The sequence below is a fragment of the Bordetella genomosp. 5 genome (assembly GCF_002261475.1).
Classification (GTDB): domain Bacteria; phylum Pseudomonadota; class Gammaproteobacteria; order Burkholderiales; family Burkholderiaceae_B; genus Bordetella.
Genome location: NZ_NEVN01000002.1, coordinates 224198 through 280651 on the forward strand (window position 1 = coordinate 224198; position 56454 = coordinate 280651).

A 56454-nucleotide genomic window follows, 5' to 3' on the forward strand; every position below is an offset into this window, starting at 1 on the left:
GGCCGCCAGCTCGTGCGCGTCGAATCGGGCGAGTTGGTCTGCCCGCTCGATCTGGGCGGCATTGCCTACCCGGCCGGCACCCGCGTGCGCAGCGCCGGCCGCGACGGCAGCGATACCCAGGCCTGGGTCTTCAGCCCGCGCGAAGACGCACCGGCGCGCCGCGCGGGGCAGGGCGAGATCACGGTCGGGACCTCGGTCGTGCAACGTGCCGACGGCGAGGTCCTGGCATTGCGACGCAACGACGAGGTCGGCGTGATGGAATTCATGACGCTCGTGGTCGAGGGCGCGCCGCCGCCGCCCACGCGCTCCGTGTGTCCGGCCGGACAGCACTGAAACTCGCCATTAAGACAAAGCGCGGCCGGCGGCCGCGCTTGTCATCGATCGACGCGGCCCGGGCGTTGCCACGGGCCGCGCGGCATCACAGCAGCTTTTCGATGCGCGCCACGGCTTCCTGGAGGCGATCCAGGCCGGTCGCGTACGAGAAGCGCATCATGCGGTGGCCGTGGGCCGGGCCGAAGTCGGGGCCCGCGACGGCGGCCACGCCGGCTTCGTGCAGCAGGCGGTGCGAGAAGGCCACGCTGTCCATGCCGAGTGCGCCGATGTCGGCGTAAATGTAGAACGCGCCATCGGGCTTGACCGGCACGGGAATGCCCATGCGTTCGAACTCGGGCAGCAGGTAGTCGCGGCGCTGGCGGAAGGCGTCGCGGCGGTGCGCGAAGATCTTCAGTGCGTCGGGTTCGAAGCAGGCCACGGCGGCGTGCTGCGCCAGCGTGGGCGCGCAGATCTGCAGGCTGGCCGACATCTTCTCGATCGAGGCGATCATCGACTCCGGCACGATCATCCAGCCCAGGCGCCAGCCCGTCATGTGGAAGTACTTCGAGAAGCTGTTGATGACGATGATGTCGTCGTCCAGGCGCAGCGCCGAACGCGGCTGGCCTTCGTACGACAGGCCGAGATAGATCTCGTCCATGATCGTGAAGCCCTTGCGCTCGCGCACGGCGGCGAGCAGGTCCACCAGTTCGTCCTGCGCGATCGAGGTGCCGGTCGGGTTGCTGGGCGACGCCACCAGCACGCCCTGCGTGGCCGGGCCCCAGTGCTCGCGCACATCGGCGGCCGAGAGCTGGAAGCGCTTTTCGGCACTGCTGGGGATGAGACGCGGGCGGCCGCCGCTGGCCAGCACGAAGTTGCTGTTGGCCGGGTACGAGGGATCGGGCATCAGCACTTCGCCGCCCTGGTTCACCAGCGCGGCGCACGCCAGCGCCAGCGCGCCGGACGCGCCCGCGGTCACGATGACGCGCGCCGGATTGATCGGCGCACCGAACTCGTCTTCGTAGAATTGCGCGATGGCTTCGCGCAGCGGCGTGATGCCGGCGGGCGAGCTATAGCCGCTCATGCCGGCGCGCGCGGCGCGCTCGAGCGCTTCGATCACCTGGGGCGGCGCGGTAAAGTCGGGTTCTCCGATACCTAGGCTGATAATGTCGCGTCCCGTGGCGGCAAGCGCCTGGGCTTCTTTGAAGAGTTCGACGACCTGGAATGTCAAAAAATCGTTGGTACGTGATGCGAGGGCAGGCATGGTGATTCTCACAGCGAAAGAGGGATTGTAGTCATGCAGCCGTCCCGCCGTGCTTTTCTCATGGGCAAACGTCCACCGCGTTCGGTCTGGCTGACCTTTCTGGAGCGGCTGGAGGCCGTTGCGACCGGGCCCATCGAGCCGCTGGGCGAACAACGCGCGCGCCTGCTCGCGGCCGACAGCACGGATGCCCGCATCGCGCGCCGGCTGTGCGCGGAGTACGGCATCGCGCTGGCGCTCGCCGGCACGAGCGCGGCGCGCGCGGCGCTCGGCCCGTGTCTGGTGGTCGACCCCGCCCGGCTCGGCGCCATGCACGAATCCCAGGGGCGCTGGCGCGTGGCGCCCGGCGCCCGCGTCGGCGGACTGGCCGCCGCCGGTCTGGCGCAGTTTCAGAGCGAGATCCCCTCTCTGACCGTGGCCGCATGGCTGGCCCAGGCCGGAGGCTGGCCCACGGGCGGCACCGCCGCGAGCGGCCTGGTGTCGGCCACGGTGCTGCTGGCCGATGGCACGGTCGAAACCCTGGGCGCCTTCGGGGCGGCCGCGACACAGCCGTTGCGATCCGTGCGGGTGCAGCAGTTGGTGCCCGCACTGTTCGAACTGCTGCGCAGCGACGACGCGCAGGCCTGTCTGGCGCAAGCGGCGTGGGCGCCGCGCTTCCGTCTGGATGCGCTGGCCGGGCGGGATGGCGAGGTCAACCTGGCCCATCTCTTTCTGGGCCACGGGGGCGCCCTGGCCTGGATCGAAGAGCTCGAGTTCGTGGCCGGCACGCCGTCGCTGCCCGCCACGCCGGACGAAGCCGACCCCGCCCCGGCGCACCGGCTGGACGAGCGCGTGCGAGAGCGCTTCGATCCGGCCGCTTGCTTCGCGAGTGTGCCGGCGGCCTGAAAATAGGACGGACGCGGGGCAGGGAAGTCGGCGCGGGTCCGGTCTGCCGCACGCGGATATCGGGGCAGTCAGGCTCCGGGCGCTCTGCCGCCCGGGGCTCGGCGCGGTCTCGCTCCGGGCGCTGCGCCGCTCGCGGCTCGCCGCGGTCTCGCCCCGGGCGCTCGGTCGCGCGCTTCGTTCAGCTTGTAGTCAGGTTGGTATAAGATACCCAGCATCGGCCGCGCGCACCGCGGGCCGTCAGGCCGCCGGCAGGCGGCCGCACCCCTCGCCACGCCGGGGCCGTCTCGCGACTTTCGCCCCTGTCCATCCGGGCAGTTGCGCGTACCGCACGCGCGGCCCTGGCGCTAGAATTCACCCCCTTCTGTCCGTCCTCACGAGCCCATTCCATGGATGCCAATCTTCGCAAAGCCGCGCTTGAATATCACGAGCTCGGCCGCCCCGGCAAAATCTCGGTCACGCCGACCAAGCAACTGACGAACCAGCGCGACCTGGCCCTGGCGTATTCCCCGGGCGTGGCGGCGGCCTGTGAGGAAATCGTCGACGATCCCGCCAATGCCTTCCGCTACACGGCGCGCGGCAATCTGGTCGGTGTGATCTCCAACGGCACCGCGGTGCTGGGCCTGGGCAACATCGGCGCGCTGGCCTCCAAGCCCGTGATGGAAGGCAAGGCCGTGCTGTTCAAGAAGTTCGCCGGCCTGGACGTGTTCGATATCGAGATCAACGAGACCGATCCCGACAAGCTGGTCGAGATCATCGCCGGGCTGGAGCCGACCTTCGGCGGGATCAACCTCGAAGACATCAAGGCACCCGAGTGCTTCATCGTCGAGCGCAAGCTGCGCGAGCGCATGAAGATTCCTGTCTTCCACGACGATCAGCACGGCACCGCCATCACGGTCTGCGCCGCGTTCATCAACGGCCTGAAGGTCGTGGGCAAAGACATCAAGCAGGTCAAGGTCGTGACCTCCGGCGCCGGCGCCGCCGCGCTAGCCTGCCTCGACCTGATGATCGATCTGGGCCTGCCGCTCGAAAACATCTGGGTCACCGACATCGAGGGCGTGGTCTACGAAGGCCGCACCACGCTGATGGATCCCGACAAGGCGCGCTACGCGCAGAAAACCGAAGCGCGCAAGCTGGCCGACGTGATCGGCGGCGCCGACGTGTTCCTGGGCCTGTCGGCCGGTGGCGTGCTCAAGCCCGAGATGGTCGCGGCGATGGGCACGCGGCCGCTGATCCTGGCGCTGGCCAATCCCACGCCCGAGATCCTGCCCGAACTGGCGCACTCGGTGCGCGACGACATCGTCATGGCCACCGGCCGGTCCGATTACCCGAACCAGGTCAACAACGTCCTGTGCTTCCCGTACATCTTCCGCGGCGCGCTCGACGTGGGCGCCACGACGATCACGCGCGAGATGGAAAAGGCCGCGGTGTATGCGATCGCCGGCCTGGCCGAAGAAGAGCAGAGCGAAGTCGTGGCCGCGGCCTACGGCACCTACGATCTGTCGTTCGGCCCCGATTACCTGATTCCCAAGCCCTTCGATCCGCGCCTGATCGTGCGCATCGCGCCGGCCGTGGCCCGCAAGGCCATGGAAGAAGGCGTGGCCACGCGTCCGCTCGATGACCTGGATGCCTACGTCGAGCAGCTGCAGCAGTTCGTGTATCACTCCGGCGCGTTCATGAAGCCGCTGTTCGGCACCGCCAAGCGCATCGTGCGCGAGGGCGGCCGCGCGCGCATCGTGTTCACCGAGGGCGAAGACGAACGCGTGCTGCGTGCCGTGCAGGTCATCGTCGACGAAGGCCTGGCCCGTCCGATCCTGATCGGCCGCCCGTCGGTGCTGTCCGCCCGCATCGAGAAGTTCGGCCTGCGCCTGCGCCTGGGTCAGGATGTCGAAGTCACCAATCCCGAATACGACGAGCGCTTCCACCAGTACTGGACCACCTACTGGGAGCTCATGTGCCGTCGCGGCATCACCAAGGAAATGGCGCGCGTCGAAATGCGCCGCCGTCTCACGCTGATCGGCGCGATGATGGTGCGCCTGGGCGATGCCGATGGCATGGTCTGCGGCGCGGTCGGTGCCTACCACGATCACCTGCGCTTCATCGACGAAGTGATCGGCATGCGGCCGGGCGCCAAGACCTACGCGGCCATGAAGATCCTGCTGCTCAACGAGCGCACCGTGGCCCTGGCCGACACGCATGTGAACGACGATCCCACGGCCGAGCAGATCGCCGAGATCTCGATCGCGGCCGCCGAAGAAATGCAGCGCCTGAATCTGGCGCCCAAGGTGGCGCTGCTGTCGCGCTCCAACTTCGGCACCGGCAGCTCGGCCTCGGGCGCCAAGATGCGCGCGGCGCTCGAGATCGTGCGCGCCCAGGCGCCGGAGCTCGAGATCGATGGCGAGATGCACGGCGATTGCGCGCTCGACGAGGCGCTGCGCCTGCGTCTGCTGCCGTCGTCCACGCTCAAGGGCGAGGCCAATCTGCTGGTCTGCCCCAACGTCGACTCGGGCAACATCGCCTACAACTTGCTCAAGACGGCGGCGGGCGGTAACGTCGCGGTGGGTCCTTTCCTGCTGGGCGCAAACGCATCGGTGAATATCCTGACATCGAGCTCCACCGTACGACGCATCGTCAACATGACGGCCCTGACCGTGGTCGATGCCAATCTCCCGAGATGACGGCGCGCGTAGCGGTCAGCACGCCGGGCAGCTGTTCCGGCGGCCGACCGCGCTGGTCCTGACCGGAGGCGGCGCGCGCGCCGCCTACCAGGTCGGTGTCCTCGCCGCGATCCTGGAGATCCTGGATCCCGGATCGCGGCCCGGTTTTCCAAATCCCTTTCATATCATCTGCGGCACCTCGGCCGGCGCGATCAACGCGGCCGCGCTGGCGTGCGGCACCGATCGCCCGCATCGCGCCGTGCGCCGCATGCGCCGGCTGTGGGCCTCGCTCGAGACCGGCATGGTCTACCGGGCCGACACGCCGGGCCTGGTCGGCACGGGCGTGCGCTGGCTGGGCCTGCTCTCGCTGGGCTGGATGATGACCAAGGCGGCCAAACGTCCGCAGTCGCTGCTCGACAATCAGCCGCTCGCCGACCTGCTGGGCAGGGTGCTCGACTTCAAACGCCTGGGTCACAATCTGCACCGCGGCCGGCTGGCCTCGCTGGCCATCACGGCCTCGGGCTACACCAGCGGCGAACACCTGACGTTCTACCAGTCCGACCGCCCCATCGAACCGTGGCAGCGCTTCCTGCGCCGGGCGATTCCCACGCCCATCGGGATCGAACACATCCTCGCCTCCAGCGCCATTCCGTTCGTGTTTCCGTCCCAGGCGGTGGAGGTGCAGGGCCAGGTCGAGTGGTGCGGGGACGGATCGATGCGGCAGTTGGCGCCGATCAGCCCGGCGATCCATCTGGGCGCGGAGCGCATCCTGGTGATCGGCACGAGCTATCACGACGAAACCCACCCCGAACAGCGCGAGGCGGCGCCGCCTTACCCCTCGCTCGCCCAGGTGGGCGGCCATACTCTGTCGAGCATCTTTCTGGACGGCCTCTCGACCGACCTCGAACGGCTGCAACGCACCAATCGCATGCTCGACCACATGGGCGCGCAGGTCGACCCGGGGCTCAACCTGCGGCGGGTCGACGTGCTGGCGATCACGCCCAGTCAATCGCTCGACACGCTCGCGCTGGCGCATTTCGACGCCCTTCCGGCGCAGGCACGTACCCTTTTTCGGGTTCTCGGTGTATCGTCCGACCCAAGCCGAAAGGGCGGCGGCGCGTTGATGTCGTATCTGCTATTCGAAGCCGCCTATACACAGCGATTGATCGAACTGGGTTATGCCGATACGATGCGGCGTAATGAAGAAGTCGTGACGTTTTTCGAGGAGGCCCGGGCATGACGCGGAACGGCCAGACGACGCTGCAACGGCAATTGCGCCGAAGCGGGGCAATCGAGCATGCGGACCTGGACAAGCAGGACATGGTCAATGCCACGCACGAGCTGGGCATGTCCCTGATGGTGGCGGATTGTGACCGCGCACGCAGCCGCTCGGCGGTCCTGCGCGCCATTGCCAAGGCGGTGGATTTTCCCGAATTCTTCGGCGGCAACCTCGACGCGCTCTACGATTGCCTGTGCGACACCGTGCTCGACAACAAGACGGCCGGCGTGGTGCTGTGGCTCTACCGGCTGCACTCCGGCGATCCGGCGCTCGAAGACGACGCGGCCAGTATCGAAGAGGTTTGCGCCGACGCGGCCCGCTTCGCCACCGAAAACGGCAAGATTTTCTGCTACGTGGTCGAGCACGCGGGCAAGCACCCCGACCCCGAACCCGGCGTGGCCGCGCAGCCTTACGGCGAAGTCTGACAGGGCAAGGATCAGTCGTTCCAGCCCAGGAGGGCGGTGCTGGCCGCAATCAGGGCCAGCCCGGCGGTCTCGGTGCGCAGCACGCGCGGCCCGAAGCGCACCGCAGTGACGCCCGCGCGCTGCGCCTCCTGCAGTTCGCTCTCCGACCAGCCGCCTTCCGGGCCCACCAGCAAGGTCAGGCCGTGCTCGCCCACATTCCCGGACGCCAGCGCGGCCGGCAGATCGTCCGGCGCATCGGGATGGCACAGCAGCCGCAGTCCGGCGGCAGGCCCCGCGAGGTAGTCGCGCAAGGATCGTGGCGCCTCGACGGTGGTCAGGCGGTTGCGTCCGCACTGCTCGGCGGCCGATTGCGCGATGCGCTGCCAGTGCTGCACGCGCTTGTCGAGCCGCGCACCGCTCAGTTGCAGGACGCTGCGTTGCGCGGCGATGGGCACGACGGCCGCCGCGCCGAGTTCCACGGCTTTTTCGATCACCCAATCCATCTTGTCGCCCGAGGGCAGGCCCTGCACCAGTGTGATGCGGCCGGGCAGCTCGGCTTCGCGGGGGGCGTGCGCGCCCAGGCTGGCGCTGACCTGTTTGCCCTCGATATGCAGCACGCCGGGATACTCGCCACCCTTGCCGTCGAACAGCACGATCGCGGCGCCATCCCGCAGGCGCAGCACGCGCGCGGCGTGGTGCGCCAGGCCTTCGGGCAGGGTCAGTTCGGAATGCGGGGAAAGCGCGGCATCGCAAAAGAAACGGGGCACGGACATGGGGGCAGGGCGGCGGGGCAGGCGGAGCGCGGTCGATGACAGGAATGAGTGTAACCGCGTGTAGGAGGCGGGCGGCGGCGCCGCTGCGACGTAATGGCAACGGCATGTCAACCGAATGGCGACCTATCGCCGCTCACGGGTAGGCTGGGGTAATCCCTGGATGCTAAAATTGTGAGCTTTCCAATCCCACATAGTGGCAGCACCGTGCGGCCTTGCCGCGGCGCCGCGCCACCTCAAGAGCCTTCCCAATGAGCAATCCGACCGCCCCTAAACTTGCCCTGGCGGATGCCATCCGCGTACTCGCGATGGACGCCGTGCAGAAAGCGAACTCCGGCCACCCCGGGGCGCCCATGGGAATGGCCGAAATCGCGCAAGCGCTGTGGGTCAACAATCTGCGCCACAACCCGGCCGATCCGGCCTGGGCCAACCGCGACCGCTTCGTGCTGTCCAACGGCCACGGCTCGATGCTGATCTATGCGTTGCTGCACCTGACGGGCTACGACCTGCCCATGCAGGAGCTCGAAAACTTCCGCCAGCTGCATTCGCGCACGCCGGGTCACCCCGAAGTGGGTATCACCCCGGGCGTCGAGACCACCACCGGCCCGCTGGGCCAGGGCATCGCCAATGCCGTGGGCATGGCGCTCGCAGAAGCGCTGCTGGCCGCCGAATTCAATCGCCCGGGCCACGCCCTGGTCGATCACCACACCTATGTGTTCCTCGGCGATGGCTGCCTGATGGAAGGCATTTCGCACGAAGCCTGCTCGCTGGCCGGCACGCTCAAGCTGAACAAGCTGATCGCGCTGTATGACGACAACGGCATCTCGATCGACGGTCATGTCGAACACTGGTTCGGCGACGACACCGCGACCCGCTTCGAAGGCTACGGCTGGAACGTCGTGCGCGCCATCGATGGCCACGATGTCGCCGCCATCGACGCCGCGATCAAGGCCGCGCGCGCGCAGTCCGACAAGCCCACGCTAATCATCTGCCGTACCGTGATCGGCAAGGGTGCGCCCACCATGGCCGGCACCCACAACGTCCACGGCGCGCCGCTGGGCAACGACGAAATCGCCGCCACCCGCACCGCGCTGGGCTGGGACGCCGCGCCGTTCGAGATTCCCGCCGACATCTATGCCGGTTGGGATGGCCGCAAGCCGGGCGCCGCCGCCCAGGCCGAATGGCAACAGGTGTTCGACTCCTACGCCAAGCAATTCCCCGCCGAAGCCGCCGAGTTCACGCGTCGCATGAAGGGCGAGCTGCCCGCCAGCTACGCGCAGGCGTTCGAGCGCTACATCGCTGCCACCAACGAAAAGGGCGAGACGGTCGCGACCCGCAAGGCCTCGCAATTCGCCATCACCGAGCTGGCCGGTCTGCTGCCCGAACTGCTGGGCGGCTCGGCCGACCTGACCGGTTCCAACTTCACCGACTGGAAGGGCGTGGCCGCCGTGCGCGCCGGCGCCGAAGGCCACATCCAGTTCGGCCGTCACATCAACTACGGCGTGCGCGAGTTCGGCATGGCCGCCGTGATGAACGGCATTGCGCTGCACGGTGGCTACCTGCCGTTCGGCGGCACCTTCCTGACGTTCTCCGACTACTCGCGCAACGCGATCCGCATGGCCGCGCTGATGAAGCAGCGTGTCGTGCACGTGTTCACGCACGATTCGATCGGCCTGGGCGAAGATGGCCCGACCCACCAATCGATCGAACACGCGAGCAGCCTGCGTCTGATCCCCAACCTGTCGCTGTGGCGTCCGTGCGATACGGTCGAAACCGCGGTGGCCTGGAACTACGCCGTGAGCCGTCCGACCTCGATCGGCATGGACGTGCACGACGGTGGCCCGACCGCGCTGCTGCTGTCGCGCCAGAACCTGCCCTACGTGCAGCGCGATGACGCCGCGCTGAAAGCGATTGTCCGCGGTGGTTACGTCTTGCGGGACGCCGAGGGCGCCCGCGCCGTTATCATCGCCACCGGGTCCGAAGTCGCGATCGCCCTGGCCGCTCAGGAAGCGCTGGCCAAGGAAGGCATCGCGGTGCGCGTGGTCTCCATGCCCTCGACCGACGCCTTCGACGCCCAGGACGCCGACTACAAGCGCAGCGTGCTGCCGGCAGGTCTGCCGCGCGTTGCCGTCGAAGCCGGCGTGACCGCGTTCTGGCACAAATACGTGGGCCTCGAGGGCGCCGTGGTCGGTATCGACCGCTACGGCGAATCGGCCCCGGCCGGTGCACTGTTCAAGTTCTTCGGGCTGACCGCCGACAAGGTGGCCGAGACCGTCAAGCAGGTTTTGTAAAAAGGAGCTCTAGTCATGACCATTCGCGTCGCCATCAACGGCTACGGCCGCATCGGCCGCAACATCCTGCGTGCCCACTACGAAAACGGCAAGAAGCACGACATCGAGATCGTTGCGATCAACGATCTGGGTGATCCCAAGACCAATGCGCACCTGACGCGCTTCGATACCGCGCACGGCAAGTTCCCGGGCACCGTCGAGGTCGATGGCGAACACATGGTCGTCAATGGCGACAAGATCCGCGTGCTGGCCAACCGCAACCCGGCCGAACTGCCGTGGGGCGAGCTCAAGGTCGACGTGGTGCTGGAATGCACGGGCTTCTTCACCTCGAAGGAAAAGGCCTCGGCTCACCTGAAGGGCGGCGCCAAGAAAGTCATCATCTCGGCCCCCGGCGGCAAGGATGTGGACGCCACCGTCGTGTTCGGCGTGAACCACAACGTCCTGAAGTCGACCGACACCGTCATCTCGAACGCGTCGTGCACGACCAACTGCCTGGCCCCGCTGGTCAAGCCGCTGAACGACAAGCTGGGCGTCGAGACCGGCCTGATGACCACGGTCCACGCTTACACCAATGACCAGGTCCTGACCGACGTCTACCACGAAGACCTGCGCCGTGCGCGTTCGGCCACGATGAGCATGATCCCGACCAAGACCGGCGCCGCCGCCGCGGTCGGCCTGGTGCTGCCCGAACTCAACGGCAAGCTCGACGGCTTCGCCATCCGCGTTCCGACGATCAACGTGTCGCTCGTCGACCTGACCTTCACGGCCAAGCGCGAGACCACGGTCGAAGAAGTCAACGGCATCCTGAAGGCTGCCGCCGACGGCGAGCTCAAGGGCATCCTCGACTACAACACCGATCCGCTGGTGTCCGTCGACTTCAACCACAACCCGGCCTCCAGCACGTTCGACGCGACGCTGACCAAGGTGTCGGGCAAGCTGGTCAAGGTTTCGTCCTGGTACGACAACGAGTGGGGCTTCTCCAACCGCATGCTCGACACCACCGTCGCGCTGATGTCGGCCAAGTAATCCCAGGCAGTACCACCCAGGCGCCGCCCGCGTGGCGGCGCCTCAAAACGGGCCAGACGGCGCGTTGTGGGGCGCACGCCCTTGCACAACGACGAAGTCTGGCTTTTTTTGCATCAGAAGCGCCCCGAGGGCGTCGCATGCCCGGCTCATCCGCGGCATGCCGGCTACGCCGCTCGCGAAAGGAATCGACACTCATGTCCCAAGTCAAAACGCTCTCCGCGCTGGCCCGTGCCGGCGAACTCTCCGGCAAACGCGTGTTCATCCGCGCCGACCTCAACGTGCCGTTCGATGATGCCGGCCGCATCAGCGAAGACACCCGCATCCGCGCCTCGGTGCCCGGCATCCGCCTGGCGCTGGACGCCGGTGCCGCCGTCATGGTCACGTCGCACCTCGGCCGTCCGAAAGAGGGCGTGCTGACCGAAGAGGATTCGCTCGCGCGCGTGGGCCAGCGCCTGTCAGAGCTGCTCGGCATGCCGGTGCCGCTCAAGCAGGACTGGGTCGACGGCGTGAAGGTCGAGCCGGGCCGCGTGGTGCTGCTCGAGAACTGCCGCGTCAACGTGGGCGAAAAGAAGGACGACGAGGCGCTGGCGCGCAAGATGGCCGCGCTGTGCGACGTGTATGTGAACGATGCGTTCGGCGCCGCGCACCGCGCCGAAGCCACCACGCACGGCATCGCGCGCTTCGCGCCGGTGGCCTGCGCGGGTCCGCTGCTCGAGGCCGAGCTCGACGCGCTGGGCCGTGCGCTGCACGAGCCCAAGCGTCCGCTGGTCGCCATCGTCGGTGGCTCCAAGGTCTCGACCAAGCTCTCGATCCTGCAGGCCCTGGCCGACAAGGTCGACCAACTGGTGGTAGGCGGCGGTATCGCCAACACCTTCATGCTGGCCGCCGGCCTGCCCATCGGCAAGTCGCTCGCCGAGCCCGATCAGGTCGACCAGGCCCGCGCGGTGATCGACATCATGCAGAAGCGCGGCGCCGCCGTGCCGATCCCCACCGACGTGGTCGTGGCCAAGGCGTTCGGCGCCGATGCCGCCGCCACCGTCAAGGCGGCCGCCGACGTGGCCGACGACGACCTGATCCTGGACATCGGTCCGCAGACCGCCCAGACGCTGGCCGAGATCCTCGAAAAGGCCGGCACCATCGTCTGGAACGGCCCGGTCGGCGTGTTCGAGTTCGACCAGTTCGCCAACGGCACGAAGGTCGTGGCCGAGGCCATCGCCGCGTCGCCCGGATTCTCGATCGCCGGCGGCGGCGACACGCTGGCAGCCATTGCCAAGTACAACATCGGCGAGCAGGTCGGCTATATCTCGACCGGTGGTGGCGCGTTCCTCGAGTTCCTCGAAGGCAAGTCGCTGCCTGCCGTGGCCGTGCTGCAGGAGCGCGCCGACAAGTAAGACGGGAAAGGGGGCGTTCTGTCATGCCCCCGCCCTGTGCTCAGCGGTACTATCGTCGGGCCCGTGCAAGGGTGCATCCGGAAGGACGCATTCCTGGCACGGGCCCGACGGTTTTCATTGATGGACTCGATACGATGCTGGCACCGAGGTGGCGCTTTCTTCCCAGTCTGGACAAATGGCGCGGCATCACCCGCGCACAGGCGCGTGGCGATGCGCTGGCCGGCTTGTCCGTGGCCGCCGTGGCGCTGCCGGTGGGGCTGGCCTACGCCTCCATGATGGGGCTGCCGCCCGCCTCCGGCCTGTGGGCCGCGATCGCCGGCATGCTGGGCTACGCGTTCTTCGGCGCGTCGCGCACGTTGATTGTCGGCCCCGACACCGCCACCTGCACGCTGATCGCGGCCACGCTCACCGGCATGGCGCTGGTGAGCCCCGAAGAGCGGCTGGGCGCGGCCGCGGGCATGGCGCTGGTCGTGGGGCTGGGTTGCCTCGCCGCACGCGTATTCCGGCTGGGCGCGCTCGCCAATCTGCTGTCGCGGCCCGTGCTGGTGGGGTACATGGCGGGCGTGGCGATCACGCTGGCGGGCTCGCAGTTGGGTTCCATCACGGGGGCGGGCTCGCGTCCGCACGATCTGCTGCGTCCGTTCGCCGAGGTCTCCCGTCTCATCACGCAGGCGCATTGGCCCACGTTCATCTTCGGCCTGGCCTGCTGCGCGTTCCTGGTGGTCCTGCGCCGGTGGCGCCCGACCTGGCCGGCGCCGATCCTGCTGGTGGCGCTGGCGTGCCTGCTGTCGTGGCTGTTTCATTTTCCGGGGCTGGGCATCGCGGTGGTGGGCGACATCCCCGCGGGCCTGCCCGGTCTGGCATTGCCCGAGCGGGTGCACGACGTCGATGCGCTGTTGATGGGGGCGGCCGGTGTGCTGCTGGTCAGCTTTTCGAGCGGCATCGTGACCGCGCGCAGCTTCGCGGCACGCACCGGCGAAAACGTCGAACCCAATCGCGAGCTGCTCGGATTCGGCGCAGCCAACATCGCCTCGGGTCTGTTTCAGGGTTTCGTCGTCACCGGCGCCGACTCGCGCACGGCGGTGGGTCTGGCCGCGGGCGCCAGCTCGCCCGTGACCAGCGTCGTGGCGGCGCTGGCGCTGGCCCTGGTCGTGTCGCTGGCCACGGGCGTGCTCTATTGGCTGCCGCAGCCCGCGCTGGCCGCCATCCTGTTGCTCGCGGCCCTGCACCTGTTCGATTGGCGCGCGTTCGCCACCTTGGCGCGCATCTCCCGCACCGAGCTGGCCTTCGCGGTCCTTGCGACCGTGGGCGTGGTGGCCTATGGCGTGCTGACCGGCGTGGTGGTGGCCGTGACGGCCACGCTGATGTATGTGATGTATGTCACCGCCACGCCGCGCGATGCCTTGCTCGGCCGGCTGCCGGGCGACACCGCGTTATGCAAGCTGCACCTCAACCCGACCGCCACGCCGGTCGCGCATACGGTGGTGTGGCTGTTCGAGTCATCGATCTGGTTCTTCAACGCCGATGCCTTCCGGCGCCGCGCGCGCGAGGTGCTGGCGCTGGCGGCGGGCGCGCAGTGGTTCGTGCTCGATGCCGAGGCCATGACCCACGCCGACGCCGATGCGGTGGAAGCCCTGACCCGGCTCAAGCAGGAGGTCGAGGCGCGCGGCATGATGCTGCTGCTGGCGGGCGGCCACGGCGCGTTCCGCATGGCGCTGGATCGTTCCGGCCTGGCCGACGCGATCGGGCGCGACCGCATCTTCGTGACGCCCGAGCAGGCCGTCGATGCGATCGAGGCCGGGCGTTTCGGCGCGCCGCGCAATGGCGCCATCGTGCCGGATTTGAATGCCCCCTGAGGCAGGATGCACGCCGAGGCCCGGCCGACGCCTGCGGGCGGCCGTGATGCTCAATCGATGATCGAGTAGCCGCCGTCGATGTAGAGCGTCTGGCCCGTGATGCGGCGCGCGCCATCGGTGGCCAGCCACGCGGTGGCTTCGCCCACGTCCTCGATGGTGACGAGGCTGCGCGTGGGGGCCTTGGTCTGGGCCTGCTCGAGCAGGTCATCGAAACCCGCGATGCCGCTGGCCGCGCGCGTCTTGAGGGGGCCGGGCGAGATCGCGTGCACGCGGATGCCCTGCGGGCCCAGCTCCGCGGCCAGATAGCGCGTGGCCGATTCGAGCGCGGCTTTCACCGGCCCCATCATGTTGTAGTTTTCCACGACCATCTGCGAGCCGTAATACGTCATGCAGAACAGCGTGCCGCCGCGCGGCATCAGCGGCTCGGCCAGCTTGGCCATGCGGATGAACGACCAGCACGACACATCCATCGCGAGCAGGAAGCCGTCACGCGAACAGTCGGTGACGCGGCCATGCAGATCGTCGCGCGGCGCGTAAGCGATCGAATGCATCACGAAATCCAGGCTGCCCCATTCGGTCTGGATGCGCTCGAATACGGCCTCCAGCTGGCCAGGTACCAGCAGGTCGAGCGGCAGCAGCAGCTGCGCGTCGACCTGGGCCGCGAGGGGCTCCACATGAGGACGGGCCCGATCGTTCAGATAGGTGAGGGCGAGGTCGGCACCGAGCGCGCGGAAGGCGCGCGCGCAGCCCCACGCGATGGACTGATCGTTGGCGATGCCGGTGATGAGGCCGCGGCGGCCGGCCAGCGGGGCGAAGGGCGCGCTCATCGGCCGCGCACCAGCGCAAGCGTGTGCTGCGCGATCACCAGCTCTTCGTTGGTGCGCACCACGTAGACGCCGACGCGGCTGTCGCCGGTGCTGATGCGCGGCCCATGGTGCGCGTTGCGTTCGGCATCGATGGCGATGCCGAGCCAGCCCAGGCGCTCGCAGATGGCGGCACGGATGGGCGCGGCGTTTTCGCCGATACCGGCCGTGAACACGAGCGTGTCGATGCCGTTCATCGCGCAGCCCAGGCCGGCGATGCCCTCGGCCACGCGCCAGGCGAAGTAGTCGAGCGCGAGCCGCGCACGCGGGCTGTCGCTCTCGAGCAGTTCGCGGACGTCGTTGCCCATGCCGGACAGGCCCTTCAGGCCACAATCGTGATAGAGCAGGTGCTCGATCTCGTCGTGACTCATGCCCTGTTCCATCATCCACAGCACGATGCCCGGGTCGAGCCGGCCCGGACGGGTGCCCATCGGCAGCCCTTCGAGGGCCGTGAATCCCATGGTGCTGTCGACGCTTCGGCCGTTATGGATGGCGCAGGCCGAGACGCCGTTGCCCAGATGCGCCGCCACGATCTTGCCGGGCAGCACCTCGGGCAAGGTCTGGCCGAGCCGCTGCACGAGATACTCGTACGACAGGCCGTGAAAGCCGTAGCGGCGCACGCCCTCTTCGTAGAAGCGCTCGGGCAGCGCGTAATGATCGGCCAGCGCATCGTGCGAGCGATGAAAGGCCGTGTCGAAGCAGGCGACCTGCGCGATGCCGGGGCGGCGCTCGCGGATCACCTTGATCGGGGCGAGGTTGTTGGGCTGATGCAGCGGCGCGAGCGAGGTGAACGACTCGAGTCGGGCCAGCACATCATCATCGATCAGCACCGGCGCGGAGAGCTCGGGCCCGCCATGCACGACGCGATGGCCTACCGCGATGGGCACCCCGGTCAGGTGGCCGCTCAGCCACATGCCCACGACTTCCTGGGCATTCGGCACGTCTGCCGCATGGCTGGGCGCAATGCCGCGCTCGACCATGATCTTGCCCTCGGCGTCGCGCGCGCGCAGGCGCGGATGCGAGGTGCCGATGCCTTCCACCTGGCCGCCCAGACGCGGCGTGAGTTCGTCGCCCGGCCCGATGTCGTACAGATAGAACTTGATGCTCGAGCTCCCCGCGTTGATCACGAGAATGGAGTCGCGCTGGATAGCGCCGCGCTGGATCGCGCCGCGCTGAACAGCGTCGCGCTGAACAGCGCCGCGCTGGACAGCGTCGTGCTGCATGCCGTCGGTCATGCCGGCCTCCTCAGATCAGCGGCGCGGTGCGCGCCAGATGATTGGCGTAGATGGCGGCCACCGCGCACGAAGCCAGGCGCGAGCGTGCGCTGTCGGCCCGGCTGGTGAGCACGATGGGAACGCGGGCGCCCAGCACGACGCCCGCGGCCTCGGCATTCGCCAGAAAGGTGAGGTTCTTGGCGAGCATGTTGCCCGCTTCCAGGTCGGGCACGACCAGCACCTGCGCCCGGCCGGCCACCGGCGAGACGATGCCCTTGACGCGGGCGGCGTCGGGGCTGATGGCGTTGTCCAGCGCCAGCGGGCCGTCGAGCACGCCGCCGGTGATCTGGCCGCGATCGGCCATCTTGCACAGCGCCGCGGCCTCGAGCGTGCCGGGGATCGCCGGCATCACCTGCTCGACGGCGGACAGAATGGCCACGCGCGGCGTGCCCAGGCCCAGGCCGTGATGCAGTTCGATCACGTTGCGGATGATGTCGGCCTTGGTGGCCAGGTCGGGAAAGATATTGATCGCCGCGTCGGTGATGAAGAGCGGCTCGGGATACGTGGGCACATCCATGATGAACACATGACTGATGCGCCGGGCGGTGCGCAGCCCCGTGTCGCGCGCCACGACCTCGTGCATGAGTTCGTCGGTGTGCAGGCTGCCTTTCATGAGCAGGCTTGCCGCGCCGCTGCGGACTTGCGCCACGGCCGCCGCCGCGGCCGCGTGACTGTGCGGCGCGTCGACGATCGGTAGCGCGGTGAGGTCGTAACCGCATTGCTCGGCCACCTCGCGGATTCTGTGCTGCGGGCCGACCAGGATCGGCTTGAGCAAGCCCAGGCGGTGGGCCTCCACCGCCGCGCCCAGCGAGGTTTCGTCGCAGGGGTGCGCCACGGCGCAGGTGGAGACCGGGAGCGCCTGGGCGGCGGCGATCAGCCGGTCGTAGGGCGAAGGGTGGGCATGGACATTCGATTCAGGGCGGGTCGTTGCAAACGTGTCGGTCATGGCGCGTCCTGTAGGAAGGTCTTCCGTTTTACTGCGCTTTCTGTCGAGCCGCCTTGCGCTTGGGCAATGCCGTCGTGGCCGCGCCGGTGTCCGCCCTGGCCGCCGCGCGCTTGCGCGGCGCCGCCGTTTTGCCTGGCGCCTTGGTCGCCGTCTTTGCCGCTGTCTTGGTCGCCGCCTTTCTTGCTGTCTTCGCGGGCGCCTTGACCGCCGCGCGGTCGGAGCCCTCGCCCTGCGCGGGCGCCGGCACGGCCTCGACCTTCTTGCGCGCCGGGCCGACGGGTTTCGGGGCGCCGTCGCCATCGGGCGCCAGGCGCGCGAGCGGGCGGCGGCCCGCGGCACGGCCGGCGATCTTCTCGGCTGTGGCCTCGACATCGGCCTGTGCATCCAGGATCGGGCGCGTGGTGGCCGACTTGCCGCGGCGGCGGCGCGCGCGCTGCGCGCAGGACTCGAACAGATGCTGCATTTCGTCCAGGCTCTGGCGCGCACGGTCGCTCAACGGCTCGGCGGCTTCGAGCACGCGCTTCATCGTGGCGAGCGTGGTGGCGATGGCGTCGGCGTCGACGTCTTCGAGCAGGTGCGGAATCGCGCGAATGGCCGCGGCGCCGTCCAGGCGCAGGATCAGCGCCTGCTCGCGCACCATGTCCTTGAAGGTCTGCAGCGCGAGTGCGTTGCTGGCGTTGGCGCGCATCTCGCGGATCAGCGAGAAGCTGCGCTCGTCGATGCTGCCCTCGGCGCTGGTCACGTACAGCAGCATGCGCATCGCCGCCTCGTGCAGGCCGCCCTCGAGAATCTTGTCGCGCAGCTCGTGAGCGCGATCGCCCATGAACTCGTGGTGCTCGGGCGACACGCCGGGATGCTTGCGCGGCGCGCCCGGGCGCGCGCCCAGGCCCGCCCAGTCTTGCACCAGCGGCGAACCGTACACATTCATGAACACGCGTTCGATCGTGTCATCACGCAGCTCGCGCCAGATGTCCAGGCTGCTCTCGATCGCCTGCGACATCATGGTCTGCATGATGAGGAAGGGGTTGTCGGGCGCCGCGGGCTGACGGTCGGCGCGCACCTGTTCGGCCACCTGCTTGAACGGGGCGATCAGCGGGTTGTGATCGGAGAGCAGCTCGTAGGGCAGGCGCAGCGGATGCATGCGTTGAGCCCATTCGGCCGTGTGGGGCGTCACGCTGGCCTGGATCCACGGCTTGAGGAAGCTGCGATACAGGCCCAGATTGATGTCGGAGATGCGCGCGACCGCGGCGAAACGCCGCTCGTCTTCCTCGATCCGCTGCACGATGCCGCGCACGTCGTCGAGCTTGCGGCTCGCGAACGACAGCACGTAATTGCCGTAGGCCAGATCGGCGTTGACCGTTTCGGGGGTCTTGTCGGCGATCTCGGTCTGGTAGATGCCGGGCGGCAGCACATCGATCAGGTCGATGTTGCTGGTGAACTCCTGGTGTTCTTTGCGCGCGACGCTGCCGGACACGAAGATGCCCAGGTGGCCGATGCTCTCGTGCACGGCGTAGACGATGGTCTGGCCGTGCGCCACCACTTCGGCATCGTCCTGGTACAGGTCGGGGATCCAGCCCAGCGCCTGCGGCGGCGGGGTGATGTTGTCGCCCTTGGAGCAGAAGACGATGATGGGCGAGCGGATGTTGCGCAGATCGATGCGAATGCCGTCGGAGGTGACCAGGCCCGCCGTGGCGAGGCGGTTGCCGACGAACAGGTTGTCGACGATGTACTGGATCTCGGGGCCGTTCAGATACACATGGCCGCCCCACCACTTCTCGAACTCGAGGTAGCGTTCGGCTTCGGTGTCGACCTTGGCGTACAGGTTGTACTGCTTGCTCCAGAGCGTGTTGGCCGGGTTCAGGTTTTCGAAGTTCTGCACCAGCCAGGCGCCATCGAAGCGGCCGTTGCCGGCGTCGCTCGTGAGCTCGGTGAGCCAGCTGCCGCCCAGCATGCCGCCCGAGTAGCGCATCGGGTTCATGCCGCGCCAGCCCGCCCAATACGACAGCGGGGCGCCCGCCACGATGATCGGCCCGAACAGCTCGGGCCGCATCGCGGCCGTCATCATGATCTGCCAGCCTGCCTGGCAATTGCCCACCACCACCGGCTTGCCTTCGGCCTCGGGATGGCGCGCGATGATTTCTTCCAGGAAGCGGGCTTCCGCGCGCATCACGTCTTCGACGGTCTGGGTCGGCGTGGGCTGCGGCAGGAACGAAGCGAAGTAGGTGGGGTGGCCGGCGCGCACGGCGACGCCGATTTCGCTTTCCGGCTTGAAGCCGCCGATGCCGGGACCATGTCCGGCGCGCGGGTCCACCACCAGGAAGGGACGCTTTTCGGGATCGACCGGCGCGTCGGCGGGCGGGATGATCCGCAGCAGCATGTAATTGACCGGTCGGGCCAGCTCGCGGCCGTCGAGAATCACTTCGGACTCCATCGACAGCACATTCGGCGCCTTCTTGGCCATGTGTCTCAGGTACTGATTGCCGCGCTGGCGCAGCACGTCGGTGTAGAGCACCCCGCGCTGCCAGGCGTCGACCAGGTACGACCAGGCATCGGTGCCGGCGGCGCCGGCCGGCGTGGCGGCCAGCGGAAAGGCGTTCCAGTTGAACGGAAACTCGGGAGTGACTGCGGGCGCTGCCGCGGCGGCGGGCGTGGGGGACTCGGACGTCTTGCGGGTGCCGTTGCTGGCCATGACTGTCTCCTACTGCGAAGCCGGCGAGAGAAATCGCCGGCCGGCTGCCCGTAGGCAGCCACGGATATCGTCAGACCATTACACCGCAAATGATGTTGCAGTGCAACATCACGCAGATGACAGGTGGGGCCGGATCGGGGCCCGGCGTCGCGGCCTCAGCCGCGGGCGTTACGGTTGTGTTCGAGCCAGGTCTGCACCGAAGGGCGCTGCCACTGGGTATCGGCGTAGTCGCGCAGCCAGTCGGGCAGCTCGTCGCCGGCCAGGCGCTTGAGCATCACCGCGAGTTCGGTGTCGGCGATGCTCCACTGGCCGAACAGATCGGTCTGCCCGGGCACCAGCAGCAGCCCGGCCACCCGCACCAGCTTGTTCGCCGCGGCCTGGGCCGGATCGGTCAGCGCCGTGCCGAGCGGCGCGTGGAACACGTGTTCGGTGGGACGCTCGGCGCGCAGGGCCGCCAGATCGCTGCGCAGCCACGCCTGCAGCTGGCGCGCGCGGGCGCGCTGCTGCCGGTCGGCGGGGTACAGGGCGATGTGCTCGGGCGGCGCGTAAAGCTCTTCGAGGTATTCGGTGATCGCGCTCGACTCGCTCAGATGAAAGCCATCGTGCGTCAGCGCGGGAATCCGACAGGTGGGCGCGCGATGCTGATAGGGTTGCATGCGCTGCTCGCCCGCCGCGAGGTCCACGAGGCGGATCTCGAAAGTCTGGCCTTTTTCGGTCAGGGCCACGAACGCCGACATGGCGTAAGGGCTGAGGAAATCGGCGTCGACGTAAAGCGTGAGTGAGGGGGCCAAGATAGGGTCTCCGGACGAAGCTACAGCGTACCGCACTTGCCGCGGCCGGCTGACGTGCCGGTGGTGCCTTCCGCTTGCTTGCCCTCAATTGCCCCCAAAAAACAGGCGGGCATGGGCCCGCCTGTCTCGTGCGCGCGACGTTGCGGGCTCAGTCGACGATGAAAAGCCGTGCGCCGATGGGCGTGGACGAGCGATGCGGCTCGGCCTGATCGGCCACCTGATAGCTCATGCCGGGCTTGAGCACGAAGTGGCGGCCGTCTTCGAGTTCGGTGTGCAGCTCGCCCTCGAGGCAGAACAGAATGTGGCCCTTGGTGCACCAGTGGTCGGCGAGGTAGCCGGGGGTGTATTCGACCATGCGGACGCGAATATCGCCGAACTGGCGCGTGCGCCAGATCGCATGGCCGGTTTCGCCGGGGTGCTCGGTGGGTTCGACCTCGGACCAATCGGTGGTGCCGAACGGAATCTGCTGCATCTTCATGGGGATACCTTCAATGAGAGGGGAGCGCCAGCGCGTCTGGGATGCGCACCAGCAGGTCGGTGAGCCCCACATCGATGCCGGCCTGCGAGAGCAGGGTGGTGGCCTGGCCGCGATGATGGGTCTGGTGATTGAAAAAATGCAGCAGCAGCGCGCCCAGCGGCCGGCGCGAGGCGATGCCGCGGCTGTTGCGGTAGTCGAGCGCGCGATCCAGGTCGGCCTGTCTGAGCGCGCCCACCCATTGCACGATGGCCGCGTCCAGGCCCGTGCGCGCGTCGCGCAGGGCGTCGAGCGTGCCGTGCGGCTGGCCGTCGAGCGGGCCCGGGTCGGGCGCGGCGCGAACCTCGGCGAGCGCCGCGTGCGCGGCCGGGCTCGTGCCGGCATGGGTGGCGAAGCGCTTGAGCCACATCGTGTCGCCCACGATCAAATGATTGAGCGTGCCCAGCAGCGAGCCGAAAAACGCCCCGCGCGCGGCGTGCAGCTCGGCTTCGGGCAGACGCGCACAGGCGGCCAGAAGCTGCTGGTTCATCCACTGGTTGTAGTCGGCCAGCAAGGCCAGATCGGCGGGAGAGGGCATGGCGGGCGAGGGGGGGCGCTCAGCCGGTGAGCTTTTTCTGCCAGAACTGCGCGCTGCCGCCGTCGCCCAGCACATACCCGGCGTAGCCCACCTTGCGGTAGAGCGCCTGGGCCGGCGCATTGCCTTCGAGGACCTCGAGCGTGATCTTGCAGCAGCCCAGACGCCGGGCCAGCACTTCGAGTTCGGCCAGCAGCTTCTGAGCCACGCCCTGGCCACGCGTGCGTGCCGACACCATGAAGTCGTGCAGATTGAGCAGGGGCTGGCAGGCGAACGTGGAAAAGCCTTCGAAGCAGATCGCCAGACCGCACGGCTGACCGTCGGCGTCCCAGGCGACGAGCGCATGCGCGGTCGGGCGGCGGGCGAGTTCGCCGATCAGGTTGGCGCGCACGTGCGCCGAGATCGGCTCGCCGCCGCCCATCGGATCGGTGGCGTATTCGTTGAGCAGCTCCACGATGGCGGCGCCGTGCTCGGCATTGCGGAAATCGGCTTCGGTGATGGTGATCAAGGCAGACTCTCGGCGGTGGATGCGCAATCCGACATTATGCCGCGCCCGGTGGCGCTTCCCTACGCGTTGAAAAATCGGGCGGGAACCCCTATCTTGTGACTATCCCGACCGGCGGGAAAGGTGCGCCGGTAGCCCCCACAAGGAAGCCGGACGATGGAGTTCAAGGACTACTACAAAGTTCTCGGCGTGGAGAGTTCCGCCTCCGATGACGAGATTCGTCACGCCTATCGCAAACTTGCACGCAAGTACCACCCCGACGTCAGCAAAGAGGCCGACGCCGAAAGCCGCATGCGCGACGTCAACGAAGCCTACGACGTGCTGCGCGACGCCGAAAAACGCGGCGCCTACGACAAGCTCGCCGCCGGCGTGTCGCCGGATGGCGGCTTCGCGCCGCCGCCCGATTGGGACCAGGGTTTCGAGTTCCATTACGCCCCTGGCGGTCAGGGCGCAGGCGACCAGGGCTTCAGCGATTTCTTCTCGTCCTTGTTCGGCGGGCAGGCGCGCGAACGCGCCGCCCGGCAGAACTTCCGCGCGCGCGGCGAAGACCAGCACGCGGCGGTCGAGGTCGACATCGAAGACGCCTTGCAGGGTGCGACCCGCGAGATCAGCCTGCGCTCGGTGCAGCCCGATGCGCAGGGCCAGCCGCAGATGCGCACCCGCACACTGTCGGTCACCATTCCCGCGGGTGTCCGCGAAGGGCAGTTCATCCGGCTGGCCGGCCAGGGCATGCCGGGTTATGGCGGCGGCGATGCCGGGGATCTCTACCTCGAAGTGCGTTTCAAGCCGCATGCGCGTTACCGCGCCGAAGGCCGCGACCTGTACATGACCTTGCCCGTCGCGCCCTGGGAAGCGGCGCTCGGTGCGTCGGTCGAGGTGAACACGCCCAAGGGCGCCGTCGAGGTGACGATACCGCCGGGCTCGAAAAACGGACGTCAATTGCGTTTGCGCGGCCGCGGCATCCCCGGCGAGCCCGCGGGCGATCTTTACCTGGTGCTCGACGTCGTGCTGCCCCCGGCCGACACCGACGCCGCTCGCGATGCGTATCGCCGCATGGCCCAGGACCTGGCGTTTGATCCGCGCCGCAACCTCGGAGTATGACCATGAGCAAAGTCTTCGTTGCGCATGCCACCGTCGTGTGCCAGGAACAACCCCTCACCGCCGAAGACCTGGCGCGCGCGTGTGACGCCCAGGTGGAGTGGGTGGCGCGTCTGGTCGAGGTCGGGATCGTGCGCGTGTCGCACGATCGCCCGGCGGAGTGGCGCTTTCAGAGCGTGGACCTGCGCCGCGCGCTCGACGCCCGCCGCCTCGAGCGCGATCTGGGCGCCGGGCTGGACGCCGCGGCGCTGATCCTCGATCTGAGCCAGGAAGTGCGGCGCCTGAAGGCACAGTTGCGCGCCCTGGGACATCCCGGCTGAACGTTCGTCCGGCAGGATCGCGGCGCGGCGGCGCCCGTTTCGCGGGGCGGCGATAGAATCGGGGCCTCGTTCTCCTGTGCTGTACGTCTCATGAATTCAGACTCTTCGGGCGCACCGCTGCCCGTGGCGGCCGGCCGGCCCGTGCTCGCCGGCATCAAGGCCTGCGTGCCGGTGATGATCGGCTATTTCCCGGTGGCGGTCGCATTCGGCATCGCCGGTGTGGGCACCGGGCTCGCGCCTTATCAGGTCGTGCTCATTTCGGTATTGGTGTATGCCGGCGCAAGCCAGTTTCTGCTGCTGGCGTCGATCAAGGCCGGCACCCCCTGGCCCTGGGTGGTGGCGCTGTGTTCGCTGCTCAACGCGCGCCATCTGCTGTATGGCCCGCTGCTGTCGCGCTGGCTGCCGCCGGCGCTGTCCACCCGGCTGCGGCTCGCCTTTTTCCTGACCGACGAAGTCTTCGCCACCGCGCTGCACAAGCTCGATGCGGTCGACACGCGGGCGCGTGCGCGCTGGATGGCGGGTCTGGGCGTGGCCGCCTGGCTGACATGGATCGCCGGTACCGCCGTGGGCGTGTATGCCGGAGAAGGGCTGGAGCGCCAGTTTCCGATGCTGGCGCAAGTGATGCGCTTCGCCTTGCCCGCCTTGTTCGTGGCGCTGGTGTGCCAGAGCGCGCGGCGCGAACTCTGGCTGCCGCTGGGGGCGGCTTTGGGCGTGGGCGCCGTGCTCGCCGGCGCCGGCTACGGCACGCTCGCCATCCTGGCGGGCGCGCTGGCGGGTTGCCTGTGTTTTCGCCCGGCGCGAGGTGTGCAATGAGTAGTGGTCTGGAGTTCTGGGTCGCCGTGCTGGCGATGGCCGTGATCACGTTCATGACCCGGGCGCTGCCCTTCATGCTGTCGTCGCGTCACTGGCTGCTCAAGCGCCTGTCGCAGGACGGCTCGCGCCTGGCCGTGCTGGGCCCCGCGCTGCTGGCCGCGATCGCGGCGGCGGTCATCGTGCCCGATCTGTGGGGCGAGCAACAGGTGGCCCAGGTCGCGCCCTACGTGGGCGGACTGATCGTAACCGCGCTCGCCGCGCGCATCACCGGCAACACTGGCCTCGCGGTGATCATCGGTCTGGCCGGATACGGCGGCCTGCTGGCCGTCATGTGAAGGCCGTTGCTTCATACGCCTGCCGGGTCCGGCACGACATCGCACCAATCGCATCGAGGGAATAGCACGCCATGAACATCATGATTATCGGCGCGAGCAAGGGGCTGGGCCGCGCGTTCGCGGAAGGCCTGGCTGACGCGGGGGACACCGTCATCGGCGTATCGCGCCGCCGCCCGGGCGCGCTGTCGCTGCCCGCCGGCGTCGCGCAGCAGTGGATCGAGGCCGACCTGAGCCGTCCGCTGGAGGCCGCGACACGCATTGCCGCCGAGGCGCCGGCCCAGATCGACGTGTTGATTCACAACCTGGGCATCTGGGAGGCCGCGGCTTTCACCCCGGACTACGACTTTCTGAATGAGGCCGACGAGGCCCTGCTCGACCTGATCAATGTGAACGTCGGCGCCACCTTGCTGTTGCTCAAGCGCCTGGTGCCGCGCCTGATCGCGTCGGGGCAGCCGCGCCTGATCCTGACCGGCTCGACCTCCGGCCTGCGCCACAGCGGCCGTCCGGAGGTGGCCTTCGGCGCGAGCAAGTTCGCGCTGGATGGCATCGCGGACGCCTTGCGCGAAGGCTTTCGCGGCGACGGGCTCGCGGTGACGACGCTGCAGCTGGGTTATCTGAACACCGACGACGATCTGTCGGTGCCGCTGGTGGACGCCGCCGCGCGCGGGGAGGGCCAGCTTGTGCCGGTGCACGACGTGGTGGCCGTGGTGCGCACCTTGATGCGGCTTTCGCCCGCGTCGTTCGTGCGCGAACTCGTCATGCCGGCGTTGCGTGACGAGCGGTACTGAGCCCCGGCGGCCCGTCCGGGCTCAGTGCAGCGCGGCCGCCAGCGCTTCGCGCCAGGCGTCGGGCTGGCCCAGGTAGCGGCCCGGGTCCAGCACCTGCCATCCCGCCTGCGTTTGCAGCGCGAAGGTCGGAAAGCCGTTGGCGCCCAATTGGCGCAGCAGCGCGCGGCTGTCATCGAAATGGCCCGCGAGCGGCGCGCCGGCCAAGATCTGCATGTCGCGCTCGAAGCGGGCCAGGTCCAGGCCGAGCTCGTCGGCGAGCTCGTGCAGCACGACCGGATCGGCCACGCGCCGGCCTTCCATATAGTGGGCGTGCTGGATGCGCGCCAACATGTCCAGCCCGTCGCCGTCTTGCGAGGCCGCGGCAAGCACGGCGGCACTGGGCGGCGCCGAGTCGAACACGGCGCCGGCGTCGCGCAGCAGTCCCTCGAAATAATCTTCGCCGAAGGGCTGGCCCGTGATCGCGGCGATGCGCTGATCGTGCTGCATCACGTAATGCCGCAGCGCCTCGGTGACGGGCTGACGGCGCGCGCCCGTCATCATGCCGCCGCCGTGGGTCAGGATGCGCAGCCCCGGCAGGTCGCGCACGGCGCGCACCAGCGGCGCGGCGCCGTAGCACCAGCCGCACAGGGGATCATGGATGTAATGCAGGACGGGAAGATGAGCGGCGTTCATGGGCTGCATCTTAGGCCAGCCGGCGGCCCCGGCCTAGAGCCCGGCGCCGACAAGTGTGTTGCGCCAAACGGTCATATCGCGCCGGCGCGGCCCTCGTCGGGTCCGGCGCCGGCGGCTCCGGCGATCAGCCGGAGATCATGATGCCGATCCAGTACAGACCGGCGGCCAGCAGCATCGAGGCGGGGAGCGTCAGGATCCAGGCGAGCAGGATGTTGCGCACCGTGCTGCCTTGCAGGCCGCTGCCGTGGGCCACCATGGTGCCGGCCACCCCGGACGACAGCACGTGCGTGGTCGACACCGGCAGGCTGAACACGTTCGCCAGACCGATCGCGCCCACGGCGGTCACCTGCGCCGCCATGCCCTGCGCGTAGGTCATGCCCTGTTTGCCGATCTTCTCGCCCACCGTCAGCACGACGCGGCGCCAGCCGACCATCGTGCCCACGCCCAGCGCCACGGCCACCGCGATGATGACCCAGAGCGGCGCGTATTCGGTGGTGGCGGTCAGGTCGCCGCGCAGGCGCTGCAGGTCCGCGCGCTCGCGCGCCGGCAGGCCTTCGAGTGCCGCGACCTTCTTGGCGGTGTCGTCCAGGCAGAGCAGGTAGCGGCGCACGTCCACGCGCGTGGCCGGCGGCATGTCCTTGTAGTGCGACACGCCGGTCAGGGCGTGCTGCAGCGCGTCGATCGTGGCCAGCGTCGACTTGGGATCGCAGCTGAAGTTGCTCGGCAGATCGGCGCGCCGGCCCGCGGCGGGCAGGGCCAGGTATTCGCCCAGCGTGGCCTCGTTACGGTGGTAGAACGCCGACAGGTGCGTGGCGGCATCGCGGGTACGGTCGATCTGATACGTGGTGGCGTTCTCGTCGAGCACGAACTGCGCGGGCACGATGCCGATCAGGACCAGCATGATCAGCCCGATGCCTTTCTGGCCATCGTTGGAGCCGTGCACGAACGACACGCCCATGGCCGACAGCACCAGCACGAGGCGATTCCAGAAGGGCGGATGCTTTTTATTGTCGACCGCGCGGCGCTGGTCGGGCGTCTTGTGCATCTTCGAGAGCGGTAGCCATCGTTTCAACAGAAGCAGCACGCCGCCCGCCACGGCGAACCCCGCGATCGGTGATGCCACCAGCGACATGCCGATATCGATCGCCTTGCCCCAGTTCACGCCGGCGCCGATCGGCAGATCGGTCAGCAGGGCATTGGCCAGGCCCACGCCCAGGATCGATCCGATCAGCGTGTGCGAGCTCGAGGCGGGAATGCCGAAATACCAGGTGCCCAGGTTCCAGGCGATCGCGGCGGTCAACATGGCGAACACCATGGCCAGGCCACGTCCGGTGTCCACGTTGATCAGCAGCTCGACCGGCAACAGATGCACGATCGCATAGGCCACGCCCACGCCACCCAGCAACACGCCCAGGAAATTGAAGATCCCCGACAGCACCACCGCGAGGTGGGCCGGCATGGCCTTGGTGTAGATCACCGTCGCCACGGCGTTGGCCGTGTCGTGGAAACCGTTGATGAATTCGAATGCGAGAACGAAGGTGAGCGCCAGGACGAGGCTCAGACCGACCCAGGGGTCGAGCCCGGCGAAGATGTCGAACATGGGAATGGAGGGGGGAGGGGATGTGATGTGACGAAATTATTGCATGCTTGTTAAAGCGACTCACGGGCCGGATCGGCGCTGCCGGGGTGGCCGGGTGGGTTAGGATCGGGGTTTCCCTGCGCGGCCCGGACATCCGGCCGCCGGGCGACTGCAATTTGTTACAAAAACGTGGCGCGACGGTTCGGGACGACGATGTGCCGTCCGGCGCCTCCGACCGGGATATGTCCATGACGCAAGCCTCCTCCGTCCGTGCCCACCCCGACGAACTCATCGTCGGTCTGGTCTCCGTGTCCGACCGCGCCTCCACGGGCGTCTACGCCGACCAGGGCGTGCCTTCGCTGCGCGAATGGCTAGGCACGGCGCTGTCCTCGCCCTGGCGCGCCGTCGAACGCCTGGTGGCGGATGACGCCGCGCAGATCTCGGCGGCCCTCACCGAGCTGGTGGACCAGGAGCGTTGCGATCTGGTGCTGACCACGGGCGGCACCGGCCCCGCGCGGCGCGACGTGACGCCCGAGGCGACGCTGGCGGTGGCCACGCGCGAAATGCCCGGCTTCGGCGAACAGATGCGTCAGATCAGCCTGCGCTTCGTGCCCACCGCGATCCTGTCGCGCCAGGTGGGTGTGCTGCGCGAGATCGACGGTCATGCCGCGCTCATTCTCAATCTGCCCGGACAGCCCAAGGCCATCCGCGAAACGCTCGAGGGCCTGCGCGGTGACGACGGCGCCGTCGTGGCGAGCGGCATCTTCGCGGCCGTGCCGTATTGCATCGATCTCATCGGCGGTCCGTACATCGAGACGCGTGCCGAGATCGTGAAGGCGTTTCGCCCCAAATCGGCGCTGCGTCAGGCGCCGCAAGTGTGATTGCCGGTGCCCGAGCGCCCCGAATGCGTGCGGTATAGTTGGCCGCGTCGTCTGCTGATTCATCGGAAAAACAAAATGAAGGTTCTGTCTGCATTGCCCCTCGCCGCCGCCGTCCTGATGCTCTCCGCATGCGCGAGCGTGCAGGACGTCAACAAGAGCGAGCCCGTGTTCTACGGCTCCACCGCGCGTCCCGCCCAGGAGTATCTGTCGTGCGTGGCATCCGCCTGGAAGGGGCAGGGCGTGGACTTCAAGCAGAATGAAATCAAGAACGGCGGTGAAGTCGTGGTCGAGGGCACGCTGGGCGTCGAGGCCGTGCTGAGCGCCACCACGTGGCGCGGCAAGACCGACGCAAAACTGAACACGCGCCGTCCGTCGCGCGCGGTCACGCTGTCCGACTCCGCCAATCTGTGCCTCTGATGCAGCGACGCGCTTTTCTGGCGGGTGTCGCGGCGCTGAGCCTCGCCGGCGCGATGCCGCTGCTGGCGCGCGCGCAGGGTGACGCCGCCGATTACATCTCGCGCAAGCTCAACTTCCCGGTACCCGGCGGCGTGGCGGTGCTGCGTCTGGGGGCGTCGGCGCAGGAGCCCGAAGCGCGCTATCTCAACAAGCGCGTGATGGTGCTGCCGCAGGCGGGCGGCACCTGGCTCGCCATCGTGGGCATCCCGCTGTCGGTCAAGCCCGGCACGGAACATCTCACGGTGGGTAGCGGCAGCGCGGCCCGTCGCGTGGCGTTTCAGGTGGGCGCCAAGACCTACACCGCGCAGCACATCACGCTCAAGAACAAGCGGCAGGTGAACCCCGATCCGGCCGATCTGCGCCGCATCGAGCGCGAGCTGGCCGAGCAGACCGAAGCCTATCGCGCGTTTCGCGCGGGCGTGGTCCCGAGCAACGTGGTGCTCGACGCGCCGGTGCAGGGGCGTCTGTCCAGCCCCTTCGGGCTGCGCCGCTTCTTCAATGGCGAAGAGCGCAACCCGCACTCGGGCCTGGACTTCGCGGTGCCGACCGGGACGCCCATCCGCGCGCCGGCCGCGGGCCGCGTGGTGCTGGTGGGCGACTACTTCTTCAACGGCAAGACGGTTTTCGTCGACCACGGACAGGGCTTCATCAGCATGTTCTGCCACCTGTCGGCGATCGACGTCGCGGTGGGCGACGAGGTCGCGCGTGGCGGCGTCGTGGGCAAGGTGGGCGCCACCGGCCGCGCCACCGGGCCGCATCTGCACTGGAACGTCAGCCTCAACGACGCGCGCGTCGACCCGGCGATTTTCATCGGGGCGTTCAAGCCCTGATCCGGTGTCGACCAATAAAAAACCATCCCTAGGGATGGTTTTTTATTGGTCGACAGGAGGGCCGCGCGGGTCTTGAGCCGGTCAGAAGTCCATCGAAGCCGACAGCAGGAAGGTGCGCGGCGCGCCCATGCCCAGGCTGGTGAAGTGGGGCTTGGCCCAGTATCCCTTGTCGGTGACGTTGGTGACCGCCGCGCGCACGGTCAGCGGGCGGCCGTAGACCTTGGTGGCGTAGCGCGCACCCACGTCGAACACCGTACGTCCCGGAATGGAAACGTCGTTGGCCGCGTCGAGATATTGCTTGGACACCGACGTCGCGTTGGCGGTGAGCGTGACGCCGCGCACGGCCGGGACGTCCCATTCCACGCCCAGCTTCGCTTGCCATTTGGGCAGGCCGGTCGCCAGCTTGCCTTCGCTGCCGGGATTGGCCGCCTTGATCACTTCGGGGTCCGAGAATGCGACGCCGCCCATCAATCGCACGCCCTGCATCGGGGTGCCGAAGAAGCCCCATTCCACGCCGCGATTGCGCTGCTCGCCACCGAAGGAATACACATTGGTGACCAGATCGGTGTAGCTGCTGGGGCGATTGATCTCGTAGACGCTCAGGGTGTGGGCGAACTCGCCCAGATCGAGCTTGATCCCGACTTCCTTTTGTTTGGTCTTGTACGGCGCAAAGACCTCACCGGCGTTGGCGGCGGTATTGGGGGCGATGGCGCCCTGGCTCAGACCTTCGATGTAATTGGCATACAGCGACACGCGCTCGGTCGCCTTGAACAGCACGGCGGCCGCGGGCGTGGTGGCATGGGTCTTGTACCGTTCGCCCATGCGCGCGCCGGTCGCGCCATTGAAACTGTCGCTCGTCACCTGCTGGCGGCGGGCGCCGAGCGTGAGCTGGATACGATCCTGCGCGAACGACATCGTGTCGGCCACGCCCACGCTCGACAGCTCGGTGACGGTGCGGCTGATGGCCGGGATATCACTGGGCAGCCGGGGTGCGGGGCCCCACACCGGGTTGTAGATGTTGGTCACCCAATCGCGGGCCAGCAGATTGCGAAAGCCATTCAGTCGATAGTCTTCCTTGTAGTAGGTGGCATTGACCGCGAACTGATGCTTGATCGGGCCGGTCTCCAGTTTTCCTTTCAGCCCGGCCTCGGCGGACTTGCGTTCGGTCCGGTCGGCCACGCCGCTGAAGTTGATGCGGAAATCCCCGGCGCTGTTGATGACCTGTCCCGCGCCCATGTTTGAATCGAACGCGGTCTTGCTCATGCCCGCCGTGGCATAGACCATGAAGTCCTCATTCAAATCGACTTCGCCACGCAGAATCGCGCCCTCGTCCGTCGAGTCGTAAAAGGCCCAGGGGGGATTCCACGACACGTCGGATTTCGGCGGCTTGGGCACCGCCAGGCCCGGCGCGAGCGTGAGACCGCGTGTCAGCCCATTGGCGTGGTCCTTGCTCTGATAGAAGTCGGCCGAGAGGCGCGTCTTTTCGCCGCGCCAATCCAAGCCCAACGAGGCCAGCGAAACACGCTTGTCCTGCGACTTCACCGCCGTTTCGCCGTCGCGGTATACGCCATTGAAGCGGATGCCGAACTGCTGGCTGTCACCGAACCGGCGCCCCATGTCCAGGTGTCCGCCGAACTGCGAATTCGACATATAGGTACCGGTCACCCGCATCAGCGGATCGTCGCCCGCGCGCTTGGTCACCAGGTTGACGGCGCCGCCCGCCGAGCCTTTGGGCGGCATGCCGTTGAGCAGGGCCGACGGGCCCTTCAGCACTTCCACGCGTTCGAACATCTCGGGAGAGTTGCGGTAGTACGCCGCCATGCCGGCCAGGCCGTTGACCATCACGTCGCCCACGTTGGAGGGCAGACCGCGGATGGAGTAGCTCTCGTTGCTTTCGCCGGGGATTCCGCTCACGAAGACGCTGGGGTCCGTCTTGGCGATCACTTCGCTGATGTCCTTGGCCTGCTGGTCCTCCATGAACTTCTCGGTATAGGTGATCGTGGAAAACGGCGTTTCCATGAAATCCTTTTCCCCCAGAAAGCCCATGCGGCCGCCGCTGGTCACTTGTCCGCCCGGGTAGTCGGGCAGCACGGTCTGCCCTTGCACCGTGACCGCCGGCAGGGTGCTCACGGCAGGCGCCGCGTTGTCCGTCGACTGCGCCAGCGCCGCCGGCGTGAGCAGAGACAGCGTGCCGGCGCTCAGTCCGTAGACCAGCGCGGCGCGCACGGCGTCAGGCAGGGGGCGCCGCGTCAGCGAGGCAGTGGTGAGGGGCGCGGGCGCGAGTGCGCGTGCAGGATCACGCAGCGGGTGTCGGTGAGTCATGAGGTTCCTTCGGCTTTGTGCGCCTGGGCCCGGCTGGGTCGGCGCGCTCGTACTTGAGTCAGATGAAAAACGAAATAGATCGCGCATCAGGGTGCGTAGCCTTTGAGCACGTCGTCGATCACGCGCTTGATCGAGGCCGGGCTGGCGGCCGTCACATACCAGGCGTACGGGTCGGCGAACACCACGCGGCCGTTCTTCCAGGCGTTGGTCTGGCGCAGCAGTGGGTTTCCGATGGACTCGGCCGTGAGCACGGGCCGGCGTTCCATGACCGCCGTGCGATCCACGAGGTAGATCACGTCGGGATTGGTCTGCTGGATGAACTCGCTGGACACCGGGTGTCCATGCAATCCGCTCTGCGCGCCCGGGTTGGCGGGCTTTACACCCAGCGCGCCGAAGATGAAGCCGTAGCGCGAGTGTTCGCCGAATGCGCTGAAGGCGCCGTTGTTGTGAATGATGACCAGCGCCTTTTCCGGTCGGCCGGCGATGATGTCGCGAGCCGCCGCAACCTGCGCGTCGATCTCGGCCACCTTTTCACGCGCGGCCTCCTGCTTGCCGAAGATGTCGCCCAGCGTCGTCAGGTGATGCTTGATCAGCTCGATGTGATTGGACTGGCTGTCCCGGTAGTCCACGTCGAAATGAAGCGTCGGCGCGATCTCGGTCAAGGCCCTGTATTGATTGGCCTGCAGCGACGTGATCAGGATCAGGTCGGGCCTGGCCGCGTGGACACGCTCCAGATTGGGCTGCACGATCGCGCCCAGATCCAGCACCTTGGGATCGTCCTTGTACCTGGCGAGAAAATCGGGCACGAAGTCCTTCGGCATGCCGACGACCGGTACGCCCAGCTGATCCAGGAAATCGACCTCGTTCATATCGAGCGCCGCGACGCGTTGGGGCCGCGTGGCGATCTCCGTGGTGCCGAGTGCGTGCCGCACCGTGATCGGCGCGCCGCTAGCCGCCGCGCCGGCCGCCGCGCTGGCCGCCGCGCTAGCCGCCGCGCTCTGCGGCGTTGCGCTCGGTGTGGCGCCCTGTGTGGTGGCCGGCTGTGCGGGCGGGGCGGGCGCGCGCTCGCAGCCCTGCAGGGCGAGTGCGGCGCCGAGCAGCACAGGTAGCGTCCAGCGTCCGGGCCGATGAGGGCGAATCATGTCGTTCTCCTGATGAAAAGGGTTGCACAGGGCGCGTGTGTCATGGGTGGGACCCGCGATGCCGTGCCATGCGGGTGAGAAACCAGGCGCCGCACACCAGGTTCACCAGAATCCCGACGGTCGTCCGGTAGTTGAAGAGGTGTTCGACCGCGAGCTGCGCCACGATGAAGATCGCGATCGCAATCGCGCAGGCGGTGGACAAGGTGGCGCGGTGGCGGCCATCTCGAGCCAGCGCGTAGGCGAGGTTGGCCACGAAGATGCCCATGAAAGCGGTGGGGCCGAGCAGGCTGGTGGATACCGCGACCAGCATCGCGATCAGGGCGAGTTGCCACCGAACCGCGCGGCCATGGTCCACGCCCAGCGAGATCGCCTGCCCCCGGCCCAGCGACAGCACGTCGAGCGTGGGCAGGGTCCGGACCCCCGCCGCGCACACGGCCAGTACCACCAGCGCCGCCGGCAGCAATTGCGCGAGCTCGGCGCGATTGAATGAGGCCTGGCTCATGCCCAGCAACATGGAAAATTCGCCCGGGCTTGTCGTGAGCTGGACGAATTGGGTGAAGGTGCCGATCACCACCGTCAGCACCAGGCCCACCAGCAGCAGGAAATACACATTGGTTTGATCGCCGCGCAGCAGCCAGCGGTGGATGGCCCATGAGTAGCCGAGCATCGTCAGCGCCGACACGACGAAGTTGCCGGTGGCACTCAGCAGCGCCAGGCTCTGCGTACCGAGCGCCAGGATCAGAAGCGCCTGCAGCATCAGGTAGATGGCCTCGTATCCCATGATGGCCGGCGTCAGGATGCGGTTGCCCGTGATGGTCTGAAAGGCGATCGATGACCACGCGACGCAGACGCCGCCGATGCCCATGGCGGCCAGGCGGATCAGGCGTTTCGGGATCACATAGCCGAAGTCCAGGCCCGACCGGAAGAACACGAAGATCAGGGCCAGCGCCGCAACGCTGGTCCAGAGCGCGGGCAGTCGCCAGCCGAAGCGCTGCGCACGTGTCATCGCCGGTTCCTGAGGATGAGCGCGAGAAACAGGACGCCGCCGACTCCGCCGGCCGTCAAGCCGATGGGCACTTCGTAGGGGTGGATGAGGATGCGACCGAGGATGTCGCACACCAGCAGCAGCGACGCGCCGCCCAGCGCGACCATGGGCAAGGTGCGCCCGAGGTTGTCGCCATAGTGCAGCGCGATCAGATTCGGCACGACCAGGCCGACGAACGGAATCGCGCCGACCGTAATCACCGTGACGGACACCGTGACGGCGACCAGCAACAGGCCCAGCGCGACGGTGGCGGCGTAGTTCAGCCCCAGGCTGTGCGCCACGTCTTCGCCCATGCCCAGCACCGTGAAGCGGTGCGCGTACAAATACGTGAGCACCACGATCGGCAGGATCAGGTAGACGACCTCGTAGTTGCCCTGCACGATCTTCGAGAAGTCGCCGAGCAACCAGCCCTGCATGCTCTGAAGAATGTTGTTGCGGTAGGCGTAGAACTCGGCGAGCGCGCTGAGCACGCCGCCATACATGAGCCCGATCACCGGCACGAGCACCGTGTTCTTGACCCGGATGCGCCGCACGATGGCCACGAACATGAGGCCGGCGGCAAAGCAGAACGCCAGCGCGCACACCATGCGAGCCGCCACGCCGGCGCCCGGGATGAGCGTGATCGATACCAGGATGCCGAGTTTCGCCGCATCCAGTCCGCCGGAAGTCGCGGGCTCGACAAACTTGTTGCGCACGATGTGCTGCAGAATCACGCCGCAAACCGATAGCCCCACGCCCGTCAGCACCAGCGTGGCGAGTCGGGGCAGCCTGCTGGCGGTCAGCGTGAGCCAGGTGTCACCGGACAGGGTGGCCCATTGCGACCACGCCACCTCGCGCGCGCCCACGAAGAGCGACGCGCCACATAGCGCGGCGAAGAGGGCCAGCCAGCGTGCGGACATCAGGAGCGAGCCCCTCGAGGCGTGACGACGCGCCAGCGCTTCGCCATGCGGCGCTGCTCGAGGAAATGCGCGTAGTGGCCCTGGCTTGTCGCCAGCTGCGCCAGGGTGCCTTGCTCGACGACCGCGCCGCGCTCCAGGACGACGATCTGATCGGCCATGGCGACGGTGGCGAGCTGATGCGCGATCACCACCAACGTGCGGCGGCCTCGCAGCCGCGCGAGTGCCTGGGCGATGACGGCCTGGCTTTCGGCGTCGAGCGCCGCGGTCGCCTCGTCCACGAGCAGGATCGGGGCGTTCTTGATCAAGGCGCGCGCGATCGCAACACGCTGGCGTTCCCCGGCCGAGAGACGTGCGCCGCCTTCTCCGACGGGCGTGTCCAGTCCTTGCGGCAATCGCAGCAATAGCGATTCGGCGCCCGCCTCGCACAGGGCCGCCACGATCTGCGCGTCGTCCGCGTCGGGCCTGCCGAGCCGGACGTTATCGGCGATCGTGCCCGAGAAGAGAAAGCTCTCCTGAAATATCTGACTGATCTGCGCCGCCAGTTGCGGCTCGGTCATGTCGCGGACGTCGACCCCGCCCACGAGCACGCTGCCCTGGTGCACGTCGAAGAAGCGTGCGATCAGGCGGACGAGGGTGGTCTTGCCCGATCCCGATTCGCCGATCAGCGCAGTCATGGTGCCCGGCGCGATGCGCAGGCTGACGTCGTGGAGCACGTCGGGGCCGTTGTCGTCGTAGCCAAAATGCACGTTGCGCAGCTCGATGCCCGCATCGTGCGGCACGCGAGGCGTCGCGGGCGCCGGCAACGGGGCGGCGGCGAGGATCGCCTGCACCTCGTCGAGCTGCCCGGTGGCGCCGCGCAGCACATCTCCGTAGCTCGCCACTTCGAGCAGCGAGTCGATGAAGCGGGCGGCCAGCAACAGGGCAATCACGACACCGGCCGACTCGCCCGGCAGCCCGCCTTGCGGCGCCGCGCCCGCCCACGCCACCACGGCGAACAGCATGACCGCAAAGACGGCCTGGACGCCCCACATCGTCAACACCGAGGATCCCGCCGAGAGCCAGATCAGCCGTCCGCCGGCCTGCTGTTGCCGTTCGAAGGTCTCGGTCAGCCAGCGCGTGCTGCCGCCCTCGCCGTTGAAGGCGCGCAGCAACGCCTGCGCCTGCGCGAACTCGACCACGCGTTGGCTGGCGTCCGCAAAGCGCTGCTGGTAGAGGCTGTCGGCGCGGCGTGCGAGCCGGCGCGTGAGTCCCATGAGCGCGGCGGTAAGCGGCAGGGCGGCCAGGCCGATCAGACCCAGCGGCGCGTGCAGCCAGAACAGGGCAGCCAGCAGGACCGCGGGTGTCACCACGCCACTGATCACTGGCGTCAGTACGTGAGCGGGAAGCTGGGCGATGCTCATCATGCCCTGCGTCATCACATGGCCGAGCCTGGCAGTGTTTTGCGGCGTAAACCATCCCGCGGGCAACCGCGCGACGTGGTCGCCGAGGCGATGACGCGCGTCCTGCAGCAGCGCCACGCCCACCCGTACACCGGCACGTTCCACCACGCCCCGGAGTGCCCAGCATGCCGCCATGCCGGCCAGCAGGACGGCAAGCCACATCCTCGCGGCGGACATGTCGCCCGTCAGCAGCGCGCCGACGACCGGCACCAGTGCCGTGAGGGCCAGACCGCACAGCAGTCCATAAACGACGGCAAGCGCGAGATATCGCCGCAGCACCGGCGACGTCTCGCCCAGCAACGCAAAAAGGGTCTTCAGCATGGCGCTCCCTCCCGGGGCGTGGACGCCGCACTCTCAGCCCACAGGCGCGCGTAGCGTCCGGGGCGGGCCAGTAGCTCGGCGTGCGTGCCCTGTTCGACGATGGCCCCGCCTTCCATGACGAGGATGCGGTCCGCGTGCATCACCGTCTCGAGCCGGTGTGCGATGACAAGCACGGTGCGGTCTTGCGTGAAGCGGGCCAGCGCCTCCTGGACCAGCACTTCATTGACGGCGTCCATGCTGGCCGTGGGTTCGTCGAGTACCAGGACCGGCGGGTCGAGGAGCATGGCTCGGGCGATGTTCACGCGTTGGCGTTCGCCGCCCGAGAGCACGGCGTCCTCGCCGACGACGGAGTCATATCCCCGCGGCAGCGCGGCGATGCGCTCATGGATGTTCGCGGCGCGCGCGGCCGCTTCGATCTCGGACAGGCTTGCGCCGGCGCGGCCCAGCGCGATGTTCTCGCGCACACTGGCATGCAGCAGCCGCGACTCCTGCAACACGAAACCGATGCGCTGGTAGAGCTGCCTGCTGTCGACGTGGCGCAGGTCGGCGCCGCCCAGTGTGATGCGCCCCGCCGCGGGATCGAAGAAGCGCAGCAGCAGGCGTGCCACGGTCGACTTGCCCGCGCCCGATGCGCCGACGATGGCGGTCACGCTACCGGCGGCCAGCGTGAAGGTGACGTCGGACAGCGCGCGGTCATCGGAGCCGTAGCCGAAGCTCACCTGTTCGAAGCGGATCTCATGGCCGTCCGGCTGTTGCTGCCGCTCGGGGCTGACTGGTGCGATGACCGGCGTCTGAAGCATCGCCGACACACGCTGTGCTGCGCCGACGGCAGCGCCGAGGTCATGCAGCAGGGTGTGCAGCAACAGCAGCGGGGCGCAGATGCCAGGGGCGACCAGGGCGAAGGGCAGCACGTCCATCGGCGCGATCCATTCCAGACTCGCGAACAGCGTGCCGCCGGCCAGGACGAAGGCGAGCACTGTGACCGGAGCGATGAGGGCATGGGCGTGCGCCATCGCTGCAACCAGCGGGCGGGTGAAGTCGGCAAACGCCTCGGCGAAGGCGTCGACGGCTTCCCGATAACTGGCGTGGGCGCGGCCCGTGGCGCCGAAGGCCTTGACCACCGGGATGCCGCTCACGAACTCGACTGCCGTTGCGTTGATGCGTCCCAGCCGCGCCACGAACACGTTCATGTTGGCATTGCCGGCTTTCATTGCGTGGCGCAGGAACAGCAGAAAACCCGGAAAGGGCAGCAGGGCGACGACCGCCATGCGCCAATCCAGCGCGAACAGATAGACGACCGAGATCGCGATGGCGCCCACGGCACGCCCCACGGCCGTATAGAAATGCGCGGTCAGGCTGTGCAGGGTGCCGATGTCGTCCTGCAGCGCCTGTTTGATTTCGCCGGAAGCCCGGTCGGTGAACCAACCCAGCGGCGCCTGGGCCAGGCGCTGGACGACGTCCAGGCGCAGGCGGTGGGTGAGGCGGTTGTCGGCAAGGTGCGCGATCAGCTCGGCTGCCGACACCAGTGCCATCCCCAGGAACAGGCTCGCCACGCTGAAGCCGAGCGTTCGGGCGATGTCGTCAGGGGCGGACGAGGCGGTATCCGCCAGGGCCAGGGCGGCGGCATGCGCGATGCCGGCAAGCGGGGCCAAGGTCAGCATCGCGCCGAGGCCGGCCAGCACGCTGGCGACCGCCAGCAGCCTGCGGATCGGATGCAGAATCTGACGGATCGGGCCGGGTGGGCGAGTGGACGGGCTCGCGGACGCGCCAGGATCGGAAACGCGGGAGTTCATGAAAAGCGCAGGAAATCAAACACTTGCCGCGTGGCGGCGGACCTTCTGCATGTCCGTGATGGCGCCGGAATCGGCCTGCTGCCGTTGCGTTTCCGTCACGGGGATGAGAATGAGTTGCAACACTATAAGCTAAATCTTGAAATAGTTGAAGCAAATAAACTAAATCGCGAAACAGGTTAAAGTCTCGGCTTTCGTATCGCGACTCACCGGCGTATCCATGACTTCATCAGAGCGGCCCGCCCCGCGCGGGCGCCCCCGGACCATCACGCACGAGCGCATTGCCGAGGCGGGCGTGCGAATCGGACTGCCGAACCTGTCCTACGCGCTGGTCGCGGCGGAGTTGGGCGTGAGTCATATGGCGCTCTACAAGCATGTCGCGAGCCTCGATGCCTTGAAATGCCTGGTCGCCGAGGAGATGTTTCGCCGCTGGGAAATTCCCCGGGCGCAGGCCGGGACCGGGCGCGCGGGCCTGAAGGCCTATCTCCAGGTGTTTGCCGCCGCGGTGCGCGACTTCGTCAGAGCGCACCCGGGCGTGACGCCGTTCACGATCCGGCGGCTGGCGGCGACGCCGGCCATGCTGGAGAAGATCGTGGCGCATCAACGCCATATCGCCGAGGCCTGTGAGCTATCGATGGAGCAGGCGCGCTGGCTTCTCGCCACCATCGCCTTTCATGGCATGGCGGTGGCCGACACGGTGTATACGGTCGCCGGTCGCGCACCCGAGGTCGAGGCCGACCGGTCGGCGGAGGAAGCCGAAATGGAGGGAGAGCTGGAGCAGGGCATGCAGGCGCTGATTGCGGGGGCGCTGCTCATGTTGGACGAGGGCGCGCCCGGTTGAACGCCCGCCTGGGCCGCGCGTCCGGCTTGCCGCCCCCCGAGGGGGCTCTTTTTTGTCTTGGGGCGGCCCGGCGATGGGTGGACCCCCACGCCGCGCCTTCGGCTTGCTGCCCCCCGAGGGGGCCGTTTTTGTCTTGGGGCGGCCCGGCGACAAAAAGTGCCCCCACGCTGCGCCTTCGGCTTGCTGCCCCCGAGGGGGCTTTTTTTGTCTTGGGACGGCCCGGCGACAAAAAGTGCCCCCACGCCGCGCCTTCGGCTTGCTGCCCCCCGAGGGGGCTCTTTTTTGTCTTGGGGCGGCCCGGCGACAAAAAAGGCCCCCACGCCGCGCCTTCGGCTTGCTGCCCCCCGAGGGGGCTTTTTTTGTCTTGGGGCGGCCCGGCGACAAAAAACCATCCCTAGGGATGGTTTTTTTGGGCAGAAGGCTCGCGGGATCGGGCGCCGCGCGCGGCGGCGCGGGCGATCCGCGGCGGCTTCGGATCAGGCCTGGGCCTGGGCCTGCGCTTCGGCCTGCGGCATCTCGATCTTCACCTCCAGCACTTCCAGCGTGTCCTGGCGCTCGAGATGGACCTTGATGTCGTCCGGGTTGATCTTCACGTACTTGGAAATCACGGCGATGAGCTCCTGCTGCAATTGCGGCAGGTAGTCGGGCGAATCGCCGCGTCCGGAGCGTTCGTGGGCGAGGATGATCTGCAGGCGTTCTTTGGCAACGCTTGCCGTGGATTTCTTCTGGCCGAGCAGGAACGACAGGAACGACATTGATTACTTTCCTCCGAACAGGCGTTTCAGCAGGCCGGGCTTTTCGTATTCGGTAAAGCGCAGCGAACGGTCTTCGCCCAGGTAGCGGGCGACCACGTCCTTGTAGGCCTCGGACACGTCGGTGTCTTTCAGGTGGATGGCGGGCAGGCCCTGGTTGGAGGCCTGCAGCACCGCTTCGGACTCGGGGATCACGCCGATCAGCTTGATCCGCAGAATGTCTTCGATGTCGCTGAGCGACAGCATCTCGCCGTCGTTCACGCGCTTGGGGTTGTAGCGCGTGAGCAGCAGATATTCTTTGACCGGATCATCACCCTGCACGGCCCGGCGCGACTTGGCGGCCAGGATGCCCAGGATGCGATCGGAGTCGCGCACGGACGAGACTTCGGGGTTGGTCACGACCAGCGCGTCGTCGGCGAAGTAGGCCGCCATCAGCGCGCCCGTTTCGATGCCGGCGGGCGAATCGCAGATGATGTAGTCGAAGCCCATGTCTTTCAGGTCGTTCATGACCTTCTCGACGCCTTCCTGCGTGAGCGCATCCTTGTCGCGCGTTTGCGAGGCGGGCAGGACGAACAGATTCTCGAGCTGCTTGTCCTTGATGAGGGCCTGCTTGAGCGAGGCTTCGCCTTGAATCACGTTGACGAAGTCGTACACCACGCGACGCTCGCAACCCATGATCAGGTCGAGGTTGCGCAGGCCGACGTCGAAGTCGATGACCGCGGTCTTGTGGCCTCGCATCGCCAGGCCAGAGGAAAAGCTGGCACTCGTGGTGGTCTTGCCCACGCCGCCTTTGCCGGAGGTCACCACAACAATACGTGTCATGACGATCAAACCCTTTATGTTCGAATAAATCGCGTTATCGTAAAGCAAAAAGCCCCTAATGGCTTCTTACATGTGTGTAGCAAAGGCCTGGAAAACCGGGGCCGGCAACGCGTTCGCCGATTCACGGCGCGACGCCGCGCGCACACCTGGCGAGCGCGATGCGCGGTACCTCGGATTCAACCTTTCAGTGCCTCGATATGCAGCGTGTCGCCGGCCAGGCGCACCAGCGCCGGCTGATTGTGCAGGGCGCGATCGAGCTTGTCTTCGACCACGCGATACACGCCCGCCACGGCCAGCAACTCCGCATCGAGCTGCGTCGTGAAGATGCGTGCCGAGGTGTCGCCACGCGCGCCAGCCATGGCCTTGCCGCGCAGCGGACCATAAACGTGCACGTTGCCATCGGCGATCACTTCGGCGCCCTGACTCACCATGCCGATCACGACCACGTCGGTGCCGCGCGCGTAGACGCGCTGGCCGGAACGCAGCGGCCGCGTGATGACCAGGGCCGAGCTGCTTTGCGGGCCGGCCGAGGTAAGACGGCCGGACTCGGCGGTGGCGCCTGCCGCGCGCGCGGGCGGCGCGGCATCGGAAGACGCGGCCGGGGCGGCCTCGTCGGCATCGACCGCTGCGTCGGCGGGCGCGTCGACCGGATCCACGCCGTTCGCGCCGGTGCCCACATCGGGCTGCGCGGTCGGGCCGTCGGGCGCGACGTCGAGCGCGGCAGCCGGCACCGACGGCACCGGCGTGGCGACGTCGTTGGGCGGCGCGGTGTCGATCGCGGGCGGAACGCGCGGCCCCGGCGTGGAGAGCTCCACGGGTGTCAGGCCGATGGCACGCGCGGCGGCGAGGTTGGCCTCGGTGGCCACCACGCCGATCGCCGGCAGGTTGTGGTCACGCAGCGCCTGCACCAGTTCGGGCCAATCGATGGGCGCGTCGACGCGGCTGGCGTCGATCACCACGGGTTCGTTCTCGAAGAAGCTGCCGGCGTCGGCCATCCGTTTGTCGAGCGCCGCGCGCAGCGCAGCGAGGTCGGCGTTGTGAAGCACCACGCGGATGGCGTAGAGCGTGGCGCTTTTGAAATCCAGTGCTAGGGGTTCGCTGTTCATGGGTCGAGTGTGAGACGGGGCGCGCGCCAGGACAGGGTGCGCACGGAGCCGGCTCTGCAATGTCGGGCATGATAACCCGCGGCGGGACGGCCCGAAACGTAGAAAGGACGCGGCGCCGCCCTGCGTTCAGGGCAAGGGTTCGGGCGCGGGCGGCGTGCCACCGAGCGCCTTCGTGAGCGCCCGCGCGGCGGCCAGCACATCGTCGGCCTGCGCGCGGATCAGGCGCGGCGTGGGCATGGTGAGGGTGACCGCGCCGGCGAGCGTGCCATCGGCGCCGAACACCGGCGCGGAGATGCCCGAGAGCTCGGGCATGCGGTCGCCTTCGAGCACGATCACCTGCTCGGCGCGGATCCGCCGTGCGACCTCGTCGTCCGCGCGCGCGTCGGGGCTGGCGTAGGCGCTCAGAACCCGGCCCCCGGCGCCCCGGGTGAGCGGCAACAGGTCGCCGGCGCGAATGTGGTCGCGCACGGGGTGCGGCGAATCCACGCGATACAGACAGAGCCGGTGTCCGCCCTGCGCCACGTGATAGGCCGCGCTCTCGCCGGTGCGGGCGACCAGCGCCCGCAGCGCGGGCACCACCACATCCTGCAAGGCGAAAGACGCCGCGTACACGCCGTGCAGCCGGGCGACTTCGGCACCGAGCGCGTAGTGCCCGGCGGGCGTGCGTCGCACCCAGCCCGCGTGCTCGAGCGAGGCGAGCAACCGCAGCACTGTGCTCTTGTACAGCTGCGTGCGCGCGGCGAGCTCGGTGAGGGCGAGCTCGCCGTCGCCGGCCCGAAAGGCACCGAGTACCGACAACGCGCGATCCACGGCGGCGGCGCCGCCCGGTGCGGCATGTTGATCGGCGAGCGAGGGTTGGATGGCTTTACGAGGCATGAGATCAGGCGTGCGGACGCCCCCTTGCAGGGCGCCCCTTGCAGGCGCCCCCGATTGACATCGGGGGCCGGGTCGGCGAATAATAAATTAATAGAACGTCGTTCTATCTTATAGAACAACAAGGAGACCGTCAATGCCTTCCGTCCTGGTGAGCGAAGTCGGGCCGCGCGATGGCCTGCAAAGCATCGCCGCCGTCATGCCCACGCATGCCAAGCGCCGCTGGATCGCAGCGCTGGCGCGCGCCGGCCTGCGCGAAATCGAAGTGGCCTCGTTCGTGCCGCCCCGGCTGATGCCGCAGATGGCCGACGCCGCCGAGGTGGTGCAAGACGCGCTGGCTTTGCCCGATCTGCACGTGGCGGTGCTCGCCCCGAATCTGCAGGGCGCGCGTGCGGCGTTGCAGGCGGGCGCGCACAAGATCACGCTGCCCGTGTCGGTGAGCGAGGCGCACTCGCTGGCCAACGTGCGCAAGACCCACGCGCAGATGATCGAGACGGTGCGCGAGGTGGTCGCGCTGCGCGACGAGGACTGGCCCGAGGCGCGCATCGAAGCCGGGCTGTCCACGGCCTTCGGCTGCACCCTGGCGGGCGCGGTCAGCGATGCGCAGACGCTGGCCCTGGCGCAGACCATGGCCGACTGCGGCGTGGACGAGGTCGGGTTGTCGGATACCACCGGCTACGCCAATCCGGCGCAGGTTCGGCGCCTGTTCAGCGCGTTGCAGCGCGAGCTCGGCGAGCGCGCGGGCGGGGCGCATTTTCACAACACGCGCGGGCAGGGGCTCGCCAATGTGGTGGCGGCGCTCGAGGCCGGCGTGCGCACGTTCGATGCGAGCCAGGGCGGATTGGGCGGCTGCCCGCATGCGCCCGGCGCGACCGGCAACATCGTGACCGAAGACCTGGTGTTTCTGCTCGAGGCGATGGGTCTGGATACCGGCATCGACGTCGCCGCGCTGCTCGAGGCGCGCGCGATCCTGCGGGCCGCCTTGCCGGACGAGCCGCTCTACGGTCACCTGCCCGATGCCGGGCTGCCCAAGGATTTTGTCTACGCACGGGAGGCCGCATGAGTCGCGCCGACCAAGCCCATACGGCGCAGGCAGACACCGCCGCGCAAGACGCGCCCCCGTTGCCGCTGGCCGGCATCCGCGTCATCGAATTCACGCACATGGTGATGGGCCCGACCTGCGGCATGGTGCTGGCGGACCTGGGCGCCGAAGTCATCAAGATCGAGCCGGTGCAGGGCGACAACACGCGCCGGCTGAAGGGCTCGGGCGCCGGATTCTTCGCGATGTTCAACCGCAACAAGAAGAGCATTCCGGTAGACCTGCACGATCCGCGCGGACGCGAACTGGTGCTGCGGCTGATCGCCACGGCCGACATCGTGAGCGAGAACTTCAAGCCGGGCGCGATGGCGCGCCTGGGACTGGATTACGAGAGCCTGCAAACGCTCAATCCCGGACTGATCTACGTGTCGCATAAGGGCTTTCTGCCGGGCCCCTACGAGCATCGCACCGCGCTCGACGAGGTGGTGCAGATGATGGGCGGGCTGGCCTACATGACCGGTCCGGAAGGCCGGCCGCTGCGCGCGGGCGCGGCGGTCAACGACATCATGGGTGGCATGTTCGGCGCGCTGGGCGCGATGGCCGCGCTCATCGAACGGCGCAGCACCGGCCGGGGCCAGCAGGTGCAGAGTGCGCTGTTCGAGAACAACGTATTTCTCGTGGGCCATCACATGATGCAGTACGCCGTGACGGGCCAGGCCGCCGCCCCCATGCCCAGCCGCATCTCGGCCTGGGCGGTGTACGACGTGTTCACGGTGGCCGAGGGTGGGCAGATCTTCCTGGCGGTGGTGTCGGACACGCAGTGGCGGATCTTCTGCGAGGCCTTCGGTTTCGTGGATCTGGCGGACGACACCCGTTTGGCCACCAACAATGCCCGCGTCGACGCGCGGCCCTGGCTCATGCCGATCCTGCGCGAAAGGCTGGCCGGCATGAGCGCCGCGTCGCTCGCGCAGCGCTTCGAGCAGCACGGGCTGCCGTATGCGCCGATCGCGCGTCCGCAGGACCTCTTCGACGATCCGCACCTGGCCGGCACCGGTGGCCTGGCCGAGATCGCGATTCCCGACGGCGCGCGCGCCGGAGAGGCCACGCGTGTGCCGCTGCTGCCCATCACACTGGGTGGACGCCGGCCGGGCGTGCGTGCCGGGCCGCCCGCGCTGGGTGCCTGCGGGGCGGCGGTGCTCGACGAGGCTGGCATCGATGCCGAGGCGCGCGCCGCGTTGATCGAGGCGGGCGTCCTGGGGCCGGTGACCTGACCCGGGCCGCGCCGGGCGTCGGATCGACGCCCGGCGCGGCCCCTGTTTCAAGGAGCGGCCTCATCGGCCGGTGGTAGCGGATGTCGAAGGCGCGTGCGGACGGTGGCGTTCCGGCGGTCGGCGGCAACATAACAACACGGAGACAACACCATGACATGCATCATCTCGGGCACCGGGCCGCAGAACGCCGGGCGGCGTACTGCTGGGCGGCATGCCGCTGGGCGGCAGTCCGCTCGCCTGCTCACGCGGTTTGCGCAGCGACTGATGGCCTGCGCCGCGCTTGCCGCCGCGCTTGCCGCCGCGCTCGCCGCGCCGGCTCAGGCCGCCTGGCCGGAGCGCCCCATCAACCTCATCGTGCCGATGCCGCCGGGCGGCGGGACCGACACCATCAGCCGCCTCGTCGCCGAGCGCGTGGGCGCGAGCGGCGCGGGCTGGTCGATGGTCGTGCAGAACAAACCGGGCGCCACCGGCAACATCGGCATGGAGTTCGTGGCGCGATCCGCGCCCGACGGCTACACCGTCGGCATGGGGCAGGCGGCCAATCTGGCGATCAACCCGGCCATCTATCCCCGCATGCCGTTCGACCCGGCGCGCGACTTCACCCTCATCGGTCTGGTGGCCGCGCAGCCGGTGGTGCTGGTGGTGCGGGCGGATTCGCCGTACCGCAGCCTGAAGGACCTGCTCGACGACGCGCGCAAGCGCGGGCCGGGCGCGCTCAAGCTCGCCTCGGCCGGTAACGGCACGATCGGCCACATGGCCGGCATGATGCTGGCCCGGCGCGCCGAGGTCGAGTTTCTGCACGTGCCCTACAAGGGGGCAGGGCCCGCGGTCACCGATCTGGTGGGCGGTCAGACCGATCTCTATTTCATTACGCCGCAGACCGCCTTCGCGCTGTTCAAGGCCGAGAAGCTGCGCGCGCTCGCCGTCACGTCGACCGCGCGGCTCGATGCGCTGCCCGACGTCCCGACCGTGGCGGAATCGGGTTTCGCCGGCTTCGAGGCCTCGGCCTGGACCGGCCTCGTCGGCCCGGCCGGCATGCCGGCCTCCGCCGTCAGTGCGATCAACGCGCAACTGCAGACCGCGCTGGCGCAGCCCGAGATGAAGCGGCGCCTGGCCGACGAGGGCAGCCAGCCGCTGGGCGGCACGCCGCAGGCGTTCCGCAGTTATCTCGAGAGCGAGACGACGAAGTGGGGCGAGGTGGTGAAGGCGGCCGGCATCCGCCTGGACTAGACAAGCCCCCACGCCGCGCGTGCTTCGCCCGCTTGCTGCCCCCCGAGGGGGCGCGCCCACCTTGGGACGGCCCGGCGGTGGGCGTAAAGGGGCGCGCCCACCTTGAGACGGCTCGGCGGTGGGCGTAAAGGGGCGCGCCCACCTTGAGACGGCTCGGCGGTGGGCGTAAAAAAACGCGGACCGAGGTCCGCGTTTTTTCATCCCGGTCAGGCGGCGCTCAGCCCGCGGCCCAGGAGTCTTTCAGCGTGACGATGCGGTTCAGGACCGGGGCGCCGGGGCGCGAGTCCTTGGCGTCGACGGTGAAGTAACCCAGCCGCTCGAATTGCCAGGTCGCGCCGGGTTCGGTCGCGATGTTGGGTTCGAGCCAGGCCTGGACGGTCTGCTTGGAGTTGGGGTTCAGGGCGGCCAGGAAGTCCTTGTCGCCGGCATCGGGATGCGGATCGGCGAACAGGCGGTCGTAGAGCTGGACCTGTGCCGGCACGGCGTGCGCCGCGCTGACCCAGGTGATGTTGCCCTTGACCTTGACGCTGTCGGCACCCGGCGTGCCGCTCTTTGTGTCGGGCAGATACTCGGCCTGCACCTCGACCACTTCGCCGGCGTCGTTCTTGGTGAAGCCGGTGCAGCGGACCACGTAGCCGTACTTCAGGCGCACGGTGTTGCCGGGGAACAGGCGGAAGTACTTCTTGGGCGGCTCCTCGCGGAAGTCGTCGCGTTCGATCCAGAGCTCGCGCGAGAACGGGAACTCGCGCACGCCCGCTTCCGGATCGTGCGGGTTGCGCGGCGCCGTGCACGATTCCGTCTGCCCCTCGGGGTAATTGGTGATGACGAGCTTGATCGGATCGAGCACTGCCACCGAGCGCGGCGTGCCGGGATCGAGGTCGTCGCGCACGGCCTGCTCGAGCAGGCTGTAGTCGATGCGCGAGTCCGACTTCGACACCGCGGTGCGGTCGCAGAACAGGCGGATCGACGAGGCCGTGTAGCCGCGGCGGCGCAGGCCGAACAGCGTGGGCATGCGCGGATCGTCCCAGCCATCGACGTGGCCGTCGCGCACCAGCTGCAGCAGCTTGCGCTTGCTGGTGACGATGTAGGTCAGGTTCAGGCGCGCGAATTCGTATTGGCGCGGCAGCGGCTGGGCCAGCTTGCCCAGCTCGGCCAGGCGCGCCAGGATCCAGTCGTAGAACGGACGCTGGTCTTCGAACTCCAGCGTGCAGATGCTGTGGGTGATGCCTTCGAGCGCATCCTCGACCGGGTGGGCCCAGCTATACATCGGGTAGATGCACCACTGATTGCCGGTGCGATGGTGTGTGGCGTGGCGCACGCGATACATGACCGGATCGCGCAGATTGATGTTGGGCGAGCCCATGTCGATCTTGGCGCGCAGCACCAGGCTGCCGTCGGGATGCTTGCCGTCGCGCATCTCGCGCAGCAGGGCGATCGATTCGGCCGGCGCGCGGTCACGCCAGGGCGAGTTGGTGCCCGGTTCGGTCAGGGTGCCGCGCTGGGCGCGGATCTCGTCGGCGCTCTGGGCATCGACGTAGGCGTGGCCGGCCTCGACCAGCGCTTCGGCAAACTCGTACATGTAGCCGAAGTAGTCGCTGGCGAAATACAGATTGTCGCGGCCATCGGCCTTCCAGTCGAAGCCGAGCCAGTGCACGGCCTCTTCGATGGCATCGACGTACTCCTGATCTTCCTTTTCGGGATTGGTGTCGTCGAAGCGCAGGTGGCAGACGCCGCCGTACTCCTTGGCCAGACCGAAGTTCACGCAGATGCTCTTGGCGTGACCGATGTGCAGGTAGCCATTGGGCTCGGGCGGGAAGCGGGTGCGGATACGGGCAGGGTCGGGTTCGCCCGCCGTCTGCACGCTGGCCGGGCCGGGCCGGCCGGCCCAGCGCTTGCCCTGGAAGCGGTTCGATTCCAGGTCTTCGTCGATGATGTTGCGCAGATAATTGCTGGCGGCAGGCGGCGTCGGGGCGTGGGTCATTCTGAAAGAATAGGAAAAAGCGGCGACAAAGCGTCAATTTTGCCACGTTCGGGCGGCGATGCCGTTGCAATCACGCCTCCCACGGGGGCGGAACAGGCTCTACACTACCGCCCATCATGAATATCGCCCCTCTCCTGCTGGCCCGAACCCAGTTCATGACCAGCCTGAGCTTCCTGGCCCTGTTCCTGGCCATTTCCCTGGCATTGGCCTGGTTTCTACTCTTTTTCAAGCTCCGGGCGCGCGTCAGCGGCCTCGCCGGCTGGACCGCCGCCTATCGGCTCTGGGTGCGGATATTCGCGCTGTCCTTCGTGCTCGCACTGGCGTTCGCCGTGCCGGTGCTGGTCCAGCTGGGCAGTCTCTGGCCCGGCCTGATGGACAAAATCGGCAATGTGGCCGGACCCCTGGTCGGCTTCGGCGTGCTGTCGGTCTTCGTGCTGAAGTCGTGTTTCCTGGGCGTCATGCTGTTCGGCCAGCGCCGGGTCTCCGATCTGGCGCACACCTTCGCCGTGTTCATGGTCGCCATCGGGCAGCTCGTGGCGCTGGGCTGGGTGCTGGCGCTGCAATCCTGGATGCAGACCCCCGACGGCGCGGCCCTGATCGACGGGCGTTATCAGGTCTACGACTGGCTCGAGGTGATCTTCAACCCCTCGTTCGGCTGGCGCATGGGCGCCACTGCGGTGGGCGCCGCGCTGGCGGCCGCCTTCCTGATGCTCGGCGTGCACGCCCTCCAGGCCCTGCGCCGGCCGCTCGACGACGGCGAGCGCAACGCGTTCAAGGCGGCCGTCGTGGTCGCGCTCGTGGCCTCGATCCTGCAACTGCCGGTGGCGCTGGGCCTGCGCGACCTGACCGTGCGGCACCAGCCGGCCAAGGCGGCCGCGCTGGCCGGCTACTGGCACAGCGGCGGCAAGCCCGAAATCACGATCTGGGGCTGGCCCGACGCGCAAAGCCAGTCGACCGCCGGTGCCTGGACCCTGCAGAACACCGGCGCGCGCTGGCTGGCGCGCGATCCCAATGGCATCTACATCGGGCTCGACAAATACTCCGGCATGCAGCCGCCCGTGGCGATGGTGTTCTGGTCGCTGCGCCTGGCCATCGTGCTGGGCGTCCTCATGGTGATCGCCGCGCTCGTGAGCTTCATCGGCACGGCCCGGCGCGGCTTCGATCCCGCCGTCATGCCGCGCTGGTGGCTGCGCTTCCAGAGCGGCATGATGTTCGCCGGCGGTCTGGCCGTCATGGCGTCGTGGTGGGTCAGCCAGCTCGGCCTGCAGCCCTATATGGTCAACCGCACCATCACGCAGTCCGAGGTCCTGAGTCCGGCCACACCGGCCACGCTGGGCTATGGCGTGGCGGCGTGGGGGCTGCTCTATCTGATTTTGCTGGGCGCCTTTGTCGGCATGCTGTTTCATGCGGCGCGCTACGGCGTCGTGCCGGTGCGCAAGACGGGAGGTACGCCATGATCGCCACCTTGGCCGCGTCGCTGGGCCTGGCCCCCGACGATCCGATGTTCTGGATGCCGATGGTGTTCATGGCATTGCTGTTGCTGCTGATCGCCGCCGGTATCGTGTTCGACGGCTTCGATCTGGGCGTGGGCATCCTGCTGCAGATCGCGCCGGCCGACGAGCGCGGCCGCATGATGGGCCTGTTGTCGCCCTGGCGCGATGCCAACGAGTTCTGGCCTTTGCTGGGCATGGGGCTGTTCGCCTCCGCGTTCCCGTTTGCCTGGGGCACCATCACCGGCAAGCTGGTCGGGCCGCTGATCGTGCTGACCTTGGGCATCGTGCTGCGCAGCGTGGCGTTCGAGTTCCGCATCCGCGCCCGTCACGAGCACAAGCCGCGCTGGATCTTCGGCTTCTGGATCGGATCGCTCCTGACCGCGATCGGGCAGGGGATGGTGCTCGGCCGTATCGCCACCGACTACCAGAGCGACGCCGGCTATGGCTGGTTCTCGCTGTTCGTGGGGTTGTGCGCCGTGGCCGCGTATGCGCTGTTGGGTGCCTGCTGGCTCGTGATGCGGGTCGACGGCGATCTGCAGCGCCGTGCCGCCAACTGGGCGCGCCACTCGATCCGCTGGACGGCCGCGGGCATGGTGGCCATCGCGGTCACGCTCGGCCTGGCCAATGCCGGCATCTTCTTCAAGTGGAGCAACGCCGCGCATCTGGGCGCGGCCGCGGCGGTCTGGGCCTGCATGCTGCTCTGCTTCGTCTGCGCCGAGGTGTTCCTGGCGCGCGTGCGGACCAAGCCCGACAGCTTCAGCTGGATGCCGTTCGTGCTGTGCGTGGTGCTCTATGTGCTGATGCTGCTGGGGCTGGCGTACAGCTTCTTCCCGTATCTGATCCTCGACGACATGACCATCTGGGACGGCAGCGGCGCGCTGGGGTCCATGCGCCTGGTGCTGGCCGGCGTGGTGGTCGGTGTGCCGGTGGTGCTGATCTTCAATCTGCTTGCCTATCGCTCGGTGTTCGGCAAGGAGCGCCGCCCGGTGGCGCTGCTGCCGCCGCCTTCCGCCTCCTGACGGGCGCGGCGGGACGGGATTCGCCGCAACACGAAACAGGCCGCCCCTCGGGGCGGCCTGCGTCATTTCGAGAAGGCGTTGGATCAGGCTTGGGCGAGGGGCAGGCGGATGCGTACCAGCAGGCCGCCGCCCGTGTGATCGCCGAGCTCCAGTGTGCCGCCGTGGGCCCGCGCGATCGCGTCGGCCAGCGCCAGCCCCAGGCCCACATTGCCGGTGCGCGTGCGCGCGTCGTCGAGACGGGCGAAGGGCCGCAAGGCCTCGCTGCGGCGTTCCGGGCTGATGCCCGTGCCATGATCGCCCACTTCGAGCACGGCGTGGCTGCCGTCCTGGCTCAGGCTGACGTCGATGGGCGCGGCGCCGTGATGCAGCGCATTGCCGATCAGATTGTCGAGCAGGCGGCCCAGCGCCACCGCATCGCCCTGGATGTGCAGATTGGCGTCTTCGGGCGTGCGCAGGGTGACGGCGGTGTTGGTGCTCTGCCATGCGCCCACGCGGTCATGGATCCAGTCGTTCAGGTCCAGCGGCGCGTAGCGGTAGGCGGCCGGATCGGTGCCCCGCACGAAGCCGATGAATTGATCGACCATGTGCTGCATGTCCTGCAGGTCTTTGCGCAGGCCTTCCTTGAGCACGGAGTCGTCGGCCATCTCGATGCGCAGCCACATGCGCGAGAGCGGCCCCTTCAGATCGTGCGGCAGGCCGGAGAGCAGGGTGCGGCGCACGGAGTCGGATTCGGCCAGCGCGTCGAGCATGGCATTGAAGCGCTCGCCCAGCGCGCGCGTCTCGTGCGGACCCGACGGCTCCACGCGCTGCGGCTGCCCGGCGGCGAGCTGGTCGGCGGCCTGCGCCAGCCGCGTGAGCGGACGCGTGATGTGCCACGAGAAGCCCGCCGCCAGCAACAGCACCAGCCCCAGGCCGCCCAGCCAGAACGCCACCAGCGGCGACGAGACGGGCGGGTCCAGGCGCTCCAGCGGAATCACCAGCCATTCGCGCAGCAGCGGCGCGTCTTCGCTCGCCGGATTGGGCGCGAGCGAGATATAGATTTCGGCGCGCGGACCGCGCGAGAGCGCCACGCGCGTGCCGTCGTTCAGGCGGATGTTGAGCTCGCGCACCAGCCCGCGCAGATCGCGGCGCACGTCGTCGGGCTCGCCGTGAGGGTAGCGCGCGCGGCGCTGCGCCTCCATCTTGCGATAGGCCTCCATGCGCTGTTCGCGGTCGGCCGGGTCTTCGAACTCGTCTTCGCGCGGCTGCGGCGGGGGCGGCGGCGGCATGGCGTTGGGCATGAACCGATCGGCCGGCGGCAGATTGAGGCGCTGCAGGCGCGCCTCGGCGGGCAGCATGCGCGACCACAGACGCCATTGGTTCTGCGAGGCGGCACGGACGAAGTCAGCGCGGTCTTCGGCCGGCACCTGGGCCAGGGCCGCGCGCAGCGTGCGGATCGTGGTGGCGATGTAGCCGATCGCCACCTCTTCCATGAACTTCTGGCGGAAGTACGACACGGTGCCCAGCGTGGCGGCCTGCGCCAGCAGTACCGAGCCCAGCACGAGCAGGATGAGCCTGACGCGCAGCGAGTGCGGCATCAGTCGGCCGAAAGGCAGCTTCATGGCGCGAAGCGGTAGCCGATGCCCCAGACGGTCTGGATCCAGCGGGGTTGTTTGGGATCTTCTTCGATGGCGCGCCGCAGCCGCAGGATCGCGATGTCGATGGCGCGGTCATTGCGCTCGCCGCTGTCGTCGTCGCGCGCCAGGGCCAGCAGACGCTCGCGCGACAGCGGCTTGCCCGCGTTGCGCACCAGCGCTTCGAGCAGGTTGATCTCGCCGCCGGTGAGCTTGACCACGACGCCTTCGCGCATCAACTGGCGCGTGGTCGGATCGAACACGAAGGGGCCGAAGGACACCGGCGCGTCTTTCGTGAGCGCGGAGGGGCCGCGCTTGCGTCGCAGCACGGCCTCGATGCGGGCGAGCAGCTCGCGCGGATCGAAGGGCTTGCCGAGGTAGTCGTCTGCGCCGGCCTCGAGACCGATGATGCGGTCCACGGCCTCGTCGCGCGCGGTCAGCAGGATGACGGGCAGGTCCTCGCCCTGTTCGCGCAGGCGGCGACAGGCATCGGCGCCATCGCCACCGGGAAGCATGCGGTCGAGCACCAGGAGATCGGGCGCATAGCGCGTGATGCGGGCGGCCAGATCGCTGGCATCGGGCGCGAGCAGCGTGTCGTAGCCGTGGCGATTGAGGTAATCGGCCAGCAATTGGCGCAGGGCGGGGTCATCGTCGACCACCAACAGCTTGGTATGCGGATTTTCCATGGGTGCCAGTGTGGTGCCCGGGCTGTTTGCGGGCAAGGGGCAAGAAATCGATTGAAAAATATAACCGTTGCAACTCGCCCGCGCTGGCGGCGGGCGCCTGAGCTTAGAATAGCCGGCTCGCGCCGCGGCCCCCGCGATCCTGGCGAGACCTCCCGTGGTGTTTTTTTAAGATCGTTTACAGATGTGCCGTCCCGGACTTTTTAAACTGGTTCGCGTTATGGTTGCTCGCGAACGTGTAGACAAGCGGGTGTCGCGCACCATTCTGGGAACGGTCCTCGCCGCGAATATGGCGTTGGCCGCCTGCGCCTCCACTGACGCCCCGCCCGATGCTTCCCCCCCGGCAACGCCCTCGGCCACCGCCACGCAGACTCCGTCCGCGCCGGCCGCTGCGGCGCAGCCGCGTCAGACCGTTCGTACGGCGGCCGCCAACGACATTGCCCGCTACGGCATCGGCGTGCTGTCACCCGTGCAGCCGCAGCGCGTGACCCCGCCGTCCGAGATCGACGCCTATGCGCTCCCGCCGGAGGCCGACCCGTGCGCCGGGCTGGTGTCGACGGCCGAAGCCGGCCTGCCCGAAGACCCGCACACCGGTCCCGCGCCGGGCGAGGGGCTCCAGCCCCAGACCACCCCGCCGCTCGGCCTCGACGCGGGGGCGGCGGCGCCCGACGCCGGCGTGGCCGCCAATCCCGACGTGCTGTGCGCCTCGCCCTATCCCGACTACCCGGTGAGCCAGAGCAGCGCCGCCTACTCCTTCGATCTGGAGGCCGCGGAACTGGTCGCGTCGCGGCCGGTGGGCGGCACGGGCATCGCCCCGCAGCGCCGCCGCTGGTTCTCCGCCGTCAGTTCGGTGCCCACCACGTCTTATACCGGTCAAAATTGGCGCTACACGCCCTCGGTCGGCGCGGGGCCGTCGGTCGGCGTGGGTAATGTCACCAGCCTGGCGCCCTCCTGGGGCAACAGCGCGCCCATCGGAGGCATCCAGTTTTCCGAGCGCGCCACCGGGTCCGCGCTCAAGCCCGGCGAGTTCGGCTATGCCTCGTCGCTGGGCCGTCTGAACCTGATGGATCCGGCCGCCACCTCCGGCGCGGTGGACTACGGCGCCTCGGCGGGCAGCAGCATGGTGCGCTACGGCCTGACCACCGATCTGACCGTCGAGGGCCAGCTGCAGACGGCGCCGCAACTCACCACCCGCGGCTTCGGCACGACATACCGTGCGGGCGACATCGGCACCTTCCAGGCCGGCGCCACGCAGAGCACGTTCGACGCGGTCAACGCCTGGCGTTACCGGTTCGGCTACTCGGTCAACATGGCCGACGCCGTCACCCTCGGCGTGAGCGGCGAAGACATCGGCGCCGGCTACAACGACCTCTCGTCCTATAACAACGGCGGCTCCAACGCCCGGCAACTGCGCAGCACCTTCTCGGCCGGCGTGCCGATCTCGGGGTGGGGCACGCTGAGCGGCACCTACTCGTCGGGCGTCACGGCCAGCAGCGACCCCAATGAGCGCCGGGTGGGTCTGGAGCAGAGCATGATGCTCGCGCCCAAGGTGCGCTTCGCCCTCGGGGCAGATCGCGATCTGGTCTCGGGCGACTACGAATGGCGGGCCCGCCTGTCCATGCCCGTCGACGCCTTCATGCGCGGCCGCTGGCTGGGGTTCTGACCCGGGGATGGCAACGGATTCACGGGCCGGATCGGCGTGCGGCCAAATGGGGTCTAAAATCCCGGTCATGATGCATTTGGCTGCTACCCATGTCTGAATCGCGCGCTCTGGGCGTGCTCGAGCGCGTTTTCGGTTACGAATCCTTCCGCGGTGACCAACAAGCGATCGTCCAGCACGTCATCGACGGCGGCGATGCGCTGGTCCTCATGCCGACCGGCGGCGGCAAGTCGCTCTGTTATCAGGTGCCCGCGCTGGTGCGCGAAGGCACCGGTATCGTGGTGTCCCCGCTCATCGCGTTGATGCAGGACCAGGTCGACGCGCTCACCGAGCTCGGCGTACGCGCGGCCTACCTCAACTCCACGCAAGACTGGCGCATCACCCGCGAGGTCGAGCAGGAGTTCCTCAATGGCCAGCTCGATCTGCTGTACGTGGCGCCCGAGCGGCTGCTCACCGACCGCTGCCTGCAATTGCTCGAGCGCGGCCACATTTCGCTGTTCGCCATCGACGAAGCCCACTGCGTATCGCAATGGGGGCACGATTTCCGGCCTGAGTACCTCGGCCTGTCGATGCTGCACGAGCGCTGGCCCGACGTGCCGCGCATCGCGCTCACGGCCACCGCCACCGCGGCCACGCGCAGCGAGATCGCGCAGCGTCTCGCCCTCGACGACGCGCGTCATTTCGTCTCGAGCTTCGATCGTCCCAACATCCGCTACCGCATCGTCGAAAAGAACGAGGTGCGCCGGCAATTGCTCGATCTGATCCAGAGCGAGCACGAGGGCGATGCCGGCGTGGTGTATTGCCTGTCGCGCGCCCGTGTCGAAGAGACGGCCGAGTTCCTGTGCAACAACGGCATCAACGCGCTGCCGTATCACGCCGGGCTGAGCGCCCAGGTGCGCGCGCAGAATCAATCGCGATTCCTGCGCGAGGATGGCATCGTCATGGTCGCCACGATCGCGTTCGGCATGGGCATCGACAAGCCCGACGTGCGTTTCGTCGCGCACATCGACCTACCGAAATCGGTCGAGGGCTACTACCAGGAAACCGGCCGTGCCGGCCGTGACGGCCTGCCGGCATCGGCCTGGCTGGCCTATGGTC

General features: G+C 68.3%; 50 protein-coding genes (2 of these 50 only partly in view). 25 read left to right on the forward strand and 25 right to left on the reverse strand.

The window, feature by feature from the left end; genetic code table 11:
• Positions 1-333, forward strand: the 3' end of a protein-coding gene (locus tag CEK29_RS04625) for a hypothetical protein (RefSeq protein WP_094857452.1). The gene continues 771 nt to the left of window position 1, outside the view; the window shows 333 of its 1104 coding nt (coding positions 772-1104); the start codon falls outside the window, past its left edge; it ends in the stop codon at positions 331-333.
• 85 nt (positions 334-418) lie between these two features.
• Here the strand turns inward: CEK29_RS04625 and CEK29_RS04630 are convergent, their stop codons facing one another.
• A complete protein-coding gene (locus CEK29_RS04630; protein ID WP_094803463.1) occupies positions 419-1573 on the reverse strand; it encodes a pyridoxal phosphate-dependent aminotransferase in 1155 nt (384 codons plus the stop codon).
• 60 nt (positions 1574-1633) lie between these two features.
• On the opposite strand from CEK29_RS04630, the gene CEK29_RS04635 reads away from it, so the two are divergent.
• The 4 genes from CEK29_RS04635 (at position 1634) to CEK29_RS04650 (ending at position 6813) form a co-directional block, all read left to right on the forward strand.
• Complete coding sequence (locus CEK29_RS04635; RefSeq protein WP_255176071.1) at positions 1634-2455, forward strand: FAD-dependent oxidoreductase; 822 nt, start codon at positions 1634-1636, stop codon at positions 2453-2455.
• Positions 2456-2841: 386 nt separating this feature from the next.
• Positions 2842-5130 (forward strand): NADP-dependent malic enzyme, encoded by a 2289-nt coding sequence (locus tag CEK29_RS04640; protein ID WP_094857454.1) that lies wholly within the window; start codon positions 2842-2844, stop codon positions 5128-5130.
• Between the two features lie 58 nt (positions 5131-5188).
• Complete coding sequence (locus tag CEK29_RS04645; RefSeq protein ID WP_094857580.1) at positions 5189-6349, forward strand: patatin-like phospholipase family protein; 1161 nt, start codon at positions 5189-5191, stop codon at positions 6347-6349.
• Positions 6346-6813 (forward strand): barstar family protein, encoded by a 468-nt coding sequence (locus tag CEK29_RS04650; protein WP_094803456.1) that lies wholly within the window; start codon positions 6346-6348, stop codon positions 6811-6813. The genes CEK29_RS04645 and CEK29_RS04650 overlap by 4 nt, the downstream gene beginning before the upstream one ends.
• Before the next feature lie 11 nt (positions 6814-6824).
• Here CEK29_RS04650 and CEK29_RS04655 read toward each other — a convergent pair whose 3' ends face one another.
• Positions 6825-7565 (reverse strand): 16S rRNA (uracil(1498)-N(3))-methyltransferase, encoded by a 741-nt coding sequence (locus CEK29_RS04655; RefSeq protein WP_094857455.1) that lies wholly within the window; start codon positions 7563-7565, stop codon positions 6825-6827.
• 248 nt (positions 7566-7813) lie between these two features.
• Here CEK29_RS04655 and tkt point away from each other — a divergent pair, with 248 nt between their 5' ends.
• The 4 genes from tkt (at position 7814) to CEK29_RS04675 (ending at position 14126) form a co-directional block, all read left to right on the forward strand.
• Entirely contained in the window at positions 7814-9853 is a 2040-nt protein-coding gene (gene tkt, locus CEK29_RS04660; RefSeq protein WP_094857456.1) for a transketolase, read from the forward strand.
• A gap of 15 nt (positions 9854-9868) precedes the next feature.
• Positions 9869-10879, forward strand: coding sequence for a type I glyceraldehyde-3-phosphate dehydrogenase (gene gap, locus CEK29_RS04665; RefSeq protein ID WP_094803450.1), 1011 nt, complete (start codon positions 9869-9871; stop codon positions 10877-10879).
• A 194-nt stretch (positions 10880-11073) separates the two neighbouring features.
• Entirely contained in the window at positions 11074-12270 is a 1197-nt protein-coding gene (locus CEK29_RS04670) for a phosphoglycerate kinase (protein WP_094857457.1), read from the forward strand.
• Positions 12271-12404: 134 nt separating this feature from the next.
• Positions 12405-14126: a SulP family inorganic anion transporter gene (locus CEK29_RS04675; protein ID WP_176456835.1), complete on the forward strand. Its 1722-nt coding sequence runs from the start codon at positions 12405-12407 to the stop codon at positions 14124-14126.
• 50 nt (positions 14127-14176) lie between these two features.
• Here CEK29_RS04675 and fabI read toward each other — a convergent pair whose 3' ends face one another.
• From fabI to CEK29_RS04715, 8 genes are all read right to left on the reverse strand, one after another.
• Positions 14177-14953, reverse strand: coding sequence for an enoyl-ACP reductase FabI (gene fabI, locus CEK29_RS04680; RefSeq protein WP_094857458.1), 777 nt, complete (start codon positions 14951-14953; stop codon positions 14177-14179).
• Positions 14950-16224 carry an acetate/propionate family kinase gene (locus CEK29_RS04685; RefSeq protein ID WP_255176072.1) on the reverse strand — a complete coding sequence of 425 codons (1275 nt, stop codon included), beginning with the start codon at positions 16222-16224 and terminating at the stop codon, positions 14950-14952. The genes fabI and CEK29_RS04685 overlap by 4 nt, the downstream gene beginning before the upstream one ends.
• Before the next feature lie 10 nt (positions 16225-16234).
• Positions 16235-17209 (reverse strand): phosphate acetyltransferase, encoded by a 975-nt coding sequence (locus tag CEK29_RS04690; protein WP_094803444.1) that lies wholly within the window; start codon positions 17207-17209, stop codon positions 16235-16237.
• A gap of 28 nt (positions 17210-17237) precedes the next feature.
• Entirely contained in the window at positions 17238-19898 is a 2661-nt protein-coding gene (locus CEK29_RS04695) for a DUF3141 domain-containing protein (protein WP_094857459.1), read from the reverse strand.
• Between the two features lie 155 nt (positions 19899-20053).
• Positions 20054-20689, reverse strand: coding sequence for a glutathione transferase (gene yfcF / locus CEK29_RS04700; RefSeq protein ID WP_094857460.1), 636 nt, complete (start codon positions 20687-20689; stop codon positions 20054-20056).
• Positions 20690-20837: 148 nt separating this feature from the next.
• Complete coding sequence (locus CEK29_RS04705) at positions 20838-21167, reverse strand: DHCW motif cupin fold protein (RefSeq protein WP_094803438.1); 330 nt, start codon at positions 21165-21167, stop codon at positions 20838-20840.
• 10 nt (positions 21168-21177) lie between these two features.
• A complete protein-coding gene (locus CEK29_RS04710; RefSeq protein WP_094857461.1) occupies positions 21178-21741 on the reverse strand; it encodes a DinB family protein in 564 nt (187 codons plus the stop codon).
• Positions 21742-21760: 19 nt separating this feature from the next.
• On the reverse strand, positions 21761-22246 hold the full coding sequence (locus CEK29_RS04715; RefSeq protein WP_094857462.1) for a GNAT family N-acetyltransferase: 486 nt from the start codon (positions 22244-22246) through the stop codon (positions 21761-21763).
• A 153-nt stretch (positions 22247-22399) separates the two neighbouring features.
• Between CEK29_RS04715 and CEK29_RS04720 the strand changes: the two genes are divergently transcribed.
• From CEK29_RS04720 to CEK29_RS04740, 5 genes are all read left to right on the forward strand, one after another.
• Positions 22400-23344: a DnaJ C-terminal domain-containing protein gene (locus CEK29_RS04720; RefSeq protein ID WP_094857463.1), complete on the forward strand. Its 945-nt coding sequence runs from the start codon at positions 22400-22402 to the stop codon at positions 23342-23344.
• Between the two features lie 2 nt (positions 23345-23346).
• The gene (locus CEK29_RS04725) at positions 23347-23661 is read left to right on the forward strand and encodes a chaperone modulator CbpM (protein WP_094803430.1); all 315 of its coding nucleotides are present in this window, start codon (positions 23347-23349) and stop codon (positions 23659-23661) included.
• A gap of 90 nt (positions 23662-23751) precedes the next feature.
• Entirely contained in the window at positions 23752-24474 is a 723-nt protein-coding gene (locus tag CEK29_RS04730) for an AzlC family ABC transporter permease (protein WP_094803428.1), read from the forward strand.
• Positions 24471-24809: an AzlD domain-containing protein gene (locus tag CEK29_RS04735; RefSeq protein WP_094803426.1), complete on the forward strand. Its 339-nt coding sequence runs from the start codon at positions 24471-24473 to the stop codon at positions 24807-24809. Before CEK29_RS04730 ends, CEK29_RS04735 begins: the two co-directional genes overlap by 4 nt.
• Positions 24810-24880: 71 nt before the next feature.
• Entirely contained in the window at positions 24881-25597 is a 717-nt protein-coding gene (locus CEK29_RS04740; RefSeq protein WP_094857464.1) for an SDR family NAD(P)-dependent oxidoreductase, read from the forward strand.
• Positions 25598-25618: 21 nt separating this feature from the next.
• Here CEK29_RS04740 and CEK29_RS04745 read toward each other — a convergent pair whose 3' ends face one another.
• Positions 25619-26269, reverse strand: a complete 651-nt coding sequence (locus CEK29_RS04745) for a DsbA family protein (protein WP_094803903.1) — start codon at positions 26267-26269, stop codon at positions 25619-25621.
• A gap of 124 nt (positions 26270-26393) precedes the next feature.
• Positions 26394-27869, reverse strand: coding sequence for an inorganic phosphate transporter (locus CEK29_RS04750; RefSeq protein WP_094803422.1), 1476 nt, complete (start codon positions 27867-27869; stop codon positions 26394-26396).
• 221 nt (positions 27870-28090) lie between these two features.
• Between CEK29_RS04750 and mog the strand changes: the two genes are divergently transcribed.
• The 3 genes from mog (at position 28091) to CEK29_RS04765 (ending at position 30015) form a co-directional block, all read left to right on the forward strand.
• On the forward strand, positions 28091-28729 hold the full coding sequence (mog, locus tag CEK29_RS04755; RefSeq protein WP_094857465.1) for a molybdopterin adenylyltransferase: 639 nt from the start codon (positions 28091-28093) through the stop codon (positions 28727-28729).
• Between the two features lie 75 nt (positions 28730-28804).
• The gene (locus tag CEK29_RS04760) at positions 28805-29146 is read left to right on the forward strand and encodes a hypothetical protein (protein ID WP_094857466.1); all 342 of its coding nucleotides are present in this window, start codon (positions 28805-28807) and stop codon (positions 29144-29146) included.
• The gene (locus tag CEK29_RS04765; RefSeq protein WP_440588302.1) at positions 29146-30015 is read left to right on the forward strand and encodes a peptidoglycan DD-metalloendopeptidase family protein; all 870 of its coding nucleotides are present in this window, start codon (positions 29146-29148) and stop codon (positions 30013-30015) included. The genes CEK29_RS04760 and CEK29_RS04765 overlap by 1 nt, the downstream gene beginning before the upstream one ends.
• Before the next feature lie 81 nt (positions 30016-30096).
• Here CEK29_RS04765 and CEK29_RS04770 read toward each other — a convergent pair whose 3' ends face one another.
• The 6 genes from CEK29_RS04770 to CEK29_RS04795 all read right to left on the reverse strand — a co-directional run bounded on the left by CEK29_RS04770 (position 30097) and on the right by CEK29_RS04795 (position 38976).
• Complete coding sequence (locus CEK29_RS04770) at positions 30097-32337, reverse strand: TonB-dependent receptor (RefSeq protein ID WP_094857467.1); 2241 nt, start codon at positions 32335-32337, stop codon at positions 30097-30099.
• 86 nt (positions 32338-32423) lie between these two features.
• A complete protein-coding gene (locus CEK29_RS04775) occupies positions 32424-33479 on the reverse strand; it encodes a siderophore ABC transporter substrate-binding protein (RefSeq protein ID WP_094857468.1) in 1056 nt (351 codons plus the stop codon).
• 40 nt (positions 33480-33519) lie between these two features.
• The gene (locus tag CEK29_RS04780; protein ID WP_094857469.1) at positions 33520-34485 is read right to left on the reverse strand and encodes an iron chelate uptake ABC transporter family permease subunit; all 966 of its coding nucleotides are present in this window, start codon (positions 34483-34485) and stop codon (positions 33520-33522) included.
• Positions 34482-35423, reverse strand: coding sequence for an ABC transporter permease (locus CEK29_RS04785; protein WP_094857470.1), 942 nt, complete (start codon positions 35421-35423; stop codon positions 34482-34484). The genes CEK29_RS04780 and CEK29_RS04785 overlap by 4 nt, the downstream gene beginning before the upstream one ends.
• On the reverse strand, positions 35423-37183 hold the full coding sequence (locus CEK29_RS04790) for an ABC transporter ATP-binding protein (protein WP_094857471.1): 1761 nt from the start codon (positions 37181-37183) through the stop codon (positions 35423-35425). Before CEK29_RS04790 ends, CEK29_RS04785 begins: the two co-directional genes overlap by 1 nt.
• A complete protein-coding gene (locus CEK29_RS04795; protein WP_094857472.1) occupies positions 37177-38976 on the reverse strand; it encodes an ABC transporter ATP-binding protein in 1800 nt (599 codons plus the stop codon). Before CEK29_RS04795 ends, CEK29_RS04790 begins: the two co-directional genes overlap by 7 nt.
• A gap of 217 nt (positions 38977-39193) precedes the next feature.
• On the opposite strand from CEK29_RS04795, the gene CEK29_RS04800 reads away from it, so the two are divergent.
• Entirely contained in the window at positions 39194-39814 is a 621-nt protein-coding gene (locus tag CEK29_RS04800) for a TetR/AcrR family transcriptional regulator (RefSeq protein ID WP_094857473.1), read from the forward strand.
• 476 nt (positions 39815-40290) lie between these two features.
• Here the strand turns inward: CEK29_RS04800 and minE are convergent, their stop codons facing one another.
• The 4 genes from minE to CEK29_RS04820 all read right to left on the reverse strand — a co-directional run bounded on the left by minE (position 40291) and on the right by CEK29_RS04820 (position 43370).
• Positions 40291-40569 (reverse strand): cell division topological specificity factor MinE, encoded by a 279-nt coding sequence (minE, locus tag CEK29_RS04805; protein ID WP_094803406.1) that lies wholly within the window; start codon positions 40567-40569, stop codon positions 40291-40293.
• A gap of 3 nt (positions 40570-40572) precedes the next feature.
• On the reverse strand, positions 40573-41388 hold the full coding sequence (gene minD / locus CEK29_RS04810; protein WP_094803899.1) for a septum site-determining protein MinD: 816 nt from the start codon (positions 41386-41388) through the stop codon (positions 40573-40575).
• 176 nt (positions 41389-41564) lie between these two features.
• Positions 41565-42494: a septum site-determining protein MinC gene (gene minC, locus CEK29_RS04815; RefSeq protein WP_094857474.1), complete on the reverse strand. Its 930-nt coding sequence runs from the start codon at positions 42492-42494 to the stop codon at positions 41565-41567.
• Between the two features lie 126 nt (positions 42495-42620).
• Positions 42621-43370: an IclR family transcriptional regulator gene (locus CEK29_RS04820; RefSeq protein ID WP_094803404.1), complete on the reverse strand. Its 750-nt coding sequence runs from the start codon at positions 43368-43370 to the stop codon at positions 42621-42623.
• Positions 43371-43503: 133 nt separating this feature from the next.
• Here CEK29_RS04820 and CEK29_RS04825 point away from each other — a divergent pair, with 133 nt between their 5' ends.
• The 3 genes from CEK29_RS04825 (at position 43504) to CEK29_RS04835 (ending at position 46907) form a co-directional block, all read left to right on the forward strand.
• Positions 43504-44430 carry a hydroxymethylglutaryl-CoA lyase gene (locus CEK29_RS04825; protein ID WP_094857475.1) on the forward strand — a complete coding sequence of 309 codons (927 nt, stop codon included), beginning with the start codon at positions 43504-43506 and terminating at the stop codon, positions 44428-44430.
• On the forward strand, positions 44427-45677 hold the full coding sequence (locus CEK29_RS04830; RefSeq protein WP_094857476.1) for a CaiB/BaiF CoA transferase family protein: 1251 nt from the start codon (positions 44427-44429) through the stop codon (positions 45675-45677). The genes CEK29_RS04825 and CEK29_RS04830 overlap by 4 nt, the downstream gene beginning before the upstream one ends.
• Before the next feature lie 150 nt (positions 45678-45827).
• Positions 45828-46907: a Bug family tripartite tricarboxylate transporter substrate binding protein gene (locus CEK29_RS04835; protein ID WP_094857477.1), complete on the forward strand. Its 1080-nt coding sequence runs from the start codon at positions 45828-45830 to the stop codon at positions 46905-46907.
• A gap of 217 nt (positions 46908-47124) precedes the next feature.
• On the opposite strand, the gene CEK29_RS04840 is transcribed toward CEK29_RS04835, so the two are convergent.
• Positions 47125-48888, reverse strand: coding sequence for a glutamine--tRNA ligase/YqeY domain fusion protein (locus CEK29_RS04840; protein ID WP_094857478.1), 1764 nt, complete (start codon positions 48886-48888; stop codon positions 47125-47127).
• 116 nt (positions 48889-49004) lie between these two features.
• Here CEK29_RS04840 and CEK29_RS04845 point away from each other — a divergent pair, with 116 nt between their 5' ends.
• Positions 49005-50345, forward strand: coding sequence for a cytochrome ubiquinol oxidase subunit I (locus CEK29_RS04845; protein WP_094857479.1), 1341 nt, complete (start codon positions 49005-49007; stop codon positions 50343-50345).
• Entirely contained in the window at positions 50342-51400 is a 1059-nt protein-coding gene (locus CEK29_RS04850; RefSeq protein WP_094803397.1) for a cytochrome d ubiquinol oxidase subunit II, read from the forward strand. Before CEK29_RS04845 ends, CEK29_RS04850 begins: the two co-directional genes overlap by 4 nt.
• 83 nt (positions 51401-51483) lie before the next feature.
• Here the strand turns inward: CEK29_RS04850 and CEK29_RS04855 are convergent, their stop codons facing one another.
• Both CEK29_RS04855 and CEK29_RS04860 read right to left on the reverse strand, forming a co-directional pair.
• The gene (locus CEK29_RS04855) at positions 51484-53001 is read right to left on the reverse strand and encodes a sensor histidine kinase (RefSeq protein WP_094803396.1); all 1518 of its coding nucleotides are present in this window, start codon (positions 52999-53001) and stop codon (positions 51484-51486) included.
• A complete protein-coding gene (locus CEK29_RS04860) occupies positions 52998-53699 on the reverse strand; it encodes a response regulator (RefSeq protein ID WP_094803395.1) in 702 nt (233 codons plus the stop codon). Before CEK29_RS04860 ends, CEK29_RS04855 begins: the two co-directional genes overlap by 4 nt.
• Before the next feature lie 217 nt (positions 53700-53916).
• Here CEK29_RS04860 and CEK29_RS04865 point away from each other — a divergent pair, with 217 nt between their 5' ends.
• Positions 53917-55359: a fimbrial protein gene (locus CEK29_RS04865; RefSeq protein WP_255176073.1), complete on the forward strand. Its 1443-nt coding sequence runs from the start codon at positions 53917-53919 to the stop codon at positions 55357-55359.
• 89 nt (positions 55360-55448) lie between these two features.
• Positions 55449-56454: the 5' portion of a DNA helicase RecQ gene (recQ, locus tag CEK29_RS04870; RefSeq protein WP_094803393.1), read on the forward strand. Its footprint extends 824 nt past the window's final position; the window shows 1006 of its 1830 coding nt (coding positions 1-1006); it begins with the start codon at positions 55449-55451; its stop codon lies off the right edge, out of view.

Excerpts from the sequence above, each read along its gene's own strand:
- CEK29_RS04750 (WP_094803422.1), bottom strand. The coding sequence starts at position 27,869 with ATGTTCGACATCTTCGCCGGGCTCGACCCCTGGGTCGGTCTGAGCCTC.
- CEK29_RS04650 (WP_094803456.1), top strand. The coding sequence starts at position 6,346 with ATGACGCGGAACGGCCAGACGACGCTGCAACGGCAATTGCGCCGAAGC.
- mog (WP_094857465.1), top strand. The coding sequence starts at position 28,091 with ATGTCCATGACGCAAGCCTCCTCCGTCCGTGCCCACCCCGACGAACTC.
- CEK29_RS04710 (WP_094857461.1), bottom strand. The coding sequence starts at position 21,741 with ATGCCCTCTCCCGCCGATCTGGCCTTGCTGGCCGACTACAACCAGTGG.
- gap (WP_094803450.1), top strand. The coding sequence starts at position 9,869 with ATGACCATTCGCGTCGCCATCAACGGCTACGGCCGCATCGGCCGCAAC.
- CEK29_RS04770 (WP_094857467.1), bottom strand. The coding sequence starts at position 32,337 with ATGACTCACCGACACCCGCTGCGTGATCCTGCACGCGCACTCGCGCCC.
- CEK29_RS04845 (WP_094857479.1), top strand. The coding sequence starts at position 49,005 with ATGAATATCGCCCCTCTCCTGCTGGCCCGAACCCAGTTCATGACCAGC.
- CEK29_RS04785 (WP_094857470.1), bottom strand. The coding sequence starts at position 35,423 with ATGTCCGCACGCTGGCTGGCCCTCTTCGCCGCGCTATGTGGCGCGTCG.
- CEK29_RS04790 (WP_094857471.1), bottom strand. The coding sequence starts at position 37,183 with ATGCTGAAGACCCTTTTTGCGTTGCTGGGCGAGACGTCGCCGGTGCTG.
- CEK29_RS04635 (WP_255176071.1), top strand. The coding sequence starts at position 1,634 with ATGGGCAAACGTCCACCGCGTTCGGTCTGGCTGACCTTTCTGGAGCGG.
- CEK29_RS04655 (WP_094857455.1), bottom strand. The coding sequence starts at position 7,565 with ATGTCCGTGCCCCGTTTCTTTTGCGATGCCGCGCTTTCCCCGCATTCC.
- minE (WP_094803406.1), bottom strand. The coding sequence starts at position 40,569 with ATGTCGTTCCTGTCGTTCCTGCTCGGCCAGAAGAAATCCACGGCAAGC.
- CEK29_RS04670 (WP_094857457.1), top strand. The coding sequence starts at position 11,074 with ATGTCCCAAGTCAAAACGCTCTCCGCGCTGGCCCGTGCCGGCGAACTC.
- CEK29_RS04690 (WP_094803444.1), bottom strand. The coding sequence starts at position 17,209 with ATGACCGACACGTTTGCAACGACCCGCCCTGAATCGAATGTCCATGCC.
- tkt (WP_094857456.1), top strand. The coding sequence starts at position 7,814 with ATGAGCAATCCGACCGCCCCTAAACTTGCCCTGGCGGATGCCATCCGC.
- CEK29_RS04685 (WP_255176072.1), bottom strand. The coding sequence starts at position 16,224 with ATGACCGACGGCATGCAGCACGACGCTGTCCAGCGCGGCGCTGTTCAG.
- CEK29_RS04765 (WP_440588302.1), top strand. The coding sequence starts at position 29,146 with ATGCAGCGACGCGCTTTTCTGGCGGGTGTCGCGGCGCTGAGCCTCGCC.
- CEK29_RS04775 (WP_094857468.1), bottom strand. The coding sequence starts at position 33,479 with ATGATTCGCCCTCATCGGCCCGGACGCTGGACGCTACCTGTGCTGCTC.
- CEK29_RS04860 (WP_094803395.1), bottom strand. The coding sequence starts at position 53,699 with ATGGAAAATCCGCATACCAAGCTGTTGGTGGTCGACGATGACCCCGCC.
- fabI (WP_094857458.1), bottom strand. The coding sequence starts at position 14,953 with ATGAGCGCGCCCTTCGCCCCGCTGGCCGGCCGCCGCGGCCTCATCACC.
- CEK29_RS04720 (WP_094857463.1), top strand. The coding sequence starts at position 22,400 with ATGGAGTTCAAGGACTACTACAAAGTTCTCGGCGTGGAGAGTTCCGCC.
- CEK29_RS04760 (WP_094857466.1), top strand. The coding sequence starts at position 28,805 with ATGAAGGTTCTGTCTGCATTGCCCCTCGCCGCCGCCGTCCTGATGCTC.
- CEK29_RS04640 (WP_094857454.1), top strand. The coding sequence starts at position 2,842 with ATGGATGCCAATCTTCGCAAAGCCGCGCTTGAATATCACGAGCTCGGC.
- CEK29_RS04840 (WP_094857478.1), bottom strand. The coding sequence starts at position 48,888 with ATGACCCACGCCCCGACGCCGCCTGCCGCCAGCAATTATCTGCGCAAC.
- CEK29_RS04795 (WP_094857472.1), bottom strand. The coding sequence starts at position 38,976 with ATGAACTCCCGCGTTTCCGATCCTGGCGCGTCCGCGAGCCCGTCCACT.
- minD (WP_094803899.1), bottom strand. The coding sequence starts at position 41,388 with ATGACACGTATTGTTGTGGTGACCTCCGGCAAAGGCGGCGTGGGCAAG.
- CEK29_RS04705 (WP_094803438.1), bottom strand. The coding sequence starts at position 21,167 with ATGAAGATGCAGCAGATTCCGTTCGGCACCACCGATTGGTCCGAGGTC.
- CEK29_RS04825 (WP_094857475.1), top strand. The coding sequence starts at position 43,504 with ATGCCTTCCGTCCTGGTGAGCGAAGTCGGGCCGCGCGATGGCCTGCAA.
- CEK29_RS04675 (WP_176456835.1), top strand. The coding sequence starts at position 12,405 with ATGCTGGCACCGAGGTGGCGCTTTCTTCCCAGTCTGGACAAATGGCGC.
- CEK29_RS04725 (WP_094803430.1), top strand. The coding sequence starts at position 23,347 with ATGAGCAAAGTCTTCGTTGCGCATGCCACCGTCGTGTGCCAGGAACAA.
- CEK29_RS04800 (WP_094857473.1), top strand. The coding sequence starts at position 39,194 with ATGACTTCATCAGAGCGGCCCGCCCCGCGCGGGCGCCCCCGGACCATC.
- minC (WP_094857474.1), bottom strand. The coding sequence starts at position 42,494 with ATGAACAGCGAACCCCTAGCACTGGATTTCAAAAGCGCCACGCTCTAC.
- CEK29_RS04835 (WP_094857477.1), top strand. The coding sequence starts at position 45,828 with ATGACATGCATCATCTCGGGCACCGGGCCGCAGAACGCCGGGCGGCGT.
- CEK29_RS04735 (WP_094803426.1), top strand. The coding sequence starts at position 24,471 with ATGAGTAGTGGTCTGGAGTTCTGGGTCGCCGTGCTGGCGATGGCCGTG.
- CEK29_RS04740 (WP_094857464.1), top strand. The coding sequence starts at position 24,881 with ATGAACATCATGATTATCGGCGCGAGCAAGGGGCTGGGCCGCGCGTTC.
- CEK29_RS04695 (WP_094857459.1), bottom strand. The coding sequence starts at position 19,898 with ATGGCCAGCAACGGCACCCGCAAGACGTCCGAGTCCCCCACGCCCGCC.
- CEK29_RS04865 (WP_255176073.1), top strand. The coding sequence starts at position 53,917 with ATGGTTGCTCGCGAACGTGTAGACAAGCGGGTGTCGCGCACCATTCTG.
- CEK29_RS04830 (WP_094857476.1), top strand. The coding sequence starts at position 44,427 with ATGAGTCGCGCCGACCAAGCCCATACGGCGCAGGCAGACACCGCCGCG.
- CEK29_RS04850 (WP_094803397.1), top strand. The coding sequence starts at position 50,342 with ATGATCGCCACCTTGGCCGCGTCGCTGGGCCTGGCCCCCGACGATCCG.
- CEK29_RS04730 (WP_094803428.1), top strand. The coding sequence starts at position 23,752 with ATGAATTCAGACTCTTCGGGCGCACCGCTGCCCGTGGCGGCCGGCCGG.
- CEK29_RS04630 (WP_094803463.1), bottom strand. The coding sequence starts at position 1,573 with ATGCCTGCCCTCGCATCACGTACCAACGATTTTTTGACATTCCAGGTC.
- CEK29_RS04820 (WP_094803404.1), bottom strand. The coding sequence starts at position 43,370 with ATGCCTCGTAAAGCCATCCAACCCTCGCTCGCCGATCAACATGCCGCA.
- CEK29_RS04745 (WP_094803903.1), bottom strand. The coding sequence starts at position 26,269 with ATGAACGCCGCTCATCTTCCCGTCCTGCATTACATCCATGATCCCCTG.
- CEK29_RS04780 (WP_094857469.1), bottom strand. The coding sequence starts at position 34,485 with ATGACACGTGCGCAGCGCTTCGGCTGGCGACTGCCCGCGCTCTGGACC.
- CEK29_RS04855 (WP_094803396.1), bottom strand. The coding sequence starts at position 53,001 with ATGAAGCTGCCTTTCGGCCGACTGATGCCGCACTCGCTGCGCGTCAGG.